This is a genomic window from Streptococcus sp. 68 (assembly GCF_013277415.1).
Lineage (GTDB): Bacteria > Bacillota > Bacilli > Lactobacillales > Streptococcaceae > Streptococcus.
In genome coordinates this window covers 215,965-271,287 of record NZ_VMMX01000010.1, presented here as the reverse complement: position 1 = coordinate 271,287, position 55,323 = coordinate 215,965, and the positions used below count along the sequence as shown (strand labels likewise).

67 protein-coding genes, 1 pseudogene and 1 riboswitch (1 of these 69 only partly in view) are annotated in these 55,323 nt (G+C 41.4%); of the genes and pseudogenes, 8 read left to right on the top strand and 60 right to left on the bottom strand.

The genetic code is table 11. The features are described 5' to 3' along the window. From rpsK to uvrA, 44 genes are all read right to left on the bottom strand, one after another. On the bottom strand, window positions 1-61 hold the beginning of the coding sequence (rpsK, locus tag HT720_RS06125) for a 30S ribosomal protein S11 (RefSeq protein ID WP_001118385.1). Its footprint begins 323 nt before the window's first position; 61 of the gene's 384 nt are visible here — the first part of the coding sequence; it begins with the start codon at window positions 59-61; its stop codon lies beyond the left edge, outside the window. A 17-nt stretch (window positions 62-78) separates the two neighbouring features. Further along, on the bottom strand, window positions 79-444 hold the full coding sequence (gene rpsM / locus HT720_RS06120) for a 30S ribosomal protein S13 (protein WP_000090781.1): 366 nt from the start codon (window positions 442-444) through the stop codon (window positions 79-81). Window positions 445-461: 17 nt separating this feature from the next. Next, complete coding sequence (gene rpmJ / locus HT720_RS06115) at window positions 462-578, bottom strand: 50S ribosomal protein L36 (RefSeq protein ID WP_001808836.1); 117 nt, start codon at window positions 576-578, stop codon at window positions 462-464. A gap of 24 nt (window positions 579-602) precedes the next feature. Then, the gene (infA, locus tag HT720_RS06110) at window positions 603-821 is read right to left on the bottom strand and encodes a translation initiation factor IF-1 (RefSeq protein ID WP_001029883.1); all 219 of its coding nucleotides are present in this window, start codon (window positions 819-821) and stop codon (window positions 603-605) included. A gap of 116 nt (window positions 822-937) precedes the next feature. Beyond that, window positions 938-1,576, bottom strand: a complete 639-nt coding sequence (locus HT720_RS06105) for an adenylate kinase (RefSeq protein WP_173274970.1) — start codon at window positions 1,574-1,576, stop codon at window positions 938-940. 264 nt (window positions 1,577-1,840) lie between these two features. Then, on the bottom strand, window positions 1,841-3,151 hold the full coding sequence (secY, locus tag HT720_RS06100; protein ID WP_049524604.1) for a preprotein translocase subunit SecY: 1,311 nt from the start codon (window positions 3,149-3,151) through the stop codon (window positions 1,841-1,843). Window positions 3,152-3,163: 12 nt separating this feature from the next. Beyond that, complete coding sequence (rplO, locus tag HT720_RS06095) at window positions 3,164-3,604, bottom strand: 50S ribosomal protein L15 (protein ID WP_000766087.1); 441 nt, start codon at window positions 3,602-3,604, stop codon at window positions 3,164-3,166. A 144-nt stretch (window positions 3,605-3,748) separates the two neighbouring features. After that, the gene (gene rpmD / locus HT720_RS06090; RefSeq protein WP_000057241.1) at window positions 3,749-3,931 is read right to left on the bottom strand and encodes a 50S ribosomal protein L30; all 183 of its coding nucleotides are present in this window, start codon (window positions 3,929-3,931) and stop codon (window positions 3,749-3,751) included. 13 nt (window positions 3,932-3,944) lie between these two features. Continuing rightward, the gene (rpsE, locus tag HT720_RS06085) at window positions 3,945-4,439 is read right to left on the bottom strand and encodes a 30S ribosomal protein S5 (RefSeq protein WP_000874202.1); all 495 of its coding nucleotides are present in this window, start codon (window positions 4,437-4,439) and stop codon (window positions 3,945-3,947) included. 17 nt (window positions 4,440-4,456) lie between these two features. Then, on the bottom strand, window positions 4,457-4,813 hold the full coding sequence (gene rplR, locus HT720_RS06080; protein ID WP_000624044.1) for a 50S ribosomal protein L18: 357 nt from the start codon (window positions 4,811-4,813) through the stop codon (window positions 4,457-4,459). An 83-nt stretch (window positions 4,814-4,896) separates the two neighbouring features. After that, window positions 4,897-5,433, bottom strand: a complete 537-nt coding sequence (gene rplF, locus HT720_RS06075) for a 50S ribosomal protein L6 (protein ID WP_004269753.1) — start codon at window positions 5,431-5,433, stop codon at window positions 4,897-4,899. 225 nt (window positions 5,434-5,658) lie between these two features. Continuing rightward, a complete protein-coding gene (rpsH, locus tag HT720_RS06070; protein ID WP_000245504.1) occupies window positions 5,659-6,057 on the bottom strand; it encodes a 30S ribosomal protein S8 in 399 nt (132 codons plus the stop codon). Between the two features lie 284 nt (window positions 6,058-6,341). Beyond that, on the bottom strand, window positions 6,342-6,527 hold the full coding sequence (locus HT720_RS06065; protein ID WP_001085697.1) for a type Z 30S ribosomal protein S14: 186 nt from the start codon (window positions 6,525-6,527) through the stop codon (window positions 6,342-6,344). Between the two features lie 17 nt (window positions 6,528-6,544). Next, the gene (gene rplE / locus HT720_RS06060) at window positions 6,545-7,087 is read right to left on the bottom strand and encodes a 50S ribosomal protein L5 (protein ID WP_000013542.1); all 543 of its coding nucleotides are present in this window, start codon (window positions 7,085-7,087) and stop codon (window positions 6,545-6,547) included. A 23-nt stretch (window positions 7,088-7,110) separates the two neighbouring features. After that, a complete protein-coding gene (gene rplX / locus HT720_RS06055; RefSeq protein WP_000497691.1) occupies window positions 7,111-7,416 on the bottom strand; it encodes a 50S ribosomal protein L24 in 306 nt (101 codons plus the stop codon). 78 nt (window positions 7,417-7,494) lie between these two features. Continuing rightward, complete coding sequence (gene rplN / locus HT720_RS06050; RefSeq protein ID WP_000616545.1) at window positions 7,495-7,863, bottom strand: 50S ribosomal protein L14; 369 nt, start codon at window positions 7,861-7,863, stop codon at window positions 7,495-7,497. A 25-nt stretch (window positions 7,864-7,888) separates the two neighbouring features. Next, window positions 7,889-8,149: a 30S ribosomal protein S17 gene (gene rpsQ / locus HT720_RS06045; RefSeq protein ID WP_000440801.1), complete on the bottom strand. Its 261-nt coding sequence runs from the start codon at window positions 8,147-8,149 to the stop codon at window positions 7,889-7,891. Window positions 8,150-8,173: 24 nt separating this feature from the next. Further along, entirely contained in the window at window positions 8,174-8,380 is a 207-nt protein-coding gene (gene rpmC / locus HT720_RS06040) for a 50S ribosomal protein L29 (RefSeq protein ID WP_000772918.1), read from the bottom strand. 9 nt (window positions 8,381-8,389) lie between these two features. Beyond that, window positions 8,390-8,803: a 50S ribosomal protein L16 gene (gene rplP, locus HT720_RS06035; protein WP_000960946.1), complete on the bottom strand. Its 414-nt coding sequence runs from the start codon at window positions 8,801-8,803 to the stop codon at window positions 8,390-8,392. 3 nt (window positions 8,804-8,806) lie between these two features. After that, window positions 8,807-9,460, bottom strand: a complete 654-nt coding sequence (gene rpsC / locus HT720_RS06030) for a 30S ribosomal protein S3 (RefSeq protein ID WP_000529936.1) — start codon at window positions 9,458-9,460, stop codon at window positions 8,807-8,809. A 12-nt stretch (window positions 9,461-9,472) separates the two neighbouring features. Further along, window positions 9,473-9,817 (bottom strand): 50S ribosomal protein L22, encoded by a 345-nt coding sequence (rplV, locus tag HT720_RS06025; protein ID WP_000818137.1) that lies wholly within the window; start codon window positions 9,815-9,817, stop codon window positions 9,473-9,475. An 11-nt stretch (window positions 9,818-9,828) separates the two neighbouring features. After that, window positions 9,829-10,110: a 30S ribosomal protein S19 gene (gene rpsS, locus HT720_RS06020; protein WP_000533766.1), complete on the bottom strand. Its 282-nt coding sequence runs from the start codon at window positions 10,108-10,110 to the stop codon at window positions 9,829-9,831. 103 nt (window positions 10,111-10,213) lie between these two features. Continuing rightward, window positions 10,214-11,047: a 50S ribosomal protein L2 gene (gene rplB, locus HT720_RS06015; protein ID WP_173274969.1), complete on the bottom strand. Its 834-nt coding sequence runs from the start codon at window positions 11,045-11,047 to the stop codon at window positions 10,214-10,216. Window positions 11,048-11,064: 17 nt separating this feature from the next. Beyond that, window positions 11,065-11,361, bottom strand: a complete 297-nt coding sequence (locus HT720_RS06010; RefSeq protein WP_001055347.1) for a 50S ribosomal protein L23 — start codon at window positions 11,359-11,361, stop codon at window positions 11,065-11,067. Continuing rightward, window positions 11,361-11,984, bottom strand: a complete 624-nt coding sequence (gene rplD, locus HT720_RS06005) for a 50S ribosomal protein L4 (protein ID WP_000024549.1) — start codon at window positions 11,982-11,984, stop codon at window positions 11,361-11,363. Before rplD ends, HT720_RS06010 begins: the two co-directional genes overlap by 1 nt. Window positions 11,985-12,008: 24 nt before the next feature. After that, on the bottom strand, window positions 12,009-12,635 hold the full coding sequence (gene rplC, locus HT720_RS06000; protein WP_000160197.1) for a 50S ribosomal protein L3: 627 nt from the start codon (window positions 12,633-12,635) through the stop codon (window positions 12,009-12,011). 216 nt (window positions 12,636-12,851) lie between these two features. Further along, window positions 12,852-13,160, bottom strand: coding sequence for a 30S ribosomal protein S10 (gene rpsJ / locus HT720_RS05995; protein ID WP_001284513.1), 309 nt, complete (start codon window positions 13,158-13,160; stop codon window positions 12,852-12,854). A gap of 244 nt (window positions 13,161-13,404) precedes the next feature. Continuing rightward, window positions 13,405-14,031 carry a phosphoribulokinase gene (locus HT720_RS05990; protein ID WP_173274968.1) on the bottom strand — a complete coding sequence of 209 codons (627 nt, stop codon included), beginning with the start codon at window positions 14,029-14,031 and terminating at the stop codon, window positions 13,405-13,407. Next, window positions 14,028-14,618 carry an anaerobic ribonucleoside-triphosphate reductase activating protein gene (gene nrdG, locus HT720_RS05985; protein WP_001064217.1) on the bottom strand — a complete coding sequence of 197 codons (591 nt, stop codon included), beginning with the start codon at window positions 14,616-14,618 and terminating at the stop codon, window positions 14,028-14,030. Before nrdG ends, HT720_RS05990 begins: the two co-directional genes overlap by 4 nt. Beyond that, complete coding sequence (locus tag HT720_RS05980) at window positions 14,611-15,117, bottom strand: GNAT family N-acetyltransferase (RefSeq protein WP_173274967.1); 507 nt, start codon at window positions 15,115-15,117, stop codon at window positions 14,611-14,613. The genes nrdG and HT720_RS05980 overlap by 8 nt, the downstream gene beginning before the upstream one ends. Before the next feature lie 43 nt (window positions 15,118-15,160). Continuing rightward, complete coding sequence (locus HT720_RS05975; RefSeq protein ID WP_000521618.1) at window positions 15,161-15,301, bottom strand: hypothetical protein; 141 nt, start codon at window positions 15,299-15,301, stop codon at window positions 15,161-15,163. Between the two features lie 11 nt (window positions 15,302-15,312). Continuing rightward, entirely contained in the window at window positions 15,313-17,520 is a 2,208-nt protein-coding gene (gene nrdD / locus HT720_RS05970; RefSeq protein WP_173274966.1) for an anaerobic ribonucleoside-triphosphate reductase, read from the bottom strand. A 119-nt stretch (window positions 17,521-17,639) separates the two neighbouring features. After that, window positions 17,640-19,178, bottom strand: a complete 1,539-nt coding sequence (locus HT720_RS05965; RefSeq protein WP_173274965.1) for a damage-inducible protein CinA — start codon at window positions 19,176-19,178, stop codon at window positions 17,640-17,642. A gap of 254 nt (window positions 19,179-19,432) precedes the next feature. After that, the gene (gene cls, locus HT720_RS05960; RefSeq protein WP_173274964.1) at window positions 19,433-20,965 is read right to left on the bottom strand and encodes a cardiolipin synthase; all 1,533 of its coding nucleotides are present in this window, start codon (window positions 20,963-20,965) and stop codon (window positions 19,433-19,435) included. 145 nt (window positions 20,966-21,110) lie between these two features. After that, window positions 21,111-21,581, bottom strand: a complete 471-nt coding sequence (locus HT720_RS05955) for an SP_0198 family lipoprotein (RefSeq protein WP_240156324.1) — start codon at window positions 21,579-21,581, stop codon at window positions 21,111-21,113. Between the two features lie 87 nt (window positions 21,582-21,668). Beyond that, on the bottom strand, window positions 21,669-22,919 hold the full coding sequence (locus HT720_RS05950) for a folylpolyglutamate synthase/dihydrofolate synthase family protein (RefSeq protein WP_173274962.1): 1,251 nt from the start codon (window positions 22,917-22,919) through the stop codon (window positions 21,669-21,671). 305 nt (window positions 22,920-23,224) lie between these two features. Next, window positions 23,225-23,530, bottom strand: a complete 306-nt coding sequence (locus HT720_RS05945) for a DUF1292 domain-containing protein (protein WP_000017620.1) — start codon at window positions 23,528-23,530, stop codon at window positions 23,225-23,227. Between the two features lie 15 nt (window positions 23,531-23,545). Next, window positions 23,546-23,965, bottom strand: coding sequence for a Holliday junction resolvase RuvX (gene ruvX, locus HT720_RS05940; RefSeq protein WP_004239076.1), 420 nt, complete (start codon window positions 23,963-23,965; stop codon window positions 23,546-23,548). Window positions 23,966-23,968: 3 nt separating this feature from the next. Continuing rightward, window positions 23,969-24,235 (bottom strand): IreB family regulatory phosphoprotein, encoded by a 267-nt coding sequence (locus HT720_RS05935; RefSeq protein WP_000507059.1) that lies wholly within the window; start codon window positions 24,233-24,235, stop codon window positions 23,969-23,971. Between the two features lie 86 nt (window positions 24,236-24,321). Continuing rightward, on the bottom strand, window positions 24,322-24,891 hold the full coding sequence (locus HT720_RS05930; protein WP_004269739.1) for an SP0191 family lipoprotein: 570 nt from the start codon (window positions 24,889-24,891) through the stop codon (window positions 24,322-24,324). A 65-nt stretch (window positions 24,892-24,956) separates the two neighbouring features. Further along, window positions 24,957-25,355 carry a transcriptional regulator Spx gene (spx, locus tag HT720_RS05925; RefSeq protein WP_000591165.1) on the bottom strand — a complete coding sequence of 133 codons (399 nt, stop codon included), beginning with the start codon at window positions 25,353-25,355 and terminating at the stop codon, window positions 24,957-24,959. Between the two features lie 135 nt (window positions 25,356-25,490). Further along, complete coding sequence (gene mgtA / locus HT720_RS05920) at window positions 25,491-28,151, bottom strand: magnesium-translocating P-type ATPase (protein WP_173274961.1); 2,661 nt, start codon at window positions 28,149-28,151, stop codon at window positions 25,491-25,493. Between the two features lie 194 nt (window positions 28,152-28,345). Continuing rightward, window positions 28,346-28,497: riboswitch (M-box (ykoK) riboswitch) on the bottom strand. A 57-nt stretch (window positions 28,498-28,554) separates the two neighbouring features. Next, entirely contained in the window at window positions 28,555-29,616 is a 1,062-nt protein-coding gene (locus HT720_RS05915) for a Xaa-Pro peptidase family protein (protein WP_061758925.1), read from the bottom strand. Then, window positions 29,609-32,440, bottom strand: coding sequence for an excinuclease ABC subunit UvrA (uvrA, locus tag HT720_RS05910; protein ID WP_173274960.1), 2,832 nt, complete (start codon window positions 32,438-32,440; stop codon window positions 29,609-29,611). The genes HT720_RS05915 and uvrA overlap by 8 nt, the downstream gene beginning before the upstream one ends. A gap of 131 nt (window positions 32,441-32,571) precedes the next feature. Here uvrA and HT720_RS05905 point away from each other — a divergent pair, with 131 nt between their 5' ends. The 4 genes from HT720_RS05905 (at window position 32,572) to HT720_RS05890 (ending at window position 35,750) form a co-directional block, all read left to right on the top strand. Continuing rightward, entirely contained in the window at window positions 32,572-33,516 is a 945-nt protein-coding gene (locus HT720_RS05905; RefSeq protein ID WP_000815623.1) for a magnesium transporter CorA family protein, read from the top strand. Window positions 33,517-33,527: 11 nt separating this feature from the next. Further along, window positions 33,528-34,205, top strand: coding sequence for a DUF1129 domain-containing protein (locus HT720_RS05900; protein ID WP_173274959.1), 678 nt, complete (start codon window positions 33,528-33,530; stop codon window positions 34,203-34,205). Window positions 34,206-34,346: 141 nt separating this feature from the next. After that, the gene (locus HT720_RS05895) at window positions 34,347-35,381 is read left to right on the top strand and encodes a S66 peptidase family protein (RefSeq protein WP_173274958.1); all 1,035 of its coding nucleotides are present in this window, start codon (window positions 34,347-34,349) and stop codon (window positions 35,379-35,381) included. Window positions 35,382-35,486: 105 nt separating this feature from the next. Continuing rightward, the gene (locus HT720_RS05890) at window positions 35,487-35,750 is read left to right on the top strand and encodes a SemiSWEET family transporter (protein WP_000166114.1); all 264 of its coding nucleotides are present in this window, start codon (window positions 35,487-35,489) and stop codon (window positions 35,748-35,750) included. Window positions 35,751-35,839: 89 nt separating this feature from the next. On the opposite strand, the gene HT720_RS05885 is transcribed toward HT720_RS05890, so the two are convergent. Genes HT720_RS05885 through mutL form a run of 3 tightly spaced genes read right to left on the bottom strand, consistent with a single transcriptional unit; the run spans window position 35,840 to window position 38,971 of the window. Then, window positions 35,840-36,403, bottom strand: a complete 564-nt coding sequence (locus tag HT720_RS05885) for a DNA-3-methyladenine glycosylase I (protein WP_000166599.1) — start codon at window positions 36,401-36,403, stop codon at window positions 35,840-35,842. Window positions 36,404-36,412: 9 nt separating this feature from the next. Next, window positions 36,413-37,006: a Holliday junction branch migration protein RuvA gene (gene ruvA, locus HT720_RS05880; RefSeq protein ID WP_173274957.1), complete on the bottom strand. Its 594-nt coding sequence runs from the start codon at window positions 37,004-37,006 to the stop codon at window positions 36,413-36,415. Between the two features lie 15 nt (window positions 37,007-37,021). Continuing rightward, window positions 37,022-38,971, bottom strand: a complete 1,950-nt coding sequence (gene mutL / locus HT720_RS05875; protein ID WP_173274956.1) for a DNA mismatch repair endonuclease MutL — start codon at window positions 38,969-38,971, stop codon at window positions 37,022-37,024. A 205-nt stretch (window positions 38,972-39,176) separates the two neighbouring features. Here mutL and HT720_RS05870 point away from each other — a divergent pair, with 205 nt between their 5' ends. From HT720_RS05870 to HT720_RS05860, 3 genes are all read left to right on the top strand, one after another. Beyond that, window positions 39,177-39,617, top strand: coding sequence for a LytTR family DNA-binding domain-containing protein (locus HT720_RS05870; RefSeq protein WP_173274955.1), 441 nt, complete (start codon window positions 39,177-39,179; stop codon window positions 39,615-39,617). Further along, a complete protein-coding gene (locus HT720_RS05865; protein ID WP_173274954.1) occupies window positions 39,614-40,072 on the top strand; it encodes a DUF3021 domain-containing protein in 459 nt (152 codons plus the stop codon). Before HT720_RS05870 ends, HT720_RS05865 begins: the two co-directional genes overlap by 4 nt. Before the next feature lie 215 nt (window positions 40,073-40,287). Further along, window positions 40,288-41,550 (top strand): NRAMP family divalent metal transporter, encoded by a 1,263-nt coding sequence (locus HT720_RS05860; protein WP_173274953.1) that lies wholly within the window; start codon window positions 40,288-40,290, stop codon window positions 41,548-41,550. Between the two features lie 286 nt (window positions 41,551-41,836). On the opposite strand, the gene nrdI is transcribed toward HT720_RS05860, so the two are convergent. The 5 genes from nrdI to HT720_RS05835 form a co-directional block, all read right to left on the bottom strand. Next, window positions 41,837-42,307 carry a class Ib ribonucleoside-diphosphate reductase assembly flavoprotein NrdI gene (gene nrdI, locus HT720_RS05855; protein ID WP_049539619.1) on the bottom strand — a complete coding sequence of 157 codons (471 nt, stop codon included), beginning with the start codon at window positions 42,305-42,307 and terminating at the stop codon, window positions 41,837-41,839. Window positions 42,308-42,384: 77 nt separating this feature from the next. After that, window positions 42,385-42,918, bottom strand: coding sequence for a hypothetical protein (locus HT720_RS05850; protein WP_000729015.1), 534 nt, complete (start codon window positions 42,916-42,918; stop codon window positions 42,385-42,387). A gap of 60 nt (window positions 42,919-42,978) precedes the next feature. Further along, window positions 42,979-44,265 carry a response regulator transcription factor gene (locus tag HT720_RS05845; RefSeq protein ID WP_173274952.1) on the bottom strand — a complete coding sequence of 429 codons (1,287 nt, stop codon included), beginning with the start codon at window positions 44,263-44,265 and terminating at the stop codon, window positions 42,979-42,981. Window positions 44,266-44,276: 11 nt separating this feature from the next. Then, complete coding sequence (locus tag HT720_RS05840; protein WP_345890277.1) at window positions 44,277-45,947, bottom strand: sensor histidine kinase; 1,671 nt, start codon at window positions 45,945-45,947, stop codon at window positions 44,277-44,279. Beyond that, window positions 45,925-46,539, bottom strand: a complete 615-nt coding sequence (locus HT720_RS05835) for a YesL family protein (RefSeq protein ID WP_173274951.1) — start codon at window positions 46,537-46,539, stop codon at window positions 45,925-45,927. The genes HT720_RS05840 and HT720_RS05835 overlap by 23 nt, the downstream gene beginning before the upstream one ends. A gap of 134 nt (window positions 46,540-46,673) precedes the next feature. Between HT720_RS05835 and HT720_RS05830 the strand changes: the two genes are divergently transcribed. Further along, on the top strand, window positions 46,674-47,243 hold the full coding sequence (locus HT720_RS05830) for an MptD family putative ECF transporter S component (protein ID WP_173274950.1): 570 nt from the start codon (window positions 46,674-46,676) through the stop codon (window positions 47,241-47,243). Between the two features lie 195 nt (window positions 47,244-47,438). Here HT720_RS05830 and HT720_RS05825 read toward each other — a convergent pair. The 8 genes and pseudogenes from HT720_RS05825 to HT720_RS05790 all read right to left on the bottom strand — a co-directional run. Continuing rightward, window positions 47,439-47,651, bottom strand: a pseudogene (locus HT720_RS05825) (hypothetical protein); the annotation flags it as partial. 28 nt (window positions 47,652-47,679) lie between these two features. After that, window positions 47,680-48,924, bottom strand: coding sequence for a transporter (locus HT720_RS05820; protein WP_173274949.1), 1,245 nt, complete (start codon window positions 48,922-48,924; stop codon window positions 47,680-47,682). 184 nt (window positions 48,925-49,108) lie between these two features. Then, on the bottom strand, window positions 49,109-49,888 hold the full coding sequence (locus HT720_RS05815) for an Rgg/GadR/MutR family transcriptional regulator (RefSeq protein WP_240156323.1): 780 nt from the start codon (window positions 49,886-49,888) through the stop codon (window positions 49,109-49,111). A 219-nt stretch (window positions 49,889-50,107) separates the two neighbouring features. Beyond that, entirely contained in the window at window positions 50,108-50,800 is a 693-nt protein-coding gene (locus HT720_RS05810; RefSeq protein ID WP_000444647.1) for a methionine ABC transporter permease, read from the bottom strand. 1 nt (window position 50,801) lies between these two features. Beyond that, on the bottom strand, window positions 50,802-51,863 hold the full coding sequence (locus HT720_RS05805; protein ID WP_000085667.1) for a methionine ABC transporter ATP-binding protein: 1,062 nt from the start codon (window positions 51,861-51,863) through the stop codon (window positions 50,802-50,804). Next, entirely contained in the window at window positions 51,856-53,229 is a 1,374-nt protein-coding gene (locus HT720_RS05800) for a M20/M25/M40 family metallo-hydrolase (RefSeq protein WP_173274947.1), read from the bottom strand. Before HT720_RS05800 ends, HT720_RS05805 begins: the two co-directional genes overlap by 8 nt. Window positions 53,230-53,325: 96 nt before the next feature. Beyond that, window positions 53,326-54,180: a MetQ/NlpA family ABC transporter substrate-binding protein gene (locus HT720_RS05795; protein WP_050207619.1), complete on the bottom strand. Its 855-nt coding sequence runs from the start codon at window positions 54,178-54,180 to the stop codon at window positions 53,326-53,328. Window positions 54,181-54,333: 153 nt separating this feature from the next. Continuing rightward, window positions 54,334-55,164 (bottom strand): amino acid ABC transporter substrate-binding protein, encoded by an 831-nt coding sequence (locus tag HT720_RS05790; protein ID WP_173274946.1) that lies wholly within the window; start codon window positions 55,162-55,164, stop codon window positions 54,334-54,336. Window positions 55,165-55,323: the final 159 nt, after the last annotated feature.

The window sequence follows — 55,323 nt, the reverse complement described above, 5'->3', positions numbered from 1 at the left end:
TATGAGCAATACCAGATTCGATATTCTTTTTCACACGACGTTTACGTGTTGGTTTAGCCAAGACTTTTACCTCCTATATTATTTTTTCTTACCAGCAATCGCAACGGCTTTACCTTTACGAGTGCGAGCGTTGTTTTTAGTGTTTTGTCCACGGACAGGAAGTCCACGACGGTGACGGATACCACGGTATGAACCGATTTCCATCAAACGTTTGATGTTCAAGTTTACTTCACGACGAAGGTCACCTTCAACTTTGATTGCATCCACTTCACGACGGATAGCATCTTCTTGATCTGATGTAAGATCACGTACACGAACATCTTCTGAGATTCCAGCAGCAGCCAAAATTTTCTTAGATGTTGCAAGTCCGATACCATAAACATAAGTCAATGAGATTACTACGCGTTTGTCATTTGGAATGTCAACTCCAGCAATACGAGCCATGTTTTCTCCTTTCTATCTTATCCTTGACGTTGTTTGTGTTTTGGATTTGCTGGGCAAATTACCATAACACGACCATTACGACGAATAACTTTACAGTATTCGCAAATTGGTTTGACCGATGGTCTTACTTTCATTTCTTATCCCTCCAAGTTTTTCGATTATTTAAAGCGGTAAGTGATACGTCCACGTGTCAAGTCATATGGACTCATTTCGACAGTAACACGATCTCCCGCTAAAATACGAATATAGTTTTTACGAATTTTACCAGAAACTGTTGCTAAAATCTGATGTCCATTTTCAAGTTCAACCGTAAACATTGCATTCGGCATTGTATCAACTACTTTGCCTTCAACTTCAATCACATCGTCTTTTGCCACGCAAAAGCACCTCCATAAATTTCGATTCGATGCCTCTAGACACAGAGACAACAATTATAAGTCAGACTATCTCAGTATAACATTTGTAGCGGATTTTTGCAAGTGTGAAAAACGCTTTATTTCAAATTTGTCAATACTTTTTCGATATCTGAGAAGACATCATTGATATCTTGATTACCTTCGATGTCATGAACCAAACCTTTGGCACGGTAGTGAGCAATGATTGGTTCCCCTTGAGCAATATTCACATCCAAACGACGTTTTACTGTCTCAGGTTTATCATCTTCACGTTGGTAATAATCTTCTTCTTTATAGTCAACTGGTGGGTTAAAGACCTTGTGGAAAGTTTCTCCAGTTACGCGGTGGATGATACGGCCACTCAAACGTTCCAAGAGGCTGTCTGGATTCACTTCGATGTTGATAACACCTTCTAGTTCGATGCCAAGTTCAGCCAATGTTTTGTCCAAGACATGAGCTTGTTCGATCGTACGTGGGTAACCATCCAACAAGAATCCTGTTTCTTTAATATCATCTTGTGAAAGACGTTCTTTTACGATCCCATTTGTAACTTCGTCAGGAACCAATTCACCCTTGTCAATGTATGACTTAGCAAGAACACCCATTTCAGTTTGATTTGCCATAGCAGCACGGAACATATCACCTGTTGAGATATGTGCAACATGGAATTGTTCTACGATTTTTGCTGCTTGAGTTCCCTTACCTGCACCAGGTAAGCCCATAATCAAAAGATTCATGATCTGATCTCCTTATTTTATTTTTAAATAGAAGCAAAAAGTCTTTTCACCCCTATTTAAAAACAAAATAGAAGAGGGGAGACCAAACTCTCACTAATGTTAGAGTTAAACCTCCACTCCCTCAGCATTTACTGATTCATACTCAATGAAAATCAAAGAGCAAACTAGGAAGCTAGCCGCAGGTTGCTCAAAGCACTGCTTTGAGGTTGCAGATAAAGCTGACGTGGTTTGAATTTGATTTTCGAAGAGTATCAGTAAATACTTTTATTCTGTTCTATCCATGAAACCAACATACTTACGCTTCAATAGGTAACCTTCCAATTGTTTGATTCCTTCAATACCTGTAGAGATAATGATCAAAAGACTAGTTCCTCCAAAAGCAACTGCTTCTGAAAGTCCGAAAACATCTTTTGCTACGATCGGTAAAATAGAAATCACACCAAGGAAGAGGGAACCAACAGTTGCAAGACGACGAAGAAGTTTAGACATATATTCTTCTGTACCTTTACCAGGACGAACACCGTGGATATAGGCACCGCTCTTTTGTAGGTTCTCTGCCGCTTTTTCAGGATTAATCTGTACAAACGTATAGAAGAATGTAAAGAGAATAATCAATAAAGCATACATGGCAATACCAGTTGGTGAAGTTGTTGCCAGCATTTCTTGTGCTGTTCTTACCCAAGCCCAATCATGACCTGTAGCGCTCAAAAACTGAAGAATAGCCGCAGGCGCTGCAGTAATCGAACTTGCAAAGATAACAGGGATAACTCCAGCAGGGTTTACCTTCAAAGGAAGGTAAGAGCTAGATGGAGCACCTTGTGCAACCTTAGTATATTGGATTGGAATTTTGTATTCTGCTTGTTGAACATAGGTTGTAAAGTAAATGATCAACAGTACAGTAATAATCAAAATGATTACGAAAATGATAGATGAAGTGATACGGCTACTTGGCACGTTCACAAAGTAGTCCACATAGATGCCCTGAATCATCTCTGGAATTGAGGCAACAATCCCGGCAAAGATAATCATGGAAACACCGTTTCCGTATCCCTTATCTGTAATTTGCTCACCCAACCAAGTGACAATCATACTACCAGCTGTTAAGATGATACCAATCGTCAGAAAAACTTGTGGAGTTAAAGCAGTTTTAATCAATTGAGCTCCAGCCAGGGTATTAAAACCAGCTGTAATCCCGATAGATTGCACAAAAGCGAGAACTAGAGCAATATAACGAGTAGCTTGATTCAATTTTCTTCGGCCTACTTCCCCTTGTTTTCCCCACTCTACAAACTTGGGTAAAATATCCATTTGCAAGAGTTGGACAACGATAGAAGCAGTGATATAGGGACTCACTCCTAGGGCAAAAATCGAAAAGTTTTTTAGGGCATTCCCCGACACCAAGCTCAACATGTTTAAGAAGGATAATCCACTTAAAGCATTCAAGCTATTGGCATTCACACCAGGAACTGTAATGCTAGTCCCGATACGAAAGACCAAAACGATAAAAATTGTAAATAAAATTTTTGATCGAACTTGCTTGACTTTAAGAGCTTCTCTTAATAATTTAAAAAACATAGGTCACCTCTCTTAGATGACTTCTACTGAACCACCTTTAGCAGTGATAGCTTCTTCAGCTGATTTAGAGAATTTAGCTGCTTTCACAGTCAATTTCTTAGTCAACTCACCGTTACCAAGAATTTTAATACCTGATTTTTCAGCTTTAACAATTCCTGCTTCGATAAGAACAACTGGAGTAACTTCAGCACCATCTTCAAAGACGTTCAATTGGTCAAGGTTCACAATTGCGTATTCTTTAGCGTTGATGTTAGTGAATCCACGTTTTGGAAGACGACGGAACAATGGAGTTTGTCCACCTTCAAAACCAAGGCGAACTCCGCCACCGCTACGAGCTTTTTGACCTTTTTGACCACGACCAGATGTTTTACCGTTACCTGATGAAGTACCACGACCAACGCGGTTACGTACTTTACGAGAACCTTCTGCAGGTTTCAATTCATGAAGTTTCATTTTTATTTTCTCCTCTTTTGTAAAATGCTAGCGCCGATAAGGGAGAAAAGGTTGTCTCCCCCATCAACTCGCCTATACGACGTCATCATAGATGACTATATCTAGTTTTAGGGGATGGTATAGTGCACATCCCCTAAAAATTCATTAGTTTACTTCTTCAACTGTTACCAAGTGAGATACTGCTGTGATCATACCACGGATAGCAGCGTTATCTTCTTTAATAACAGAGCTGTTCAATTTGCCAAGTCCAAGTGCTACAACAGTTTTACGTTGTGATGGAATGCGTCCGATTGGAGACTTAGTCAAAGTAATTTTAATTTGAGCCATTTTATCCCCTTTCTTATGCCAAATCAGAAACTGAAATACCACGAAGGGCAGCAACTTCTTCAGCGCGTTTCAATTGTTTCAAACCTTCAACAGTTGCACGAACAATGTTGATTGGAGTGTTAGAACCAAGTGATTTAGATGTAATATCTGCCACACCTGCCAATTCCACAACGGCACGAACTGCACCACCAGCGGCAACTCCAGAACCTTCTACAGCAGGTTTCAACAATACTTTAGCTCCACCGAATTCTGAAAGAACTTCGTGTGGGATTGTTGTTCCAACCATAGGAACTTCGATCAAGTTTTTCTTAGCATCATCTACTGCTTTACGGATTGCTTCTGGAACTTCTTGAGCTTTACCAGTACCAAATCCTACGCGACCGTTGTGGTCACCAACAACAACAAGAGCTGCGAAACGAAGACGACGTCCACCTTTAACAACTTTTGTAACACGGTTGACAGCAACTACGCGTTCTTCTAATTCAACTGCATTGTCTTTAAATGCCATTTTCTAGTGTCCTCCTATTAGAATTTCAATCCGTTTTCACGAGCTGCATCAGCCAAAGCTTTCACACGTCCGTGATATAGATATCCACCGCGGTCGAACACCACTTCTGAAATACCTTTAGCGTTTGCACGTTCTGCAACGAGTTTACCGACAGCAACGGCTTGTTCAGTTTTAGTTCCTTTTGAAACTTCTTTGTCAAGAGTTGAAGCACTTGCGAGCGTTACACCCGCTACGTCATCAATCACTTGAGCGTAGATGCCTGTATTAGAACGGAATACGTTCAAACGTGGGCGATCAGCAGTTCCAGAGAGTTTTCCGCGAACGCGACGATGGCGTTTTTGGCGGAGTTTGTTTTTATCTGGTTTTGAAATCACAGTTTTCACCTCTTTAGTTTTAAATCGTGTGCTATGCACAAAGTTGGAAAATAGGTTGGTGGTTGAGAATCAACCACTCAACATTATTTACCTGTTTTACCTTCTTTACGGCGAACGAATTCACCAACGTAACGGATACCTTTACCTTTATATGGTTCTGGTGAACGAAGGCTACGTACGTAAGCAGCTGTTTGACCAACTACTTCTTTTGAAATTCCGCTAACAACGATTGTTGTTGGGTTTGGAAGTTCAAAAGTAATTCCTTCTGGAGCTTCAACTTCGTCTGGATGAGATTTACCAACAGCCAAAACAAGTTTAGATCCTTGAAGTTGTGCACGGTAACCAACCCCGCGCATTTCAAGTTCTTTCTTGAATCCTTCTGATACACCAATAACCATGTTGTTCAAAAGGGCACGAGTAGTTCCGTGGATAGTTTTCATTTCTTTTGAATCGTTTGGACGGTGAAGAGTTACTTCAGTACCTTCCACACGGATTTCAATATCTTTTGAGAACTCACGAGTAAGTTCTCCTTTAGGTCCTTTTACAGTTACAACGTTGTCATTGTTAGTGAGTTCAACACCAGCAGGCAACACGATAACTTTATTACCAATACGTGACATGTTTATTTTCTCCTGTTAAATTGTCAGGCCAGAAAGGCCAGTTTTCACGGGGTTCAGATACTTATTTAGTTCAAGAGCTGAACTGAACACGCTCTAACGAGCTTTGTATCTTGATTTGAGTTCGAGCTAAGAATTTGGTGAAAAAGATAAGTTTGTCTTGGAGCATCGCTCCTGCTACAAACTTCCTATTTTCACTGCATTCTTTTAACGCTCTCACATCATCAATTACCAAACGTAAGCGATAACTTCTCCACCAACATTCTTTTGGCGTGCTTCTTTATCAGTAAGCAAACCTTCAGAAGTTGAAAGGATAGCAATTCCAAGTCCGTTAAGAACTTTTGGAAGGTCTTCACGTTTTTTGTAGACACGAAGTCCTGGTTTAGAAACACGTTTCAAGTTAGTGATAACTTTTTCACCGTTTGGTCCGTATTTAAGGAATACACGGATGATGCCTTGTTTGTCATCTTCGATGATTTCAACGTTTTTTACAAAACCTTCGCGTTTAAGGATTTCAGCAATCCCTTTTTTGATGTTTGATGCAGGTACTTCAAGTACTTCGTGTTTCGCTTGGTTAGCGTTACGAATACGAGTTAGGAAGTCTGCGATTGGGTCAGTCATAACCATTTTGTTTTTCTCCTCTTACTAGTAGTTTGCAAGTTGCACTTGCTAGTTAATACATGATACAAAGAGCGTAACAGCAAGAGCAAAAATAGGCAATTTGATGCAGGAGCGATGCTCCAAAGAAAATTGGTCTTTTTTGCCAAAGCTGTAGCTCGTGTTCAAATTGGCAAGCCCAACTGAACCCGGGCTAAACTCTGTGTGAAAAAGATAAACTTTCCTAGAAACTTCAGTTTCTTCGTCAAGTTTCCTATTTTCACTTAGAGTTTTGACGCCCTTGATATCTTAAATTACCAAGATGCTTTTGTTACACCAGGAATTTGTCCTTTGTAAGCTAATTCACGGAAGCAAACACGGCAAAGTTTAAATTTGCGGTAAACTGAATGTGGACGACCACATTTTTCACAACGAGTATAAGCTTGAGTAGAGAACTTCGCTGGACGTTTGTTCTTAGCAATCATTGATTTTTTAGCCATTAGATTTACCTCCTATATTATTTTGCAAAAGGCATTCCAAGGCCTGTAAGCAATGCACGTGACTCTTCGTCAGTGTTAGCAGTTGTTACGATAACGATGTCAAGACCACGAGTTTTGTCAACGTCATCGAAGTTGATTTCTGGGAAGATCAATTGTTCTTTCACACCAAGTGTGTAGTTTCCGCGTCCATCAAATGATTTTGTTGGAACACCGTGGAAGTCACGTACACGTGGAAGTGAAACTGAAACCAATTTATCCAAGAATTCGTACATACGTTCACCACGAAGGGTAACTTTTGCACCGATCGCAACACCTTCACGAAGACGGAAGCCGGCGATTGATTTTTTAGCTTTAGTGATAAGTGGTTTTTGACCTGAGATAAGTGCCAATTCTTCAGCAGCTTTTTCAAGGCTTTTAGCGTTTGATACAGCTTCACCAACACCCATGTTCAAAACGATCTTATCTACTTTAGGCACAGCCATCACTGATGAGTAGTTGAATTGTTCTGTCAAAGCAGGAACTACTTCATTAAGATATTTTTCTTTTAAACGATTTGCCATTATACTTCTCCTTTCCTTCGTGATTAATCAAGCACTTCGCCTGATTTTTTGTTGTAGCGAACTTTTTTACCGTCTACAAATTTGTAACCAACACGACCAGCTACACCATTTTTGTCCAATACTTGAACATTTGATACGTGGATAGCTGCTTCTTTCTCGATGATACCACCTTGAGGAAGTTCGTTAGTTGGACGTTGGTGTTTCTTAACGATGTTAACACCTTCAACGATAACTTTGTTTACTTTTGGAAGGGCAGTAAGGACAACAGCTTCTGTTCCCTTATCTTTACCAGCGATTACGCGAACTTTGTCGCCTTTTTTTACAAACATTAGGTTTCTCCTTGACTTTTCTTACGCCCATAAGGGCACCCTGGAGGTAAATCCAGGGGACTAGTTTGTTTCTAAAAATTAAAGTACTTCTGGAGCAAGTGACACGATCTTCATGAAGCCACCTTCACGCAATTCACGTGCAACTGGACCAAAGATACGTGTTCCGCGAGGAGTTTTGTCTTCACGGATGATAACTGCTGCATTTTCGTCAAATTTGATGTATGAACCATCAGCACGACGAGCACCTGATTTAGTACGAACGATAACTGCTTTAACAACGTCACCTTTTTTAACCGCACCACCAGGAGTAGCTTGTTTTACAGATGCCACGATAACATCACCGATGTTTGCAAATTTACGTCCTGAACCACCAAGAACTTTGATAGTCAAGATTTCGCGAGCACCGCTGTTGTCTGCGACTTTCAAACGAGTTTCTGTTTGAATCATTTCAGTTTTCTCCTTTCAGGTTTGATTAGATGATGACCGCTTCTTCAACAACTTCTACAAGACGGAAACGTTTTGTAGCTGAAAGCGGGCGAGTTTCCATGATACGTACGATATCGCCTTCTTTGGCAACATTGTTTTCATCATGAGCTTTGTATTTTTTAGAGTAGTTAATACGTTTACCATAGACTGGGTGGTTACGTTTTGTTTCAACTACAACTGTGATTGTCTTGTCCATTTTGTCAGATACAACACGTCCAACAAGAACTTTACGATTATTGCGTTCCATTGAAATTTCTCCTTCCCTAGTCTATTATTTCGCTTCAGATTGAACTGTTTTGATACGAGCGATTTGTTTTTTAACTTCTTTCAAGCGAGCTGTTTGTTCCAATTGACCAGTAGCAGCTTGGAAACGAAGTTCAAACAATTCTTTTTTCAATTCGTTTTCGCGCTTCGCGAGTTCTTCTTGAGAAAGACCACGAAGTTCTTTAACAAATTCTTTTACTTCATTAAGTTTCATGCCTTCTCCTTATTCTGCTTCACGTTTTACGAATTTACATTTAACTGGCAATTTGTGGCTAGCAAGACGAAGCGCTTCGCGTGCAATCTCTTCAGATACACCAGCGATTTCGAACATCACTTTACCACGTTTAACTGGTGCTACCCAACCTTCAGGTGCCCCTTTACCAGATCCCATACGTACACCGATAGCTTTAGCAGTGTATGATTTGTGTGGGAAGATTTTAATCCAAACTTTACCACCACGTTTCATGTAACGAGTCATGGCGATACGAGCAGCTTCGATTTGGCGGTTAGTGATCCAGTGGCTAGTTGTAGCTTGAAGACCGTATTCACCAAATGCTACTTCTTTTCCACCTTTTGCTTCACCGCGCATTTTTCCACGGAATTCACGACGGTGTTTAACACGTTTAGGTACTAACATTGGTTATTTACCTCCTTTAGTGTTTTTGCGAGCTGGAAGAACTTCACCACGGTAGATCCATACTTTAACACCAAGTTTACCGTATGTAGTATCTGCTTCTTCCCAAGCGTAATCGATATCTGCACGAAGTGTGTGAAGTGGAACAGTTCCTTCAGAGTATCCTTCAGCACGGGCGATATCTGCACCGTTCAAACGACCTGATACTTGAGTTTTGATTCCTTTAGCTCCAGCACGCATTGCACGTTGGATTGCTTGTTTTTGTGCACGACGGAAAGCAACACGTTGCTCCAATTGACGAGCAATTCCTTCACCTACAAGGTGAGCATCCAAATCAGGTTGTTTGATTTCGATGATGTTGATGTGTACTTGTTTTCCAGTCAATTTGTTAAGTTTTGCACGGAGTGCATCAACGTTTGCACCACCTTTACCGATAACCATACCTGGTTTAGCAGTGTGAAGTGAAACGTTAACTTTGTTTACTGCGCGTTCGATTTCGATAGTTGAAACTGCTGCGTCAGCAAGTTCTTTTTGAACGAATTTACGGATTGCAAGATCTTCATGAAGGTAATCCGCGTATTCTTTTTCAGCATACCATTTGGCATCCCAATCACGGATGATGCCGACACGCATACCAATTGGATGTACTTTTTGACCCACGATTTTACCTCCTTATTTTTCTGCAACAGCTACAGTGATATGAGCTGTACGTTTGTTGATTGGTGAAGCTGAACCTTTCGCACGTGGACGGAAACGTTTCATAGTTGGTCCTTCGTTTGCGAATGCTTCAGATACTACCAAGTTAGCTTTATCCAAACCAAAGTTGTTTTCAGCGTTAGCTACAGCTGAGTTCAAAACTTTCAAGATGATTTCAGCAGCTTTGTTTGGAGTGAATGTCAAGATTGCGATTGCATCGGCTACGCTTTTACCACGGATGTTATCAAGAACAAGACGTGATTTACGAGGTGAAACACGTACTGTACGAGCCATTGCTTTAGCTGAAGTAATTTCTGCCATTTATGTTCTCCTTATTTTCTACGTGTTTTCTTGTCGTCTGCAGCGTGACCTTTGTAAGTACGAGTTGGTGCAAATTCACCAAGTTTGTGACCTACCATGTCTTCTTGAATGTAAACAGGTACGTGTTTACGTCCGTCATAAACTGCAATAGTGTAACCAATGAAACTTGGGAAGATCGTTGAACGACGTGACCAAGTTTTAATAACTTTTTTCTTTTCGTCGTTAGCTTGAGCTTCAACTTTTTTCATCAAATGCTCATCGACGAAAGGTCCTTTTTTAAGACTGCGTCCCATTTTTATATTTTCTCCTTTAAATGTTGTACCACAGCGGCTTGCGCTCACATGGAGCGCTACCGAGCTGGCGGATTTACTAGTTACTTAAGCGACTAGTTTAATATTATTTCTCGTTGCGACGACGAACGATAAGTTTGTCAGATTTCGCTTTCTTGTTACGAGTTTTAAGACCAAGAGCAGGTTTGCCCCATGGAGTAGATGGTGCTTTACGACCAACTGGTGCTTTACCTTCACCACCACCGTGTGGGTGATCGTTAGGGTTCATTACAGAACCACGAACTGTTGGGCGGATACCTTTCCAACGGCTACGTCCTGCTTTACCAAGGTTTACAAGTCCATGTTGTTCGTTTCCGACAACACCAACTGTAGCACGGCAAGTTCCAATAATCATACGAACTTCACCTGATTGAAGACGAACAAGAACGTATTTACCTTCTTGACCCAATACTTGAGCAGATGCACCAGCAGCACGTACCAATTCACCACCACGACCTGGTTTCAACTCGATGTTGTGGATCAAAGTACCAACCGGGATGTTAGCAAGTGGAAGAGCGTTTCCGACTTTGATATCTGCTTCTGGACCTGAAACGATACGTTGACCAACTTCAAGACCTTTTGGAGCGATGATGTATGCTTTCACACCGTCAGTGTAGTGTACAAGAGCGATGTTTGCAGAACGGTTTGGATCGTACTCGATTGTTTTAACAACTGCTTCAACGTTGTCTTTGTTCCGTTTGAAGTCAACCAAACGGTAGAAACGTTTGTGTCCACCACCTTGGTGACGAACTGTGATACGACCGTTGTTGTTACGACCAGCCTTGCTCTTCAATGCAACAAGCAATGATTTTTCAGGAGTGCTTGTTGTGATTTCAGCGAAATCCAAAGAAGTCATATTACGGCGACCGTTTGTTGTTGGTTTATAAACACGAATTCCCACGATATTTCCTCCTTAGATTATTCAGCTTCAGCAGCAAACAACTCGATTGCTTTAGAATCAGCTGTAAGTGTGATGATAGCTTTTTTAGTTTTGTTAGTAAAACCAGTGTAACGTCCAACACGTTTAGCTTTTGGTTTTACGTTGATTGTGTTAACATTAGCAACTTTAACACCTTCGAAAGCAGCTTCAACAGCTTGCTTGATCAAAAGTTTGTGTGCACGAGTGTCAACTTCAAATACATATTTTCCTGCTTCAAGTTGAGCCATTGAGCTTTCAGTGATGACAGGTTTTTTGATAACATCATACAAATTCATTATGCAAGAACCTCCTCGATTTTAGAGATAGCTGCTTGAGTAACAAGAAGTTTGTCACTATTTGCGATGTCAAGAACACTTGCAGTTGTAGCAGTCGCAACTTTCACGTTTGGAAGGTTACGAGCTGAAAGAGCTGCGAATTCGTTTCCTTCTTCAAGAATAACAAGGACTTTAGAATCGATGCTCAAAGCTGCAAGAACTTTTGCAAATTCAGCAGTTTTTGGAGCTGTAAATTCAAGAGAATCAACGGCTACAAATTTATTTTCAGCAACTTTTTCTGAGTAAACAGATTTAAGCGCAAGGCGACGAACTTTTTGAGGAAGTTTGTACGCATAGCTACGTGGAGTTGGTCCGAAGACGATTCCACCACCACGCCATTGTGGAGAGCGGATAGAACCTTGACGAGCACGTCCAGTTCCTTTTTGACGCCATGGTTTGCGTCCGCCACCTGAAACAGCTGAGCGGTTTTTAACTGCGTGAGTTCCTTGACGAAGGCTAGCACGTTGGCTGATGATCACATCAAACACAACAGATTGGTTTGGTTCGATACCAAAGATTGCATCGTTAAGAACAACTTCGCCCGCTTGTTTACCAGTTTGGTCGAATAATGTTACATTTGCCATTTTGACTGTATTCCCCTTTCCTTATTATTTACCAGCTTTAACTGCTGATTTGATAGTGATAAGAGATTTCTTAGCACCTGGTACGTTACCTTTGATAAGGATAACGTTCTTTTCTGGAACAACTTGTACAACTTCAAGGTTTTGAATTGTTACGCGGTCACCACCCATACGTCCTGCAAGGTTTTTACCTTTGAATACGCGGTTAGGTGCAACAGGTCCCATAGAACCTGGACGACGGTGGTAACGAGAACCGTGAGCCATTGGTCCACGTGATTGTCCGTGGCGTTTGATAACACCTTGGAAACCTTTACCTTTAGAAGTACCAGTTACGTCAACAACGTCTCCGGCTGCGAATGTTTCAACTGTGATTTCAGCACCAACTTCCAAGCCTTCAACGTTTTTGAATTCACGAATGAAGCGCTTAGGAGCCGTGTTAGCTTTCGCTACATGTCCTTTAGCAGGTTTGTTGCTCAATACTTCGCGTTTGTCATCGAAACCAACTTGGATAGCGTTGTATCCGTCTGTTTCAACAGTTTTAACTTGAAGAACAACGTTTGGAGTTGCTTCAATAACTGTTACAGGGATCAATTCGCCAGCTTCAGTGAAGATTTGAGTCATTCCCACTTTTTTCCCTAAGATTCCTTTTGTCATGAGAAAATAGTTCCTTTTCTATATTTTTTATTCAAAAAGTTTTTAACGAGCGTTTTTTATGCTCAAGTCTAAGATACAAAGGGCGTCAAACTCAAAGTGAAAATAGAAAACTGACGCAGTGTCTAGCAGACACTAGGAAGTTTGTCTTTTTCACACCGAGTTTAGCTCGTGTTCAATTAAATTGAAACACCAGCCTCTGCTCTTTTATATTTTAGATTAAAGTTTGATTTCTACGTTTACACCACTTGGAAGATCCAATTTCATCAAAGCATCAACTGTTTTTTGAGTTGGGTTAACGATATCGATCAAACGTTTGTGTGTACGCATTTCAAATTGTTCGCGAGAGTCTTTGTATTTGTGAGTCGCACGAATGATTGTGTAGAGGCTACGTTCAGTTGGAAGTGGGATTGGACCCGCAACTTGTGCACCTGTACGAGTAGCTGATTCTACGATTTTTGCAGCCGCTGTGTCAAGCGTACGGTGTTCGTAAGCTTTCAAACGGATACGGATTTTTTTGTTTGCCATCTTTTTCTCCTTTTCGTCTATTTAAGATAATAGGCTAGCTCCACAAGAAAACCGACGCGGTGTTGCGTGGCAATGCAACCGAGCGTGTCGCAACCTCTTGCATCAAAGCTAAGGCTGTAATTTACAGCACCATAATAGAATAACACAAAGCCCCTGCGATTGCAAGGGATTTGTTGCTGTTTTTTCGTTTTTTTACGATGAAACTGTTTTCCTATTTTTTCTTTTTAAAATTAGGGATTTTCTTCTATATAAACCGACTCCTCTTGACCTCAAATTTATCTTCTGATTGTTTCACTAGAATGTCCGCCTCTGACTCGGTTTCTTTATAGTAGTGTAGATATTGCTCCCGTCTCATCTGATGGCTAACCAATATAAAGGATGCATCGCGATTTCTCACTGTCGTATCTCGATCTAGACGCCTTTTTAATTCGGTCTCCTCATCCGTGTAGAAACAGATGGTTTTGTCAAAGAGTTCCTTTGGCAGAAAGCCAACAGACATCCCTTCGACAATCAGAATTGGCTTTGCTCCAGACAAGACCTCACTAGCCTTCCAAGGTTCTTCAATTGTTAAGACATCCATACCCGCCTGCAATGCGTGAATATCTCTCCGCAAACTCGCCAGTTCATGCGCCACTGGCAGACAGGCTGTCACCTTTTGATTTGGCGCGTCCTTTGGTACAACCAGATGGCGTCCTGAGGTTATATAAGGATCTGTTTCTAGCAAATTTACTGTAGTAGAATCTAAAGCTTGGTACAATTCCTGTGCAAAGGTTGATTTACCTGAAGCTCCATGACCATATATACCCAGTGTCCTGACTTTTCCCGTTTCGATCTCTGAGACTAGTTGGTCTACTAAGTCTTTTCTCTTCATTCTCTCTTCACCTGTTCATAGCTTTCTTTTCCGTCATTAAGTTTGTCCCAAATCACTACTTGCCCACTTTTGAGGGATTTTTGCACATCGATAATTCTTTGGTTTGAAGATCCGCGGAACTGAAGCATAAGATTTCTCTTAGTTCGATCGTATCGTCCATCTACAAGGATGTCAATTAGCGATAAGAGTTCCAGTTTGTCTGGAGTCTCCAGCATCATTTCTTCCCAAGTGTAGCCCGTCCAGGACCAGATGTCCTTGTCTGGCAATTCCTTCCGAATGCGCTTAACGAGTGGCAAGAGAATCCCAGTATTGAGAAAGGGCTCCCCTCCCAGCAAGGTCAATCCTTGAACATAGGGCTGGGCAAGATCTGCCATGATTTGCTCTTCTAATTCTGCTGTGTAGGGAATTCCTGCATTGAAAGACCAAGTCGCAACATTATAACATCCCTCGCAGTGAAACATGCAGCCTGATACATAGAGGGAGTTCCGCACACCTTCTCCATCTACAAAGTTAAAGGCCTTGTAGTCAATGATACGCCCTTGACTGAGTTCCTCGCTTTTCCATTCTTGTGGTTTTGGATTATTCATTCGCTACCTCTATCCAATAACGCTCGACTCCATTACGAACATCCTCAATGAGACCTCCATTTGCTAGAATGACTGCTCTACTAGCAGGATTATTCACGCTACAGGTCACCAGAGTTCTCTTGATGTTCTTTTCCTTAGCAACTTGCAAGCCCTGACGGAGAGTTTCCTTAGCATAACCCTTGCCTCTTTCTGATGGACGAATGGAGTAGCCGATGTGGCCAGCATAATTCAGTAAACCCTCATTCAGTCTCAATCGCAGATTCAAAAATCCTAGAGCATGACCTGCATCATCAAATGATACAAATTGAATAAAAGGAACACGATTTTCAGGCAAGTTTATTCCCATTTCTTTTTGCATATTTGTTTCCAACCACTCTTCATACACAAAGTTCTCTGTATCCCAAAATCCGCCATCATGGGCTGATTGGCTCTTTTCAAACTCTGCCATCATCTCTAAAACTGTTTCTTTATCTGCTAATCTTGGTCTGCGTAATTCCATCCTTACCTCCCACTATGAGAAAAGCGAGAGCTGACTCTCACTTTTATTTCTTCTTATTCTTATTTAAAAATTGTTCTCTGAGGTTGAGCAAGCGTTCTTTCTTACCAGCTCCACCTTTAGAGTGTTTCTCGTGATAACGGGTCACTTGTGCACGCCCCTTATCGTCTAATTGATATTTTCCCATTTCATTTCTTTCTAATTGGTTACTTGGTGGCCAGCTATTTTAATCGTTGAGCCATTCATATGTTTGACACGCGCAGCGATTTCCTTGTGACGCCCATTGACCATCGGTCTCGCTTGAGGATTGCCTAGATAGCCACAAGTCCGTTTAACAACGTCTACTGTTTTTGGGTCGCTATTGCCACAGTTTGGACAAGCAAAGCCCCTCTCAGTTGGTTCAAAATCCCCTTCAAAGTCACACTTATAGCAACGGTCAATTGGTGTATTGGTCCCTAGATAGCCGACACGGTCATAGGCATAGTCCCAGACAGCTTCCAAGGCTTTAGGATTTTGCTGAAGGACTGGATACTCACAATAATGGATGAAACCACCTGACGCACCTGCTTCTGGATAGACTTTCTCAAAGTCTAATTTTTCAAACGGTGTTGGATTTTTACGAACATCATAGTGGAAAGAATTGGTGTAGTATTCCTTGTCTGTAATATCAGGAATAGAGCCAAACTTGTCTGTATCTAGTCGACAGAAACGGTCTGTCAAGCTTTCGGACGGTGTTGAGTAGATAGAGAAATGGTAGCCATATTGGTCAGACCACTCTTCTACACGGCGTTTCATATCACGAATGATATCCAGCGTGAATTCCTTGGCTTCTGGATTGTGTTCCCAGCTGTTACCAAAGAAAACTGTCGCTACTTCGTACAAACCGATATAGCCTAGTGAAACTGTCGCACGACGATTCTTAAAGAGCTGGTCAACATTTTCTTCTTTACCTAGACGATGGCTAAAAGCACCGTACTGATAAAGGATAGGAGCATTGGCTGGCGTCGCCTCTTTAGTGCGTTCGACACGGTAAACCAGAGCATCTTCCGCAATGTTCATACGCTCGTTGAAGATTTCCCAGAACTTATTCATATCGCCCTCAGACTCGAGGGCAATACGAGGAAGGTTGACCGTCACAACACCTAGATTCATCCGACCCGAATTAACTTCTACACCATTCTCGTCTTTCCATCCTTGGAGGAACGAACGGCAACCCATAGGCACCTTAAAAGAACCTGTCAAGTCGACAATCTTATCGTAAGACAAGACGTCTGGGTACATCCGCTTGGTTGCACACTCAAGAGCCAACTGCTTAATGTCGTAGTTGGGAGTTCCTTCTTCCAAGTTAAGACCTCTTTTAAGCGTAAAGATGAGCTTAGGAAAGATGGCTGTACGGTGTTCTGAACCAAGACCCTTGATACGAATGTTTAAAATAGCTTTTTGAATTTCACGCTCAAAACGGCTAGTTCCTAGACCAAAACCTAGCGAGGTAAAAGGTGTTTGTCCATTTGAAGTGAAGAGGGTGTTGATTTCATACTCAAGGGATTGCATAGCATCGTAGATGTCTTTTTGAGTTTTCTTCCAAGCGTAATCTTCCCGTTTTTCAGGCAAGACCCATTCTTCTGCATCTTTGAGGTGTTTTTGGTAGTTCTTCTCTGCATAAGGCGCCAAGACTTCATCGATACGGTCAGCTGAACAACCACCGTACTGGCTAGAAGCCACGTTGGCGATGATTTGGGAAATCTGAGCTGTTGCAGTCTGGATAGACTTGGGACTTTCTACCTCTGCATTTCCAATCTTAAAACCATTTTCCAACATCCCCTTGAAATCAATCAAACAGCAGTTGGTCATCGGTGTATAGGGACTGTAGTCCAAATCGTGATAGTGGATATCCCCCTTTTGGTGAGCATTGGCTACGTGCTTAGGAAGCATTTGGAGTCCAATTGACTTTCCAACAATCCCTGCTGTCAAATCACGTTGGGTGTTGAAGACATCGCTGTCTTTATTGGCATTTTCGTTAACAACCGCCTGGTCTTTGTTGAGAAGTTTATGGATACTAAAGTTGATATCTGTCGCTTTCGAGCGTTCAAAATCCCTCTGTGTCCGATAAGTAATATACTCCTCAGCAAGCGCATATTCTTTGGCTTCAAGCAATTCATGTTCTACGATATTTTGAATTTCGTAAATCTTAACCCCCTGTGGAAAGCGACTATGAATTTCTGTGACAATTCGCTCAGTCAGAGCATTGAGGCGTTTTTCAACCAAGGGTGTCACATCCATAACCTTGTCTGCCGCCTTGTGGAGAGCTTTGTCAATCTTATCCACATCAAATACAACACGTCTCCCATCTCGTTTCTCGACGAAGAGAGTTGGCAAAATTGTAATTTTTTCTTCTAGTGCAATCATATGCATGCTCTTTTCTAAAATATTCTTTCTAAAAAGTATTATACCACTCTAAAAAGAAAAATCAATATCTTGTGTTAAAAATCCTAAAATTTTTAAAAATACACAAGATATTGATTTTGTTATTTGATTTTATAGACTTTAAACTCTGAGTAATCAGTCTTTACTTGTTGGTAATTTTCTTTTAAGAGTGTTTCCACTTCAGACCACACTGGCACCTTATCATTCACCACAATCACCTTAGGTTGTTTTTCTTTCAAGTCATTAAGTAACTTATTCCGATTTTCCTCAGTTGCTGTATAGTGCATCGGAGACAAAATCGCCGATGGCGACAAGCGCTCACTCTTACGATAAAGAGTCGCAGTATCATCCCATGCATAGATAGCATCTTCCGTACTTATCTCCTCTTTCACCAAATCAGCAAGATGATTACGTTCTTGATAAGGTACCGGATAAAGGACAAACTTCATCAAAAAAGGAACAGACAAAAGATAGACAAGCCCTAAAACTGGCAGATATAGATTTCCTTTGAAGAAACGACTCCATAGGCTAACTGGCGTTTCTCTTCGTCTTCTTCTAACACTACGCCCCCTCTGTTGACTCTTAATATTGGTTACCAATAAAAGTAGGAAAACAGGAAAGACGACCATCAAATAGGAAGCGTGCAGAGGCGCTTGTGAAAAGAAAAGCAAAATCAAACCTAAAATTGTCACAAGACTTGCAGGAACCGAAATGACGTATAGTTTAGAGAGTTTAGATTGAAAGAGACCTAAAAAGATACAAACCACAAATCCCAAACCAAGGGACAACAAGCCATAAAAAGCCATATTCTCTAAAATTTTAGAAGTGAAATCAAAGCGAATACTGTCAATAGGATAACGAATACCACTAATGGCATCCCCAAAACTTCCTGTTGCAACACTATAGTAGGCAGTTGGATAAAAGACCAGTGAAAAACCTAAAGCCACTGCAAGAAACTGATAAAGCCCATGTGCAAAGCGTCTATGCCCAAGGTTAAAGACCAACAAGCCTAAACTCACTACAGCAATAAACAGAAGCGATGCCAAGGGAGCAAAGAAAAATCCACCCGCCAAAGCCAGCCCAATCCGTACAAATCCCTTATCATGGCTTGGATTGCTTAGATAAGCCGCAACTAAACTAAAGGCCGCGAATAAGAAAGGAAGCGCTAAAAGAGTCGCATAACCTCCACCAAAAGCAAGACCTGTAACTAGCATGTAAAAAATAGTCACCACTTGTCCAGCTTGGTCTCCTTGCTCTGTCAAGGTGTCCGCTGATCTAAAAAGGAAAAATCCTCCTGCTACCAAGGCTAACCACTCAAAAATGGCAAAGAAAAATCCGCCCTGAGTCACGTAAGTCAGCAAATAATAAAGCAAACCTTGACTTCCATAATAGTCGCTGTAAATCTTCCCTGTCTGATGAAGGGCCCAACCTGCATAAAAATCCTGCACTTCCTGTGCACTCATTAAATCGAGTAATAGCGGTACTCCTAGAGTTATCCCCGTTACAAGCGTACTCCATAGTAAAATTTTTACCAAAGGAAGACGACTTGATTCACGATGATGCGATTCTTGTTCGATTTGGTATTCTAGAGGTTCACGATTCTCCTGATGAACTTCTTCTACTCTACCATACACACTCATATCGTTTCTCCTATTCAATTTATCTGTCTTAGTATATCAAAAAGTCCTAGGATTGTCAGCTTGCGATGGCTGTTTGAGCGATTTTTTGCATAGTTTCACAAAGGTTTCAATTTCTCGAAAGCGGTGTAAATGTGTCTGTTTAAATGACATGATATAATCCAATTCTTTCTGAGTCAGCATCGTCCCTCCTACATCTTCTTATTCGTAAAAGGCAAGAAAAATAGGACTGGTTTGTGTCCTCAGTCCTAGATTTCTTATAAGATTGGAGCGAATAACTGGGCGATTTCTTTTACAAGTTTTTGATACCAGCTCGTTTTGATAGAATGAGGATAGACTTCCTGAGAATCTGCAAATATATTTTGAAAATCTCGGGCGATTTCCATTATAGAAGGAGTTTTATAGAGTAAGACTGCATTTTCATAATGGTGTACCAAGCTTCGGTAGTCGAGATTGATTGTCCCCACCACCGCAAAATCTTCGTCTACCAACATCTGCTTACTATGAATAAAACCTGGACTATACTCATAAATTCGAACACCAGCAGAAAGAAGGTCTGGATAAGCGCCTCTTGTGACTAACTGAATGAACTTCTTATCTGGTATGTAAGGGGTGATAATTCGAACATCGACCCCTCTCATAGCAGCATTTTTGATTGTCTCCGTTAAATCATAGTCTATGATCAAATAAGGTGTCGTAATATAGACCGATTCCGTTGCTTGATTGATTAAACTCTGATAAACCTTTTTCCCTACCTGCGTTCGAAAAATTGGCTTGGGTCCACTTCCGTATGGAATGGTTAAACCGTCACTTGGGATAGAATGATTTTCTAAATGATATTGATCAAAATCACTAATCTCTCCTCGATTGATGTACCAAGTGGTTAAAAACAAGCGTGTCAGGGCTTTTACTGCTAGTCCGTCCAAGCGAATTCCACTATCCTTCCAATAACCAAATCTCTCGACGTGGTTAATGTACTCATCGGCTAAGTTAATGCCTCCTGTATAAGCTATCTGACCATCAATAATCAATATTTTTCTATGATCTCTGTTATTATAGGCCACTGTCAAACGAGGAATAACTTTATTGAATTTATGGGCCTCGATGCCCAGCTGACGAAGTCGATGTGCATAATCTCCTGTTAAAGTAGCCATACAGCCAATATCATCATAGAGCAGTTTAACTTCAATGCCTTGAGCGACCTTTTGCTCCAAGATTTCTAGAATACGATTCCACATCAAACCTTCTTCTATAATGTAATATTCCAAGAAGATAAATTTCTCAGCCTTTTTGAGATCTTCTACCATCTTTTTCCACATAGCTTCTCCGTTAGGAAAAAATGTAGAGACAGTTTGATCATAGACATCGGCATTGGTATCCATACTCAACAAGGACTTGATGACGCCATAAGCTGCCTTGTCACTTTCTTTTAATTCCTCTTTTAGTAGCTGGCTATTTGCTTCTTGGAAATGCATGGAGCCTAGCTTCTTCAGTTGTTTGATTTCTTTTTTGGACAATCGCCTCTCACCAAACATCAGATAGAGCAAGGGGCCAAATACTGGCACAAAGGCTACTAATAACCAGGTTACCTTATTCTCAGGAGTCGTATTACGGTTGACTATCGAAATGATTGTGATGATACTCAGTAGAATGAGGACAGTAATCCATAAAATGGGGGCCATGCGCCCTAAATAAAGAAAGAGACCAAAAACCAGACAAAGTTCAAGTAGCATAATCGAAAGACTAAAGCCATACTTGGACATCAATAATTGAAATTTTCTATATTTCATATCCCCTCCTTGATATTTTGAATGCTAAAAACAAGTAATTGATACTAGTATAACTCAGGTATTCGATAGAAGGCAAGTATTTATGATTATTTTCTAGGTAAAAGTAAAAAGACTGGAAAATCCAGCCCTTCTTACTTGCATAGTCTTATTTAGTTAAAACGATTTGATCCGATGGGTCTCTATCCATATCGTCTACGACGATTTGGTTACCGTTTACAGTGTAAATTTTGACATCATCGCCAATAATCATGCGTTGATTTGCTGCATCAAATGTGACCTGTTTGACTTTCTGATCCCCGTCAGATTCGAGCTCAGTCCATGTACCAGTCGTTCCAGTGACCACTAAAGTGATACGGTCTCCGTCATCTTGGCCTGTATAAGTCCCATCAATATCAGTCGGTTGAGCAACAGGTTGGTTCTGTACTGGAGCCGCTTGATTTTGATTACTTCCCGCATTTGCAGTATTGGTATTCTGTTGAGCAGGTTGTTGAGCAGGTTGTTGGACCTGCTGCTTAGCCACAGGCTGTTGAACTGGTTGTGTTCTTTGGGAACAAGCAACTAGCAAAGATACACTCGCTAAAGAAACAATAGAAAGTGCTGCTGTTTTGAATGTCATAATAAATGTCCTTTCTCTTGCCATGCTAGAAAAATAGATTTTCCTTAGCCAGCAATTCATCTAGTATAACAAGTTCAAAAAAGGAGTTCAATTCATCTGCTCATGCCCCAGTAGGTAGCCCCGTACTTCTGAGATAAAATAGAGAGACCCTGTAATGAATAACAAGTCCTGCGTATCTGCTCTTTCTTCAAAACTGCTGATAAATTCTCGGTAAGAAGAAACTATATCGTAACCTGTCACATCCCTTTCGTCCAAAGCTCCCTGATAGTCAAAACCAGTCACCTTGAGTTCCACCTGAGGCAAATTCTCAGTCAGATAAGCCAACATCCCTTGATAATCCTTACGTTTCAAGGCTCCAAATAGGATTTGAGGACGATAGCCTTCCTGCTCTTTTTCTTTGATAAACTCCACCAGGCGAGTCAAGGCAGGAAGGTTATGAGCACCGTCCAAGTAAATCTGAGGACAAATACGCTCCAAACGGCCAGCCCAATGGGTCTTCTCCAAAGCCTTTCTTACAACCTGCTCATCAACAGATTCCTTTCTTTCTCCCATAAAAAGAAGAAAAGTTTGCAACGCCAAGGCTGCATTTTCCTGCTGATAAGCTCCTTCTAAGCCTATTTTCAACTGCGAAATATTTAGTAAAGAACTTGAAAAATCCCCATTCAGCATTGAAAAATCCTGACCTGCCTGATAAAGGTCAACAGCTAAAGATTCGGCTTTTTTCTGACAGACAAGCCTAGCTTCTGGAGGCAATTTCGCAATCACTGCCTTTTTACCAGCCTTAAAAATACCTGCTTTCTGCTCTGCAATTGCTGCTACACTGTCACCCAGAGTCTCCTGATGGTCAAGTCCAATGGAAGTAATGACAGCAAGCTCTCCAGTTACCACATTAGTCGTGTCTAGTAAACCACCAATTCCCACTTCTAGTAAAACCAAATCCACCGCTTGCTCCCTAAAGTAGAGAAAAGCAATCAAGGTCAGCAATTCAAAAAAGGACAACTGATCATGGGTTTGCAGAAGCGTTTTTTCCATCTCCTTGACCTGCTCAGCTAAACGGATAAAGTCTGCGTCTGCTATAGGTTGTCCATTAATGCAGATTCGATCATTAATAGAGACGATATGAGGGGAGGTAAAGGTCGCAACTTTTTTGCCATGCCCCATAAATAACTCCCTCATAAAAGCAATGGTAGAACCTTTCCCATTAGTCCCAGTGACGTGGATAATAGGATAAGACTTCTCGGGATTCCCCAACAAATCCACCGCTTGTTGCATTCGGCCCAAACCTGATCGAAAATTCAAACCAATCCGACTATGGAGCCATTCTTCTACTTCAAACATATACATCTCCTTGACAAAAGTCTAATCAATTATCTAGCAAAATTCCGTAGATAACAAAAAATGAGGTCAGGATTTTCGTCCCGACCTCTTACCTGGTTAGCTAATCACTAGCAACTATGGATATTAACGTGGGCTAAAAACGCCACCCAGATTCACCAGCTCTCTTATTTCAAGGAGCTAGGCTGATACAGTCTCCCAGACTTACTTACGGTCTTTATTTTTAGCGTCAGGCTAAAAACGTCCCCCGGACTTACCAGTTCTCTCTTATTTAAAGGAACTGGGGTAAAAATGTTCACTGAACATTTTTACTCCTCCATAAAGCTGTTGAAGACTTCTTCAATCATGTTCCATTCGTCTTCTGAGTCTTCGGGGATTGGTTGCAATTCGCCTTCTGTTCCATCTTCGTTTTCGATGAATGAGTAAGCTTGGATTTCAACTTGTCCGTCTTCGTCTTCTTCTGCGTTAACTGGTACTAGAAGAACATAGTTTTTACCAAATTCTTCTTTTCCGTCAATGGTCAAAAGGATTTCAAACAAGGTTTCATTTCCTTGCTCATCTACTAGTGTGATTAGTTCACGTTCTTCGTGGTCGTGGTTATGATCGTGTGACATAGCCTCTCCTTTATATTAAAATTTTCTATCTAAATAATTTTGTAAAATCAGCTGAGCTGCTAACTTATCAATGACTTTCTTGCGTTTATTGCGACTGATATCTGCTTGTTCAATCAACATGCGTTCCGCAGCAACTGTTGTCAAGCGTTCATCTTGATAGTCTACTGGTAAACCAAAAAGCTCTTCTAGCTTTGCTCCGTATGCTTGACTAGCTTCCACGCGCGGTCCGCTTGTATTGTTCATGTTTTTAGGCAAGCCCACTACAAATCGTTCCACCTTGTAAGTATCAACCAACTCCTTAACGCGGTCAAAACCAAATTGACCTTGTTCCTCATTGATTTGGATGATTTCAAGTCCTTGAGCTGTAAAACCAAGCGGGTCGCTAATGGCCACCCCTACCGTTTTTGAACCGACGTCCAATCCCATAATTCTCATAGGTTACAGATCGACTCCTTGTCCTTTAAGGTAGTAGCGGACCAATTCCTCAACGATCTCATCACGCTCATACTTACGGATTTGATTTCGTGCATTATTATAACGAGGAACGTAGGCAGGGTCTCCACTCAATACGTAGCCTACGATTTGGTTAATTGGGTTGTAGCCCTTATCGTTCAACGAAGCATAGACATCAGTCAAAGTTTCGCTAATTTCTTTTTTATTGGAATCGTCCAATTTAAAACGTACTGTTTCTTCAGTAAATCCCATTCTAACACCCTCTTTCCTTAGAATAGTACTATTATAGCATAATTCCTTACCTTCTACAATTCAGGCAGTCTATTTATTTGGATTTTCTATTGTTCTGTCGCACCATTTGCCAATCGGTCTGAAATATATTTGCTTGGTTCATTCTTCAAAAGATTTTCTAAACCAATGTTCTTCAAATATTCCAACTGGGAAGCCTTTTTGACGTCCAAAACTTGAAAATCAAAACTAGTCGTTGTTTGAAGTTCCGTTGCACTCAATAGTTTTGTTTCAAGCTTAAAGCCTGCCAATTTACGAGCTTCTATGATGGACTCATCCTTCTCCTCCGCCTCAAGGAGAGCTTTTTGAGTTTCTTCCACACCATGTTGGTCAATATAGGTCTTCAACTCATCTGAGACTGGACGCTTTTGTTGAATGGTTAGGCTCAAAAAAGTCTTGTCTTTATAAGTAATGGTTTGGGTTTGCTGGCTGCCATCATCTGACTTGGGCAAGACCAAAGTCTTTGTTACAACTGTGTTCTTCTCAGCATTTTCAATAACTGGCAATGCCGACTGAAGCGTATCCTTTTCTGTTTTTGTAGCTGGTCCAGTTTCTTTTTTCTGTCCGCAACCAACCAGGACAAAAAGGAAAGCTAGACTAACAAGAACAATTTTTTTCATTTCTTTCTTCTTTCTTTTTGAGATTAAAATAGAATAAGACTGGGAATTGCTCCCAGCCTTGATGTTTATAGAGCTGCACGCAAACGTGCTTCTGCATTTTCTACATTACGGACAGAGCGTGGTAGGAAGGCACGAATATCGTCTTCCTTGTAGCCAACTTGCAGACGTTTTTCATCCACAAGGATTGGGCTCTTTAAAATTCTCGGTGTTTCCATAATCAGATTGAGGACTTCATTGACACTCAAATCTTCAATATCCACTCCAAGGGCTTTGGCATAGCGATTTTTAGACGAAACGATGCTGGCTATTCCGTTATCTGTTTTTGTCAGAATATCCAGTAATTCTTCTCGCGTAATTCCTTCTTTACCAAGATTTTGTTCTTTATAACTTAACTGGTGGGCATTGAGCCAGGTTTTTGCTTTTTTACAGCTAGTACAACTTGAGACTGTATAAATTTTAATCATGTACCTACCCCTTTCGCTACATGTTACTATCAGTTTAGTCTATTATACCATAAAAAACATCCGACTTGCGACCTATTTTTAAATTTTTTTAACTTTTTTCGTCATTTTCGTACTTTTTTCTTGACAAAATGAAATTTACAGCCATTCGTTATATTTCTTGATATAGATTTTTTTCACAATTGTCACACTAATCATATACAAGATAATGATGAAAAGCAAAAAGATGAAATAAATCGGTTTTAAAGGAGTTAGATGAAGTAGGATTGCGAGTGGACTGTAGGGAAGGAAGGTCACAAAGGCTGCAGCCAATAAGGTTGTCACAAGGACTAGCCAAGCTGGACGACTTTGTAAAAAGGGAATTTTGGCTGAACGCAGCATATGGATAACCATGGTCTGTGACCACATGGACTCGATAAACCAACCTGTCTGAAACAAGACAATAAATCCTACGGCAGACTCCGCTCCATGAACATAAACTTGACCTGTTGTCATGGGTACAATGATAAAATAAAGCAAAATAAAGGTCAAAATATCAAAGGCAGAAGAGATAGGTCCCATCCAAATCATGAAACGTGTGATGGACTTGGCTTCCCAGGTATGCGGATTTCTCAAAAAATCTTTATCCACCTTGTCAAAAGGCAAGGCAATACAAGACAAATCATAGACTAGATTTAGGATAATCAAATGAACTGGTGCCATTGGTAAAAATGGCAAAAAGATTCCAGAGACCAATAGGGATAAGATATTTCCAAAATTAGAACTCACTGTCATTTTGATATATTTAGTCATATTGGCATAGACCTTACGCCCTTCAACCAGTCCTTTTTCAAGCACCATGAGATCCTTATCAAGTAGGATAACATCAGCCGTTTCTTTGGCAATATCTACTGCTGTATCAACAGAAATCCCCACATCTGCAACTTTCATAGAAGGAGCATCATTGATCCCATCTCCCATATAGCCTACAGCATGACCATTAGCCTTAAATTGCAAAATAATCCTCGCTTTTTGGTCAGGTGAAAGTTTGGCAAAGACGGTTACCTCCTCCACGGCTTGGGCCAATTCTTGATCACTCATCTGATCAATTTCAGATCCCAACAGCATCTGATTGATATCCAAACCAACCTTTTCACAGACTGCTTGGGTAACTTTTTCGTTGTCTCCCGTCAAAATCTTTGTTTGAACTCCATGTTCTAACAGAGCCTTAATTGCTGGTGCTGCAGATGGTTTAGGAGGGTCTAGGAATGCTAAATAACCAGTTAGAATCATATCCCCTTCGTCATCAACTGTATAGGCATGACCTTCCCTCAAACCTGACTTATAGGCCACTCCCAAGACACGCAAACCTTGTTGATTTAGTTGTCTGACTTCTGCTAAAATTTCTTCTCTAATAACATCTGTCAAAGGAGTAATCACTCCTTGGTATTCCGCATAACTGGAAATCGTCAACATTTCCTCTAGAGCACCCTTGGTTACCAAACTAACAACTTTGTGTTCATCCTTAACGATAACACTCATCCGTCTACGTTCAAAATCAAAGGGAAGCTCATCTATTTTTTGAAAAGTTTGAGCCAGATTTTGCAAGAGGGTGTGTTCTTTGGCTTCCTTTTCAGTCCGTTTGATGATGGCTCTGTCCATCAAATTTTTCAAGCCCGTTTGAAAATAAGAATTGAGATAAGCTCGTCTCAAGACGGTCAAATCCAAGCGTCCGTGGATGTCCAAGGGATATTCAAGGACAATTTCGTCTTGGGTTAGAGTTCCTGTCTTATCTGTACACAAAATATCAATCGCCCCTAAGTCCTGTATGGCATTGAGTTTCTTGATAACCACTTTTTCCTTGGCCATAATGATGGAGCCTTTTGCTAGACTGGCTGTGATAATCATAGGAAGCATCTCAGGTGTCAATCCAACACCAACACTCAAAGCAAATACGCCAGCTTCCAGCCAGTCACCATCTGTTAAACCATTGGACAAGAAAACGATGGGCACCATGACCAACATCAAACGAATCAAGAGCCACGAAATACTATTCATCTCCCGCTCAAACGAAGTAGGCTCGTCATAGGTGTTCAGAGTCTGCTCAATGGCTCCCATCATGGTATCATCACCAACTGCTAAAACCACGGCCTTGGCACTACCAGACAAGACATTGGTTCCCATAAAGGCGAGCGCTTCTGCTTCTAGCAGACTATCAGATTGTTGAACTGTTGCCTTGGTCAAGGCCAATTTTTCAACCGATTCACTTTCACCTGTCAAGCCCGACTGTTGTACAAAGAAATCGCGCGACTCAAATAAAAGAAGATCCGCTGGAATCATGTCTCCAGCACTTAATTTAACCACGTCACCCACTACCAAATCATCGATAGGTACTTCTTGGATTTCTCCTTGACGAATGACAGTCGCTGTGTTGACAATCATTTTTGATAGATTGGTCGCAGCCTTATCACTACGGAGTTCTTGGACAAAGCGTATGCCACCAGAAATGAGGACTAGGACAACGATGATAATGGAAGTTGTCGGATCTTCTTGACCTGGTTTTGCCAACCAGACATTGGTCACCAAGGAAATCACGGCGATGACCAGCAAGATAATTGTAAAAGGATTGATAATGGATTCGTAAATCTTTTTGAGGATACTGTCTTCTTGACCCTTTGTGATGGTATTTTCGCCATAGAGGTTACGATTTTGTTCGACCTGTTCCTCTGTCAAACCGTTTAAACTGGTATGATAAAAAGTTAGACTCTCGTCTAAAGGGACTTGAATAGCTGTTGCTAATCTTTCTTTTGTTGTTTTCATTGGTTTCTCCTATCTGTATGAATGATGTGTTTCATACACAGAGACCAATCACTTTATAAGGGCAGAACGACACAAATCAGCGATTGGCTGTGTATGTGCGGTTCCGGATGGTCGTCAATTTGCATCGTCTATCTCCTTTCTTTGATTTAAACAGTAGAAAATCCCACCATAAAATGGCAGGATTAAAAAACTAGTTATCTGTTTTTTCGTTCAAGCTTTAACTCCATAGGGCAATGTAATGAGCTTAGTCTTGGCCTTCGCGACCAGGACTGTTGACCAACGAGTAGTGTCTCCACTGCTTTGCGGTAGTCATCCGTATCCCTATGGTAGCCTCACCTACCGTTTTCGTTTTTCAGTATAAACCTTTAAAATTTAAAAGTCAATCATTTGAGTCGTTTAACTCTTAAATAACTATCAACTCTTTTGGAGCTAGGGTCAACAATTCACAACCTGTCTCTGTAATCAGAATATCATCCTCGATACGAACGCCATATTTGCCTTCAATATAAATACCCGGCTCGTCTGTCAAAGCCATACCTGCTTTAATAGTTTCTGTAGAAGTCTGGCTAAAGTATGGTTCCTCATGGATATCCAGTCCAATACCGTGTCCGATACCGTGGGTAAAGTAGTCGCCATAGCCTGCCTCGATGATAATATCACGAGGAATTTTGTCAAAGTCACGGAAACCTAAGCCAGCCTTAGCTTGGTCAATCAGAGCTTGGTTGGCTTTCAAAACCGTATTGTAAATCTCTGCCTGCTCGTCGCTAACATGTCCCAGATAGATAGTCCGGGTCATATCGCTGACATAGTGATCATAAAGGCAACCGAAGTCCATGGTAATGGCTTCTCCTAGCTCCACTGGTTTGTGCATAGGATGGGCATGGGGTTTGGAAGAGTTGATACCGCTAGCTAGAATTGTGTCAAAAGACAAGCCAGATGCTCCCAACTCACGCATGCGGAAGTCAAGGAAGTTGGCAATCTCAATTTCAGTCTTTCCTGGCTTAATAAAGTCAAGCGCATCGCGGAAAGCTTGATCTGAGATAGAACAAGCCTTACGAATAGCTGCAATCTCCGCTTCATCCTTAATCATACGAAGACCTTCAACAAACTGAGTTTGTGGAAGCAAGTCAATTCCTTCAAAGGCTGCCTGCATACGGTGGTAATAAGATACTGAAATCTCATCTTCAAAACCAATTCGAGACAAGCCCATGTCCTTAACAATTCCTGCAATGACAGCCAATTCATCACGGTCTGCCACAATCTCAAAGCCACTGGTTTCTTGCTTAGCTGCAATAATATAGCGAGAGTCTGTCACCAAGACCTGACGATCACGGCTGATAAAGACTGTTCCGTTTGAACCCCAAAAACCAGTCAAATAATAGACGTTTTTAAGGTTATTGATGATGATGCCATCTAGTTCTTTTTCTTGCATTTTAGCTAAAAATGCTTGTACACGTTTATTCATGATGTAACTTTCCTTTCAAATAGTGTCCTGTGTAGCTGGCTTCATTGGCCGCTACTTCTTCTGGAGTTCCTGTTGCGATGATGGTTCCACCGCCAACACCGCCCTCAGGACCCAAGTCGATGATATGGTCTGCTGTCTTAATGACATCCAGATTGTGCTCAATGACAAGAACTGTATTTCCATCGTCTACAAAGCGAGCCAAGACTTTAAGCAAGCGAGCGATATCCTCTGTATGGAGTCCTGTCGTCGGCTCATCCAGAATGTAGAAAGATTTTCCTGTCGAGCGTTTGTGGAGTTCGCTAGCCAACTTCATACGCTGAGCTTCTCCTCCAGAAAGGGTCGTAGCGGGTTGCCCTAGCGTTACATAGCCCAGCCCCACATCCTTGATGGTCTGAAGTTTGCGTTGAATCTTGGGAATGTGTTGGAAGAATTCCACCGCATCGTTGACGGTCATATCCAAGACCTGCGAGATATTCTTTTCCTTGTAGTGAACTTCTAGGGTTTCACTGTTGTAACGAGTCCCGTGGCAAACTTCACAGGCAACATAAACATCTGGCAAGAAGTGCATCTCAATCTTGATAATCCCGTCACCTGAGCAAGCTTCACAACGCCCACCCTTGACGTTGAAACTGAAACGCCCCTTCTTGTAGCCTCGAATCTTGGCTTCATTTGTTTGAGCAAAAAGGTCACGTATATCGTCAAAAACTCCTGTATAAGTAGCTGGGTTAGACCTTGGCGTTCGTCCGATTGGACTCTGGTCAATGTCAATCAAGCGGTCGACATGCTCAATCCCTGTAATCGTTTTAAACTTACCAGGTTTGTCTGAATTGCGGTTAAGCTTCTGGGCAATAGCTTTTTTGAGAATGCTATTGATTAGGGTTGATTTCCCTGAGCCTGATACCCCTGTAACGGCGATAAATTTTCCTAGTGGGAAGCGAGCTGTGACATTTTGCAAGTTATTCTCACGCGCACCTGTCACTTCGATAAAACGACCATTTCCCACACGGCGCTCTTCTGGTACTGGAATGGCACGTTTACCTGACAAGTACTGGCCTGTGATAGACTTGCTATTGCGAGCAACCTGCTTGGGCGTACCCGCAGCGACAATCTCTCCACCAAAAACACCGGCACCGGGACCAACGTCAATCAGATAATCAGCCTCACGCATGGTATCTTCGTCGTGTTCCACCACTATGAGGGTATTACCTAAATCACGCATTTTTTTCAGACTGGCAATCAGGCGGTCATTATCCCTCTGATGAAGACCGATTGACGGCTCGTCTAGGATATAGAGGACGCCTGATAGGTTGGAACCAATCTGAGTTGCCAAACGAATACGCTGACTTTCCCCACCTGAAAGGGTTCCTGCCGAACGTGACAGAGTCAGATAATTAAGACCCACGTTATTAAGGAAGGTCAAACGATCCTTGATTTCCTTGAGAATGGGACGAGCAATGATGGCTTCATTTTCAGACAAGGTTAGCTGGCTCACCAAGTCCAAGTGGTCTGCGATAGACAGGTCTGAAATTTCTCCGATATGTGGTCCTTGCTCACCACCTACACGGACAGACAAGGCCTGATCATTGAGACGATAGCCGTGACAAGTTCCGCAGGTCAGCTCATTCATGTAGAGACGCATCTGGGTGCGAGTGTAATCGCTGTTTGTCTCGTGATAACGACGCTTGATATTATTAACAACTCCCTCAAAAGGAATGTCAATATCGCGCACGCCACCAAATTCATTCTCATAGTGGAAATGGAATTCCTTACCATCAGATCCATAGAGAATCAAGTTCTTATCCTCTTCTGACAAGTCCTCAAAAGGCTTATCCATATCCACTCCAAAGGCTGTCATAGCCTGCTCTAGCATGTTTGGATAGTAGTTGGATGAGATAGGATTCCAAGGAGCTAAGGCTCCCTCACGTAAGGTTTTGCTGGCATCTGGTACCACCAAATCAGTATCCACCTCCAGCTTGATACCCAAACCATCACACTCACTACAAGAACCAAAAGGAGCATTGAATGAGAAGAGACGTGGCTCTAACTCTGGAACAGTAAAGCCACAAACTGGACAGGCATAATGCTCAGAGAACAACAACTCAGAGTCGTCCATAGTGTCGATAATGACATAACCTTCTGCAATACGAAGGGCAGCCTCAATGGAATCAAAGAGACGACTACGAATACCCTCCTTGATGACAATACGGTCAACCACGACATCAATATTGTGTTGCCTGCTCTTAGACAACTCTGGCACTTCGGTCACATCATAGACTTCACCATCCGCACGGACACGAACATAACCATCTTTCTGAACCTTCTCGATAACACTCTTATGTCGACCTTTTTTCTTGCGGATGACAGGGGCCAAAATCTGCAAGCGCTGGCGTTCTGGCAACCCCAAAACCTTATCAACGATTTGCTCCACAGAAGAAGCCTTGATAGCTCCATGCCCGTTGATACAGTAAGGCATCCCCACACGCGCGTAGAGGAGACGCAGATAGTCATTGATTTCAGTCGTTGTTCCCACCGTCGAGCGCGGATTTTTACTAGTCGTTTTCTGGTCGATGGAAATAGCTGGGCTGAGACCATCAATAGCATCCACATCAGGCTTCTCCATATTTCCCAAAAACTGACGAGCGTAGGCTGACAAACTCTCCACATAGCGACGTTGTCCCTCCGCATAGAGGGTATCAAAGGCCAGACTGGATTTCCCTGAACCTGACAAGCCTGTCACGACAACCAGCTTGTCTCGCGGAATCTCCACATCAATATTTTTTAAATTATGGGCACGCGCCCCATGAATGACAATTTTATCTTGCATCTTTGTTCTTTCTAGTCCATTATTGCTTACCATTATACCAAAAAAAGTGAGATTCTATTACCCAAAAAGCCGATTTTGTAGTATAATAGTACGGTGTGAAAAAATCTGAAAAATGAGAAAGGATAAGGGATATGAAACAAGTTTTTCTCTCTACAACAACTGAATTTAAAGAGATCGATACGCTTGAACCGGGTACTTGGATCAATCTCGTCAATCCGACTCAAAATGAATCACTCGAAATCGCTAACGCCTTCGATATCGATATTGCCGACCTTCGAGCACCGCTCGATGCGGAAGAAATGTCTCGTATTACGATTGAAGACGAGTATACCCTGATTATCGTTGACGTGCCGGTCACAGAAGAAAGAAATAACCGCACCTACTACGTCACCATCCCGCTTGGTATTATCATCACTGAGGAAACCATTATCACTACGTGTTTGGAACCTCTACCAGTCCTCGATGTCTTTATCAACCGTCGATTGCGTAATTTCTACACCTTCATGCGTTCGCGTTTTATCTTCCAGATTCTTTATCGCAATGCAGAGCTTTACCTAACAGCCCTTCGTTCAATTGACCGTAAGAGTGAACAAATCGAAAGTCAACTGCATCAATCAACTCGTAATGAAGAATTGATTGAGCTCATGGAATTGGAAAAAACCATCGTCTATTTCAAGGCCTCCCTCAAAACAAATGAGCGCGTGATTAAGAAATTGACCAGCTCAACCAGCAATATCAAGAAATACCTTGAGGACGAAGACCTGCTTGAAGATACCCTGATTGAAACCCAACAGGCCATCGAGATGGCAGACATTTATGGAAACGTCTTGCATTCTATGACAGAGACCTTTGCCTCTATCATTTCCAACAACCAGAACAACATCATGAAAACCTTGGCCCTTGTGACCATCGTTATGTCCATCCCAACCATGGTCTTCTCTGCCTACGGGATGAACTTTAAGGATAATGAAATCCCCCTAAACGGAGAGCCAAATGCCTTCTGGTTAATCGTCTTTATCGCCTTTGCTATGAGTGTCTCGCTCACTCTCTATCTCATCCATAAAAAATGGTTCTAAGAGGAGTTCCTATGTCTCAGATTGATCTACAAAAATTAACAAAGAAAAACCAAGAGTTTGTCCACATCGCTACCCAACAATTCATCAAAGATGGGAAAACAGACGCTGAAATCAAAACTATTTTTGAGGAAGTTATTCCCCAAATCCTTGAGGAGCAAGCCAAAGGTACGACTGCTCGCTCCCTCTATGGCGCACCAACTCACTGGGCTCATAGCTTCACTGTCAAAGAGCAGTACGAAAAAGAGCATCCAAAAGAAAATGATGATCCAAAACTCATGATTATGGATTCAGCCCTTTTCATCACTAGCCTCTTCGCCCTCGTCAGCGCCCTCACAACCTTCTTCTCAGCAGATCAGGCTATCGGTTACGGTTTGATTACCCTCCTGCTAGTTGGACTGGTTGGTGGATTTGCCTTCTACTTGATGTACTACTTCGTTTACCAATACTACGGGCCTGATATGGACCGCAGTCAACGTCCACCTTTCTGGAAATCTGTACTAGTTATCCTAGCTTCTATGTTCCTTTGGTTGCTTGTCTTCTTTGCAACAAGCTTCCTACCAGCTAGCCTTAACCCAGTACTTGCTCCATTGCCGCTGGCTATTATCGGAGCATCCCTCCTAGCCCTTCGCTTCTATCTAAAGAAACGCTTGAACATCCGCAGCGCAAGTGCAGGACCAACACGTTATTAAGAAGAATGATAAAAGCAACTGCAGGTGCGGTTGCTTTTTCACTTACTTTTTTGATTTTAAAGTATTCTTCTGACATCCCACATAGCTCTATCTAATCTTTTGTGATAAAATAGGCTCAATCTATTTCTAGGAGGATAAAATATGATTTCTACTATTGGTATTGTTAGTTTATCTAGTGGCATTATCGGAGAGGACTTTGTCAAACACGAAGTGGACCTAGGTGTCCAACGTCTCAAGGACCTGGGACTCAATCCTATCTTTTTGCCCCATTCGCTAAATGGATTAGACTTTATCAAGAACCATCCTGAAGCTCGTGCAGAGGATTTGATTCATGCCTTTTCTGATGATAGCATCGATATGATCCTATGTGCCATCGGTGGAGACGATACCTATCGCTTACTACCTTATCTTTTTGAAAATGACCAACTCCAAAAGGTTATCAAACAAAAAATTTTTCTTGGCTTCTCGGATACAACCATGAACCATCTCATGTTGCATAAACTAGGAATCAAGACTTTTTATGGTCAATCCTTCTTAGCAGACATTTGTGAATTAGACAAAGAAATGCTGACCTATAGCTTTCACTACTTTAAAGAATTGATTGAGACTGGAAGAATTTCAGAAATCCGCCCTAGCAATGTTTGGTATGAGGAACGAACGGATTTTAGTCCCAAGGCTCTGGGGACACATCGTATCAGTCATGCAAATACTGGTTTTGAATTATTGCAAGGAAATGCCCGGTTCGAGGGAAAAATCCTCGGTGGTTGCCTCGAATCCCTCTACGATATCTTTGACAACTCTCGATACGCAGATAGCACGGAGCTCTGCCAAAAATACAAACTTTTCCCTGACTTGTCAGACTGGGAAGGAAAGATCCTCTTGCTAGAGACAAGCGAAGAAAAGCCTGAGCCGGAAGACTTCAAAAAGATGTTGCGGACTTTAAAGGACACTGGCATATTCGCGGTCATCAGTGGACTCCTGGTCGGAAAACCTATGGATGAAACTTTCTATGGCGACTATAAAGAGGCACTATTGGATATTATTGACAGCAATATCCCGATTCTCTATAATCTAAATGTTGGCCACGCAACTCCAAGAGCAATTATCCCCTTTGGCGTCCATGCCCATGTAGATGCACAGGAGCAAGTCATTCGCTTTGACTATAACAAAAAATAAATAGTTTCTCTATTTTTGTGCTTTTGTATTCGTTTTCGTTACAATTTGTATCTGAATTTATTGCATTTCGCTAATTTCTATGTTATCCTTTTGAAGGAGGTGTATATGACAAAACAAAAAATTAATCGAATCGTAGGTTCTATTGGTGCCTTTATTGGAATTATAGTATTTATTGCCTACATACCTCAAATTATCGCTAATTTACAGGGAAATAAAGCTCAACCATTTCAACCTTTATCAGCTGCTATATCTTGCTTAATCTGGGTTATTTATGGATGGACAAAGGAACCTAAGAAGGATTGGATACTAATCATTCCAAATTCAGCTGGTGTTATTTTAGGTGGAATCACTTTTTTGACTTCACTCTAACAAATCTAATAGTATATATAAAAAGCTGGGAAAAGTTTCTCAGCTTTTTTCTATATTCTATTCTCAGATATGCGAGTTACCTGTACACACTAATGACCGCTTTTCCACTCACAATCGTTCTCATGGTCATCAACCAGGCCTGCAGCCTGTAGAAAAGACAAGACGGCGACTGGGCCTGTGAACTTGAAGCCTCGTTTTTTGAGATCTTTGGCTAATTTCTCAGATAAGGGGGTTTTAGCTGGGGCTTGGCGGTAATCGGGAACATCGTTAACGATCGTTTTCCCCTCAACAAAGGACCAAAGATAGGCATCAAAAGAGCCATAGTCTTCCTGTAGTCGTAAAAAGGCTTGGGCGTTAGTGCGTGTAGCAAAAATCTTGGCTCTATTTCGAATGATGGATGGATTATCCAGCAAGGCTTCCAATTCAGTGTCGGTCATCTCTGCGACCGCTTGAATTTGATAGCTATGAAAGGCTTCTCGGAAAGCTTGGCGTTTGTTGAGTACCGTTTCCCAAGACAGGCCTGCCTGATAGGTTTCCATACACAACAACTCAAACAATGCTTGGTCATCATGGAGGGGCTGGCCCCACTCCTCATCATGATAGGCAATGTAGAGCGGATTGGTCATCTTGACCCACGAACAACGTTTTGTCATGCTCTGCTCCTATTTGACCAACATTTTAAGGGCCGACTTGATATAGTTCTCAGCTGTATCTGTCGTTCCTTCAAAGAATTTTTTGATTTTCTTGAGTTCGGTCGCCTTGTAGCCCAGTGCCAACATAGCTTCCATAGCTTCTTCCAATTCTTGGTTTTCAGCGCTGGTTTGCACTGCCACCTTGGCAGGCAGGTCATCTCCTGCAACTACTACCTTGCCTTCCAAGTCCAACACCATCTGTTGGGCTGTTTTCTTGCCAATTTTAGGGAACTTGGTCAAGTAGTTGATGTTCTTGGTTTCAATTGCTTGAACCAAGCCAGCATTGTCATCGGCAGCGATAATAGCAAGAGCTGATACAGGACCAATCCCAGAGACCGAAATCAGACTAAGAAAGAGCTTTTTCTCGTCTTCTGAGCGAAATCCATAAAGCAGATGAGCGTCCTCACGCACAACCTGATGCGCATAAATTTGAGCCTCTTGATTGACCTGACCTGAATAAGCATAGGGATTGGCCACATGCAAAATATAACCGATACCATTGGTTTCAAGAACAATGTATTTAGCAGTGATTTTGGTAATGATTCCTTTTAAATATTCGTACATAGTTTTCCTTTTAGTTTAATATTTCCCCAACTCACGGAGACTGGTGTGATTTTCCTGAATGCGTCGGAACATCTTTTCCATATCCGACTTAGTAAAATGCACCAAAACAGGACGTCCGTGAGGACAGTTGTAGGGATTGTCACATTGAGAAAGTTGATAGAGGAGTTGCCTAGCTGAGTGGTCATCGATACGGTGATTGGCCTTAATAGACCGTTTGCAGGACATCATGATAGCCAGCTCTGCTCGGTATTTCTTGATAGAAACTTCCTTGGTCAAAAGGAGCATGTCACACATTTCATAGATTCCTGACTCAATCTCCTCCTCTGCCATCCAAATAGGATGTTCACGTAGGATAAATTGATTCTCCCCGTACTCTGCTAGAAAGACGCCCACTTCCTCTAAAAGCGCCATTCTTTCCTTGAGCCGAAGGGCATCATCCGCTGGAAATTCAAAGATATAGGGCACTAGGAGTTGCTGCTGGCTCTGGTCAACATTGCCAATGCTTTCACGGTACTCCTCGTACTTAACCCGTTCCTGAGCCGCATGTTGGTCTATGATGTAGAGCCCATCTCGCCCTTGGGCAAAGAGATAGGTTCCATGCATCTGTCCGAAAAATTCCAACTCTGGGAAGCTGGATGATTCTTCTCGCTCCAGCTTGTCATAGGCCTTATCAAGACTCGCAAGGTCTAACTCTGGGTGATCTAGCTGGTCGTAGTTAGCAGGCTTTCTCTCTGCAAAATGCAGTTTAGCTGGCTTGGTCAATTGATCTAAGGTTTCCTTGGCAAACAAAGTCAAGTCTTGCCCTTCCTCAGTCAATTCCACCTGATAATCAGCCACCTCAGCTTGACTAGGTCTTGTAGGCTCAGTTTTCTCATAGTAGAGCGTATTTTCTTTGAGTGGGAGAATAGTTTGCTCCACCTTCTCACGATTGCGCACGGTCGATTTGGCAAGATTTTCCAAGGCATCAGGTATCAAGGTTTGTTCCTTGAGACTATTAGAAATAGCTTCTGAGACCAGCGTCATCAGTTCTTTTTTCTTGGAAATCCGCACCTCTTGCTTGGTTGGATGCACATTGACATCCGCTAGATAGGGGTCGATATGAATGTGAATGACAGCTAGTGGAAAACGGCCTACCATGAGCTTACTTCCGTAACCATCTAAAATAGCACGATTGAGTAAAAAGTTCTTGATATAACGGCCATTGATGAAGAGACTGATATAGTTGCGGTTGGCTCTAGTTAACTCAGGCAAGGACACAAAGCCAGAAATTTCGAAATCAAGGTCAGAATTCTCAATTTCAATCATCTTCTTGGCGCTAGCTAAACCATAAATCCCTGCGATTGCTTGTCGCAGTTGACCAGTCCCTGCTGTTCGCGTCATTTCCTTGCCATCACTGATCAAACTAAAAGAAATCTCAGGATGGGCTAAACCCAGACGATTAACAATATCAATGATATGAGACAACTCTGCTTGCTGGCTCTTCATATACTTGAGGCGGGCAGGTGTGTTGAAAAAGAGGTCCTCCACACAAACCTTGGTTCCCACAGGACTAGTCGCTGGAATGATTTCTTCTACTTCTCCTCCACGAGCGACTAACTTGGTTCCATGACTAGCACTATCCACCGCCGTCAACAAAGTCAAGACACTAACAGACGCAATAGAAGGCAAGGCTTCACCACGAAAACCAAGCGTCCGAATCCGAAAGAGATCTGCTTGATTTTTTATCTTACTGGTCGCATGACGACGCAAGGCCAATTCCACCTCATCGTGAGCAATTCCATGACCATTATCTGTGATTTGAATCTTCTTGAGACCAGCTTCCTCAATCTCAACGATAATCTGACTAGAGCCCGCGTCAATGGCGTTTTCTACCAGCTCCTTAACAACACTAGCTGGACGCTCGATAACCTCTCCAGCTGCAATCTGGTTTGCCAGCACCTCTGGCAATTCAATAATATGAGACATCTTTCAGCCCCTTTCTGTATCTATTTTCCTAGAAATTGATTAGTGCTATTATACCATATTTCAGATAGGACAGAAAAGCTCCACCACATAGGAGCCAAATCCCTCCACATAGACAAAGTACCTTGCCAGGTCTCCTAAAATAGTGTTTAATAAAGATATACAGGAAGTGATCACAACCTTGTATAACTGAAAAGGAGAGAAATTTATGAAAGTAGAACTACAGATTAGTGAAACTTACGAAGAGGAAAAGCTGATTGTTCAAGCACCTCAGCCGACAGATAAAGTCCAGAAAGTCATCGATTTCGCAGAAAATCTTGACCGAAAAGAAACAATCAAAGGAAAAATCGATGATCAGGTCTATCTCGTTGAGATTGGTAAGATACAACGCTTCTATATCGAGAATCGAAAGGTTCTAGCAGAAACCGCGAGTCAGACCTACAACATTGATTTACGGCTCTATCAGGTCCTTGAACTTTTGCCAAGCAATTTTATCCAAATTTCCCAATCAGAAATCATCAATATCAACTCCATCTCTCATCTCAAGCTCACGCCCAACGGTCTAGTAGAAATCTTTCTAAAAAACGAAAGTTTCACCTACTCTTCACGTCGTTACCTAAAAACCATCAAGGAGAAATTAGAACTATGAAAAAACAAGTATTTCACGATGCAGCTGCCGGTGTCCTCATCGGCCTCATCCTCTCTATCATCTTTTCATTCATCTACGCCCCAAACACCTACGCCCCACTAAGTCCCGAGTCTCTGATCGGACAAGTGATGGTGCAACATCAGGTTCACGGTGCCTTGGTCTTGCTCTACTGCACACTTATTTGGGCAGCTATCGGTATTCTCTTCAACTTTGGAAAGCGATTATTCAGCCGTGATTGGAGCTTGCTCCGTGCAACTCTGACTCATTTTTTCCTCATGCTAGTAGGCTTTATCCCACTAGCAACTCTGGCTGGTTGGTTCCCCTTCCACTGGTTCTTCTATCTCCAGCTCATCCTTGAGTTTGCGATTGTCTACCTTATCATTTGGACTATTTCCTATAAAAGAGCATCAAAAAAAGTAGACCATATCAATCAACTCTTGAAGCATAAAAAGTAAGAACCTCATAATAAGCAAATCCGAGAAAGAGACTTCTCGGTTTTTCTTTATCCTGCTGTACCTTACTATCATAGCAGTTATTTTCAGATCTTCTTTGTAAATTTTCTGTAATTTTCTATCTTTTTTCAAAATATTCTTGCATTTTCCCAAAGTTTTTTGTAGAATATAGATTACATATCCAGATTATTCTGAAAATTCAAAAAGGAGTATTTATCATGTCGCAAGCTATTTCCTTAAATCAATCAACCTGGACAAGTAAACTAAAAGCAATGGGGCCTGGAATCCTAATGGCTTCTGCCGCTGTTGGCGGTTCCCACATTGTATCCTCAACTCAAGCTGGCGGTTCTTACGGTTGGTCTCTACTTCTCTTGGTTATCTTAGCCAATGTCTTTAAATATCCATTTTTCCGTTTTGGTGCTGAATACACCGCTGATACTGGAAAGACTTTGGTTGAAGGTTATGCCGAAAAAGGAAAACTCTATCTCTGGATTTTCTTTATCCTAAATGTCTTTTCGGCTATGGTCAACACAGCTGGTGTCGCCATTCTGTGCTCAGCTATCATCGCCAGTGCCTTCCCAATGATTGGACTTAGCATCACTCAGTGGTCCCTCATTCTCGTTGCCATCATTTGGGCTATGCTACTCTTTGGAGGCTACAAACTTTTAGACGGCATGGTCAAATGGATTATGTCTGCTTTGACCATTGCAACTGTTCTTGCAGTTATCATCGCAGCGGTCAAGCATCCAGAATACAGTTCTGATTTTGTCGAGAAGACACCTTGGCAAATGGCAGCTCTGCCCTTCATCGTCTCCCTCCTAGGATGGATGCCAGCTCCTATTGAAATTTCAGCTATCAATTCACTTTGGTCTGCTGAAAAGAAAAAGACCGTCAACTTTAACACAGAGGACGCTCTGTTTGACTTTAACACTGGTTATATTGGAACAGCTATTCTAGCCGTCTTCTTTGTGGCACTGGGAGCACTTATTCAGTATCCTACAGGGCAGGCGGTTGAAGCTGCTTCAGCCAAATACATCTCTCAATTCGTGGGCATGTATGCCTCTGTTCTTGGCGAATGGTCCCGTTACTTGATTACCTTTATTGCTTTCCTCTGTATCTTTGGAACAGTTATCACTGTTATCGATGGCTATTCTCGCGTCAATCAGGAATCTCTCCGACTGCTAATCAGTCAAAAAGAAGACAATCGTAAATCTTTGAACATCTGGATGACCATCACTGCTATCATCGGTATCGTCATTATCAAGTTCTTCGCCGGTCAGGTTTCGACCATGCTCCGCTTTGCCATGATTGGTTCTTTCCTGACAACACCATTCTTCGCTCTTTTGAATTACGCCTTGGTAACGCATGAAAACAAAAATCTTCCTTCTTGGCTCAAACACCTTGCCATTGCAGGATTGATTTTCCTCTTTGGCTTCGCCATCTTCTTTATCTACGCACTCGCAATCGGAAAAGCAGGTTAACTGACAAGCGCGAGATGAAGATAATACTCTTCGCAAATCAAATTCAAACCACGTCAACGTCGCCTTGCCGTACTCAAGTACAGCCTGCGGCTAGTTTCCTAGTTTGCTCTTTGATTTTCATTGAGTATAAGGTTTCATTTCAAGAGAAAATTCAGCAAATATTTCTATGATAAAAAGCATAAGAACAAGGTTTTGAATACCTGAACTTATGCTTTTTTATGTTCTTAAAAACTATTTATACTCAAAAAAAACAGTTGAAAAATCCCAAACGCCTCTTATATTGATTTTAATTCTCCTTTTCCAACTCATACAAATCTGCGATAATAGCTGCGACACGTTTGATGTCTTCCAGCATGCCTCGCATTTCAAAGTCAGCCAATACAGGGAAGCCAAAACGTTGACTGTATTGCTTGGCTGTCAGGCAGTATTGGTTATTAAAGTTACGATTCCCTGAACCAACCACACCAAAACACTTACTAGCATTGTCACCATAGGCGATAAAATCCCCAACGGGTGTCGTCAAAATCTCGACATCTCCATTATCCACGCCATTCCCACCTTCGAGATAGGTCGGCAAAAAAGCGACGTAAGGGTGGTCCATTTCATAGAAATCATGACCTTCCTTGACCAAATCCTTGATATGAATCTTTTGGACTTCAATCCCCTCGTACTGGGACAAGAGATAATCTTTCAAGCGCGTCACAAAACTTTCAGTGTTGCCACTCAAACTAATATAAACTAAAGAAATTGTCTTCATATGTACCTCCATGATTTTATTTTTAATCGAAAAAGAACTACCAAGATTGTATCTTGATAGTTCTTTTTTGTCAATACTTAGGCAAGATTTTCTGCTTCCTCTTCTTCTGCCAAGGCTTTCTGCTGACGCCACATCTTATAGAAGACAAGAGCTAGGAAGAGAACATTGATGACGATATAGAAAATGCTGACAGCTTTTGAACCAATACTCATTGTCAAACGCATGCTCTCATCTTGAACCAACTGCACAGCGTCCTGTAAACCAACATAGCCATAAATCGAACCGATAATAGCTAACAAAACATAGCCAACGTAAGTATAGTTTGCATATTGCAAATTCTTACGAATAAGGAAGACAATCGCTACGACCACTAAAATAGCAGATAGCACAATCAAGGCCATATTAAAAATAGAATGATACGCTTCTGCTACTCCATAGTTGTAATTAAGCTGGTCTTCTAATTGCTGAGCACTGACCCCTGCAACTTGTTTCTGAGCGGCACGAAGAGCTTCTTTGCTAGGTAAGGGACTCAACATTCCAAACAGAGACATTGCTGAAATAAGAGCAGACAAGATTAGCAAGACCCATAGATAAATCGGTTTCTTTTTCATGATAGAACCTCCTAATAATATTATTCATATTATAGCACATTTTGTAAAGGAATACAAATCTTACAGTATCGTTTCTACCTGTTTTCGGTAGGCTTTTGGCGATTTTCCGCACAATTTTCGGAACACTTTATAGAAATATCCAAGGTTACTGTAACCAACAGCATAACAAATATCTTCGATACTGTCACTGGTTGAAAGCAAGAGCTGCTGGGCAGCCTTAATACGTTGTTTGTTTAGTAATTCTGCAAAGGTCGAATCGGTTTCTCGCTTAATCAACTGCCCCAGATAGACAGGATTGATAAAAAGATCCTTACTAATATCCTTGAGAGAAAGTTCTTTCTGATAATCACGCCCAATGACTTCCAGCACACTGACCACATTTTCATTCATACGGTATTGACCGAAAAAGCTGATCAGAGTTTCCTTGATATAAGAAATCAATTCATCGAAGGATTGAATAGCATGAATGGTTTTGACGATATTCGTCATATCATCAGCTTTGAGATGTTCAAACAAGTGGAAAACATCCATGACAAACTGGATAAAAAGCTGTTTGGTAATGGGAACACGCGGTGTATTTTCAAGAACCACCTTCTCCAAGAGGTTTAACTCTTCCACGATTTGATTGAGATTCCCCTGAATGATAACCCTATAAATCGGTTCGTAATAGGCAAAGAGACTCTGAGACTGTTGTAGATTTACAGAACCGTAAAAGAGGGCTTTCTCAGCATTCAGCTTCCAGCGTTCAAATTGTTCTTGATAGGGAGCTTCAAAGGGAGTAACGACTAAACCATCTAGGGCTTGGTCAGAAATGAAAATCTGCCAGTCTTGGCCTAAGACATAGTAGGGAATGGTGAAGGAGCCTTGTTTTTCCTTGGATAGACCTATCCACCAATTCTCCTTACCTCCTAGATAACTAACAAATCCAGCCTCGTCTAAATCTTGACTGAGGGTCTGACTTTTCTTTACTCTCTCACCGAGCTGACCTGCAATCTTTTCCAACAGATTTCCCAATTCTACCTTATCTACTGGCTTAACTAGATAGTCCACAACACTAAGGTTCATGGCCTTTTTGACATAATCAAACTCCTGATAACCTGAAAGCAGGATATAAGCAGCATCTGGTAAAATCTCTTTCATTTCCCGAATCATATCGAGCCCTGTTTTGTCTGGCATATTGACATCTGAAATGATAACATCGACGGGATTTTCCTGCACATATTCTAGGGCTTCATCGGCATGACTGGCTGTTGCGACGACCTCCATATCCCACTTATCAAAGGGGATCAAACGCTTCAGACCTTCTGTCACCATGTACTCATCATCTACTAATAATACTTTATACATCTTCTCCCTTTCTACTCATCTTGAATTGTAATACGATACTGAACACCTGCTTGCTCTGCAGAATCTATAGTAATAGCATATCGATCCCCAAAATAGAGCACAAAACGCTCATGGACATTGACAATCCCGATAGACTGCCTTTGATCACTGTAGCTGGCTTGGTGTTCAAAATGTCTCTGACTTAATTTTTCTCGAATACTTGCCAGTTTTTCAGCCGACATTCCACGGCCATTATCTACCACTAAAATTTCCACAAAACCGTCCTGTTTAAGCGCCTTGATGCTAATCACATTATCTGTCCGTCTGTGGTCAACACCATGCGCGAAATAATTTTCTACCAGAGGTTGTAAGGTAAACTTGGGAATCTTCATATTCTCTAACTCTGGATCTATCTTGAAACCATAGGCAATGGACTTGGGATAGCGAACCATGCAGAGATAGCTGTATTTACGGCAAAATTCTAATTCCTGTTTGAGGAGGGTCTCTCTTTCATCGGAAATATTGTTACGCAAGAGACTACTGAACTCATAAATGATATCTGCCAACTCGTCCTGACTCTGCATAACTGCATACATGCGCAAGAACTCCAGCGTATTATACATAAAATGAGGATTGATTTGCGCCTGCAGTGCTCGCATATTGGCATCTTTTTGACTCAGCTCTAACTGGTAAATATCATGGATATTCTTTTCCAATCGATCCAACATATCATTAGTAGTCTCTGCGATTAGGAGCAATTCCTGATTTTTCTCGGAAATGTCAATCCGACGACCCTCTTCGCCTTGAGCAATGACTTGAATGGAATCCACCAAATCCACTACCTGCTTTTGGTAATTAGCAAAGGTCTGCCTCAAAGTCAGATAAAGAATGACAATAAAGAGAAGGCTCAAGCCCACAATCAAAGCAGAGCTGGTCACCGTTCCTTGTAAAACAAAGTTTTTGGGAACTGCCACCTGAACCTGATAACCATGAGAAGTTAAGCCAACTAGCCAATTTTCACTCTCCTTATCAACTGTCTCACCAATATGAAAAATCTCCGTATCAAAAGGTGAGGTCACTGTTACTGCCATCGGAGTATGACCTCTAGTATTATCAATGGCATGGTATAAAACAGCAGGGTCCAAGGAGATGTAAATCACTCCTAAATCTTGATCTGACACTGGATCTGACACCGGAATGGCAAAACTATTTCCTGCTGGTTTAAAATCCTCAGCCCTGATTTTTTCTCCACTACGTTTGTCTTTAGTAGAAACATATACTTCCTTGTAATCTTGAAAAGCAATGGCCACTCCAGTTACAAAATCATTTCGAACATAGAGGTCATCAACATTTTCATGCAGAGAGACTGATACATAAGGCGAAGCTTTCCGCTCTAATTGCCAGTAAAAATAGTCTGGCATGCTAAGACTAAAGTATTTATAGATTCCCTCAATACGAGCTTGATTTTCAACTAAAGCCTGAGCTATCTGGGTTGACTCTCTATGGTAATATTCAATTTCACTCACTGTTCTAGCAGTTACACGCTGGGCCACTCTCTGAGCTTCCTTTTCCCGTGAATCCCAGTCAGCGTAAGAGAGTAAGATTGCAAAACTCGCAATAATAATCATCATAACTGAACTGTAGGTTCTTAGAAGCGTATGTAGCCAAAACTGCTTCATCCTACTTTGTCGCCAATTTTTCATGGATACTTTCATAGACCGGTTCCAATATATCACTGATAAAGAAATGCCACATCCCAATTCCTACAAAGAAAAGAAGAGCAGGCATATAGTAACCAATTGCCACAAGTAACACTGTCCCAAGGAGAACCTTGGCCACAGCCGCTAAGCTCATAAAGATGCCAATCAAGGATAGTTTGAGACTATTTCGATAAGACAAGTCAAAATAAACTTGTAATTTCAAAGATACTGTATAAGCCAAAAACAGCAGGGCAACTACTAGAACATTCAAAAAGGTCGCAATCAAATGAATAATAGTCTGATGAGGCAATTGCACCAAGAGATACAAGCCATAGACCAAAACTAGATCCACCCCTAAAAAGCTATAGAAAATCAGGTTGCTTGAGACAAAATTTTGCTTATAAAGAGACCACGCCTCCTTCAAACTGTATTCCCGAAAGCTATAACCATGTTCTGCATACAAGCTCATCAAGGTGGCACTAGCCGGCGCTAGACCAAGGATAATCCCTCCTGCTAAAGTTAATAGCCAAAAGAAGGCTGTCGCAATCATCCCTAAAAAGAAACGATTAAAGACAAAGTCTAAAAATCTCCCCATGATATCCTCCTAAAAATAACTATGAAACTATTATATCATATTTCAAGCGTTTTCAAAAACTTCTAGTATCCATTTACAATCCCACCAAACCATGGTAAAATGAGAATTGTGAAAAAATTATCAGGAGATGATTCATGAAAAAATCTATCTTAACTACACTGCTTTTTGCAGTTCTTTACTTCCTCTGCATGGGGATTGGTGTCCTTTTGGGCAATCTCTTTGACCAAACTGGAAACATGTTTTATGCGCCTGCCTTTACTGCCCTTGTCGGCGGTAGCGTCTATATGATCCTAGTCGCAAAAGTTCCGCGCTTTGGAGCCATTACCACTATCGGTCTTGTTATCGCCCTCTTTTTCTTGGGAACTAAACACGGTGCCGGTGCCTTCCTTCCTGGAATTATCTGTGGCCTGCTAGCAGATGGAGTAGCTAGCCTCGGAAAATACAAGGACCAAACAAAGAACTTCCTTTCTTTCATTCTCTTTGCCTTTAGCTCAACTGGTCCAATTCTACTTATGTGGATTGCCCCCAAAGCCTATATGGCAACCCTTCTAGCAAGAGGAAAATCGCAAGAATATATCGACCGTATCATGGTCACGCCAAATCCTGGAACCATCCTTCTATTTATCGCAAGTGTTGTCATCGGAGCCCTAATGGGTGCCTTGATTGGACAAGTCTTGAGTAAAAAATTGGCACAGAAAATCTGATTACTAAAAAAGAGCCACACGGCTCTTTTTTATTTATGGCTCAAGACTTGGTCAAGAAGTCTCCCAAGAATTGATACTCTTCGAAAATCTCTTCAAACCACGTCAACGTCGCCTTGCCGTAGGTATATGTAACTGACTTCGTCAGTCTTATCTCCAACCTCAAAACAGTGTTTTGAGCAACCTGCGGCTAGTTTCCTACTTTGCTCTTTGATTTTCATTGAGTATGAATTTAAAGATAATCAAAATGATAATGATGGTTGCCAAGATAGTTTTATCGTGATTGTAACGGTTAAATCCATAAGCGATGGCCACGTTACCGATACCACCAGCTCCAACCGCACCGGCCATAGCTGTTTCACCAACAAGGGAAATCAAGGTCACAGTCGTCACACGAATCAAATCTGGAAGATCTTCTAGTAAGCCTTAGCTTTCTAGGCTAAAATTTTTTACCCGAAAAACTTCTTTTTTCTAGTGATAAAATCAACCCTATCACACTCACTACCAAAAACACCCACCAACAAAGTCTGATATCTTGTAAAGCTAAGAAGGAAAATACAGACATCCCCAAGGGTAATGTTAGGGAAAAAATCATACTCAAGAGATTATTACTTCTAGCTAATACATCCGCACTCAAATTAGACAATAACAGAGTATCTAATTTAGGCATTGATTTCGACATCAAATACATGACAAAAGCTAAGCAAGCAACACCTACTAGAGGAGAAAAATCTAAAATATTAGCAGTAGCAAGTAATACAAACAAAATTGCATTGAGCGATAGCAAACTTGAAAACGACCATTTCCCAAAATAATCATGGGGAGTTAGGCTACCAAGAATAGCTCCTCCCAAGCTAACACATTCAATTAAAAATAAGGCTTGAGCATAGCTGAAATGATAGATAGTATGGTCTAATAAGTAAAAGTGATAAATACCTCCAACAGCTCCTCCCAAAGTATTCATTACCAAAATGACAAGAATCATTTTAAACAATGATTTATTTTCTCTCTGTCTAAATATATTATCCATGTCCGCATAGATTGCCTTAACTTGTTGAAGCAAACTAATCGACTCATTCTCTACCGTTACAGACAAATGCGTCAATTCTCTTCTATTTTTGAACAAAATGAGAGAAGATAGTAAAAAGAAACCAGCATTCACAATCGCAACAAAAGAAAAATTTTGATTGCTGGTTGTGAGTAGCCACACTCCTAAGGCTTGACCTCCTAGATTTGATAAATAGGAAACAAACTGAGTAAATGAATAAGCTTCATAGAGCTTATCTTCCGAAATATTATGCTGGATAATCGGCATACGAAGGCCTGCTGTATAATCTGATAAAATATCCGAACAGATATTAACCATACAGATAAAAGCAAACGTTACGAAGTTCTGATCATGAATCACACTAGCAATCAAAAGAAATAGTAGACTTTGCACACAACCAACCCAGATAATTGTCCCTGCTTTATTCCGAGTATGATCAGCCTTAATCCCAACATAAAAAGTAAATAGGAAAGGTAAAATCGTAATCATATTCGCCATAAATACAGCTATATTTTTAAAGGGTAGACTCGCAGCATAAACGATAAATACCAGATTATAAATATAAGCTCCACTTGAGCTTAAAAACCTCGATAAGGTCAGTATTCTAAATAAATGATGTTTTAAAAATAGTTTCATAATAGGCCTTTCTCACATTTCAAAGAGTATTCTATTGAATCCAGTATAACAAAAAAAGCGGGACTCCCCACTTTTTTGTAATATATTTTTTCTGAAAATAGGAACTCTAGCTCCTAGATACTGCTATTTATCACTCCATCTACAAATCCATTTATTTTTCATCAGTCGATGTAATGAGAATATATTACAAATCTTCATTTGAGAGCTGATTTGCAAAATAGTTTTCATAGTATCTTGCACCACCTACATACTCTAAATCTTGTAAGATTGTAATGCCCCTCTGGATTTTTTCAAGCCCCTTATTTTCTACTTTAAAACTAGTATCATAATACCCTTTAGCAATCATATAAATGATTTTAAGATAAGCTTGAGATTCTGGTAAATCTCGTTTTTCAATCTGAAAGATAAAATAATCTGCTTTTAATTTATCCTTTTCCTCTATCGCTTTAAAGAGTCCATTAATCAAAATAGTGTCAATACCAACTTTGTTACTAGGTAAAGAGCCTAATAAATCCGTCTTTTGCAACATCTCCCTAGAATATTTAAAATAGAGGGGCAGAGGAAACAAAGTAGAAATCGTTGAAAATAGTTCCAATTCATAATTTCCCCAGATGTCAATAGTAAAAAAATAGTCATAGAGAAAAGTCAGTTCTTCATCCGTTGCTCTTATTTCTGAATCAAAAAATACAAGAAGGCTTTTGATACGAATCATTTGTAAGAGATAGCTTTTTTCACCACTTGATCTATACTTTTGAGTCGTCTCTTCATACAAGGAATGGAGAGAATCAATCCCTTCTCTGTCATATAAATCCCAAAGATTTTCTTGAAAAGCCAAAACCTTTTTCTGAGAAAAGCCACGTACCAAGTACATAAATTCATTCAAATCAGAATGGATGTTATCTAAGGCAGTAATCAATTTTATAGATGACAAGTCTGCTTCTCCACGCTCAAATTTGCTCAGCATGGAATAAGTAAACTCTCCTCCCGTCGCCTCCTGTAGAGATATATTCCGACTCTTTCTCAATTCTTTAAAAACTTCTCCCAGATTTTGCATATTGACTCCCCACAATGCTTAACTCTCTTACTCATAAAAGTAACGGTTGATAGCAACCAGTACAGAGAATTTTAAGTCTTGACTATAACGACAACTCCTATGAATGATGTATAGATTGCCTTGCACTTTTTATTTATGGCTCAATTTCTTGGTCAAGAAATCTCCCAAGAATTGGATTGCAAAGATAATCAAAATGATAATGATGGTTGCCAAGATGGTCACATCGTGATTGTAGCGGTTAAATCCATAAGCGATGGCCACGTTACCGATACCACCAGCTCCAACTGCTCCCGCCATGGCTGTTTCCCCAACAAGGGAAATCAAGGTCACAGTCGTCACGCGGATCAAATCTGGAAGACCTTCTGATAGGTAAACACCTACGATATCCCAAAATGTCGCTCCGCTCGCTTGAGCCGCCTCAATGACACCGCCATCCAGTTCAGCCAAGACAACCTGCACTTGACGGGCAAAGAAGGCAAAGACTGCAAAAGATAGCGGTACGATAGCCGCATTTGGCCCGATACTTGTCCCTACGATTAGGTGTGAGAAGGGTGACAAGACTGCCAAGAGAATGATAAATGGCACCGCACGGAAAATAGAGGTAATTTTGTCTAAAATCCAGAATACGACTTTGTTCTCCAAGACACCACCTGGCGCTGTCAAGACAAGGAAGAGACCTGCTACCAGTCCTAAGAAACCTCCGATGATAAAGGACAGAACTGTCATATAAAGAGTTAGGTAGATGGCTGTTCCCCAGCCTGCTTGACCAGCCCAGCCCATTTTATAGACATTTGGTAAATAGGTTTGAATCAATGATTCCATCTTACTGTCCTCCCTTCAATACTTTTAGTTGTACGCCTGCTTGACGAATGGCTTCTTGGGCACCTGCTAGCGCTGCTTTTTCACCTGACAAGACAACCACAAGCTCACCAACAGGAGTACCATCGAGAATTTCGATATTCCCATAAAGGATATTAGCCGTCACTTGGTAACGCTTGTACAATTCATTCAAAAGTGGCTCGTCTGTTGAAGCCCCTGCATACTTGAGTTGCACCAAGAGACTGTTTTCAGACAAGTGTTCCACGATTTCTTGTTTCTCAATCTTGACCATGGCTTCGTCAATACCTGTAGCTGTTGAGATAAAGTCTTGGGTCAAGGGTTGTTTAGGGTCTGAGAAGATTTCAAGGACACTACCCTCTTCAATCAAATGTCCGTCCTGCATAACTGCTACACGGTTGGCAATGTCTTTGACAATCTGCATTTCATGCGTAATCAAGACAACAGTCAAGCCTAATTTTTGGTTCAAATCTTGCAACAAAGCCAAAATCTGCTTGGTTGTCTTCGGATCAAGGGCAGAAGTTGACTCGTCTGAAATCAAGATTTTTGGATCATTGGCCAAGGCACGCGCAATGGCCACACGCTGTTTTTGCCCTCCAGATAGTTGTGAAGGGTAGTTTTCAGCACGGTCTGCCAAGCCAACCAAGTCCAACAACTTGGCTACTTTAGCCTTCTTTTCTTCCTTGCTGAGTCCAGAGTGTTTGAGGGCAAAGGCTACATTCTCCTCTGCCGTCTTTTGGCTCATCAGGTTAAAATGCTGGAAAATCATCCCAATATCTTGACGTTTACGACGTAACTGCTCTGCCGTCAAGGTCACCTTGCCATCAAAAATCACATCGTCGTCAATGGTAATTTTCCCTGCAGATGGTTTTTGCAAGAGGTTAATCACCCGAACAAGGGTTGATTTCCCTGCTCCAGAATATCCAACGATTCCGTAGATATCCCCTTCTTGGATATGAATGGTCACATCCTTGACCGCTGTGATGGTTCTCTTCTTCTGATGAAAAGTCACATCGATCTGATCTAACTTGATAATATCTCTACTCATAGCTTCTAATCAGCTCCTCTACTAATTCAATATGGGTGTAATAATCGGCGATTCGCACATTTTCATCTCCACCGTGGTCTCGGCTATTGGCATTTCCTAGACCGAAGGCCACCATTGGCACCTCTAGGGCATCAAAGACCGTATGCATAGGCCCTGTCCCAGCTGTAGTCGGCAAGACTGAAACGCCCTGTGGATAGAATTTCTTAGCCAACTCGATCACATTGAGAATGGCTGGCGCGCTCATATCGCTTCGATAGCTCATCTCTCCCAAGGTATAGTATAATTCTACCCTATCAAAGCCATTTTTGTCTAGCTGTTTCCGAATTTTTTCCAGAACATCATGCGGTTCTAAGCCAGGAACCAGACGAACCTCTAGCTTGGCACTGGCTTCTGCTGGCAAAATCGTTTTAACTCCTTGTCCTTGATAACCTGACTGAATCCCTTCGATATTAAGCGCTGGCTCGAAAAAGAAACGTTTTAGAAAGGCCATCCGCTCTTCCTGTAAGAGAGGCAACTCCAATCCATAAATCCGACTAACTTCCTCTGGGTTTCGTTGACCATAAGTTTCTAGCAAGGCCATTTCTCGTTCATTTGGCTCTTGTACTTCTTCGTACAAACCTTCAACCAAGATACGGCCATCTGCGGCACGAAGAGACTGTAGGGCTTGAAGGAGGTACCAGGGAGCTGATTCCACAACCCCACCATAACTAGAATGGATATCCACATCAGCACTTTTAACCTTGGCATCAAAGGTCACAATCCCCTTATTTCCACCAGAAATTTCCAGCTGTTCCAAGGCATTTTTGGTTCCTTGTTCCCAGACCAATAAATCCGCACCACGGAGTTTATTCGCATGTTTTCCCAGATACTTATCTAGGTCTGTCGAGGCCGATTCCTCCGCACCCTCCATGATAAAACTGATGTTGACAGGCAGGTCATCGTGGTACTGCATGTATTTTCTCAAAGCACTCAAACGAGCTGTGATATGCCCCTTATCATCGTCAACCCCACGCCCATACATGAAGCCATTACGGACCGAAAGCGTAAAGGGATCCTCTGTCCAGACCTGATCCCCGTCCGCTGGCACAGTGTCATAGTGGTTATAGAAAATCAAGGTCTTAGCATCTGGGCGCGAACTCTTGAAATGCGCCATGACAAAGGGAGCCGTATAAGTCTCATCAATCTCCACTTCAGCTCCAACACGCTTGAAAATCTCACCCAGATAGTTTGCGACTTCCTTGAGTCCAACCTGCTGGGCAAAGACCGACTTCTTAGAAATCAAGGTACGCAAAACCTCAAAATAATGCTGGGCTACATGATCCTTTTCAAATTTTTCGATCTGTTCTTGTTCGCTAGGAAAAACCATATTCTCTCTACCTTTCTATGAACTACTCTTCCTGACAATCCATGCTCTATACAAAATCAAGAGGTGGAATTTTCTCTCCCACCTCCCTGTTTCTTATTACCAAACTGGTTGATCCAAACCGTCTGATGTTTCTTCGATAACTTTTTTCACGTCATCTGTGTGGTAAGCTGCGATCACTTTCTTGATAGCATCAGCCTTAGGTGATGTTTCCCAATCTTTTTTCGCAACGATGATGTTGTACCATTGTTTTGAGTTTTCATCAGCTTGTTCTTTGAAAAGTGCTTTCTTGTAGTCCAATTTTGCTTCTGTAACGAAGGTATTGTTTACAACGGCAGCGTCAACTGATGACAATGAACGAGCTGTTTGGCTAGCGTCCAATTCAGTGATTTTCAAGTTCTTTGGATTTTCTTTGATGTTAGCAACTGTTGCAAGAGCAGTTCCAGAAACATCCAATTTAATCAAGCCAGCTGATTGGAGCAAGTAAAGCGCACGGCTTTCGTTTGTAGCATCGTTTGGTACAGCGATTTCTCCGTTTGCTGGGATGTCTTCTACTTTAGTGTACTTGTTGTCACTTCCATTCAAACCTGAGTAAAGGCGGATTGGAGAGATGTAAGTATCAGCAATCGCTACAAGATCTTTTCCGTTTTCTTTGTTCCAGTTGTTCAAGAAGTTGTAGTGTTGGAAAGCGTTCAAGTCTACTTCGCCATCAGCAGTTGCCTTGTTTGGTTGTGAGTAGTCTGTGAACTCTGTAAATTCCAAAGTGATTCCGTCTTTTTTAACCAATTCTTGAACTTTATCCCAACGAGCTTCTTCAGAACCGCTACGGTTGACAGTTGCAATTTTGATAGTTGTTGCATTGTCTGCTTTCTTTTCTGAGTTTCCGCAAGCTGCAAGAGCCAAACCTGCGACTGTAGCAAGGGCTGCTAGGCCAAGCCATTTTTTGATTTTCATGATTCTTTCTCCTTAAAAATAATACCGTACTAGTATCTCATACTTTCTTCAATTGCACAAATTGTTATTAGATAATCAGATATATAGTTTAAAACTATATCCCTAAAAACTGAGAAATCACCCATCTTACTCAGAATGGATGACTTCAAGAAATTATTTAATATCAGCTTCTGCCGGTAGGTAAGTGTCTCCGAAGAATTGTTTAGACAATTTTTCAAGCGTGCCATCTTTGTAGAGTTCTTTAATGCGTTTGTCTACAAATGATTTCAACTCATCTTGACCTTGAGCAAGAAGTGGGTAAACGTAAGGTTGTTGGTCGCTTGGAAGTTCGATAACTTTCAAGTTGTCCAAACCTTGGTTCTTGATAACTGTTTCAACACCAATTTTATCAAAAATCTTATAGTCAAATTGTCCATCGCTCAAACGTACCATGATTTGTTGGAAGTCTGCCTTAGTATAGTTAAGGATAGTTGGGTTGTCCGGGTGTTCAGCGTTGTATGCTTCTAACTGCTTAGCTGATGTAGTGGCTTGAACGACTTCCGTCGATTTTCCACCGATATCAGCGAGAGACTTGATGCTAGAGTCGTCTTTCTTCACTACAAGGACATTAGGGTTTTGGGCAATTGGTGCGGCATAAAGGTATTTCTCCGCACGTTCTTTAGTGTAGCTAAGATTGTTGACAGCCATATTGTAACGGTCAGCGTCAAGACCAGCAAAGACACCTGACCATTCTGTCTTTTCAAACTTGACATCATATTTGTCAGAATCTTTAAAGATAGCGCGAACGACTTCAATCTCGTAACCAGTCAATTCGCCATTTTCTTCATAGATAAATGGTTTTGGCGAGCCATTGGTTGCAACGATGATTTCTTTCTTGCTAGCTGCTTCTCCTTCTTTCTTAGCACCACCTGAGCAAGCTGCTAACACACCTGCAGCAACAAAAGCAAGGGCCGCAAGAGATGAGTATTTAACGATTTTTTTCATGTCATTTCCTCCAAAATAGAATACCTTATAATCTTAACAGAAAAAGACTATTTACGCCATTATATGATATCTATCTCTGTGATAAGTTTTCTTTATGGCTGATTTATACTCAATGAAAATCAAAGAGCAAACTAGGAAGCTAGCCGTAGGTTGCTCAAA

What these genes read in the sequence shown, in the direction of transcription:
- rpsM (WP_000090781.1), bottom strand. Translation starts at nt 444, where the DNA reads ATGGCTCGTATTGCTGGAGTTGACATTCCAAATGACAAACGCGTAGTA.
- rpmJ (WP_001808836.1), bottom strand. Translation starts at nt 578, where the DNA reads ATGAAAGTAAGACCATCGGTCAAACCAATTTGCGAATACTGTAAAGTT.
- HT720_RS06105 (WP_173274970.1), bottom strand. Translation starts at nt 1,576, where the DNA reads ATGAATCTTTTGATTATGGGCTTACCTGGTGCAGGTAAGGGAACTCAA.
- secY (WP_049524604.1), bottom strand. Translation starts at nt 3,151, where the DNA reads ATGTTTTTTAAATTATTAAGAGAAGCTCTTAAAGTCAAGCAAGTTCGA.
- rplO (WP_000766087.1), bottom strand. Translation starts at nt 3,604, where the DNA reads ATGAAACTTCATGAATTGAAACCTGCAGAAGGTTCTCGTAAAGTACGT.
- rpmD (WP_000057241.1), bottom strand. Translation starts at nt 3,931, where the DNA reads ATGGCTCAAATTAAAATTACTTTGACTAAGTCTCCAATCGGACGCATT.
- rpsE (WP_000874202.1), bottom strand. Translation starts at nt 4,439, where the DNA reads ATGGCATTTAAAGACAATGCAGTTGAATTAGAAGAACGCGTAGTTGCT.
- rplF (WP_004269753.1), bottom strand. Translation starts at nt 5,433, where the DNA reads ATGTCACGTATTGGTAATAAAGTTATCGTGTTGCCTGCTGGTGTTGAA.
- rpsH (WP_000245504.1), bottom strand. Translation starts at nt 6,057, where the DNA reads ATGGTTATGACTGACCCAATCGCAGACTTCCTAACTCGTATTCGTAAC.
- HT720_RS06065 (WP_001085697.1), bottom strand. Translation starts at nt 6,527, where the DNA reads ATGGCTAAAAAATCAATGATTGCTAAGAACAAACGTCCAGCGAAGTTC.
- rplE (WP_000013542.1), bottom strand. Translation starts at nt 7,087, where the DNA reads ATGGCAAATCGTTTAAAAGAAAAATATCTTAATGAAGTAGTTCCTGCT.
- rplX (WP_000497691.1), bottom strand. Translation starts at nt 7,416, where the DNA reads ATGTTTGTAAAAAAAGGCGACAAAGTTCGCGTAATCGCTGGTAAAGAT.
- rplN (WP_000616545.1), bottom strand. Translation starts at nt 7,863, where the DNA reads ATGATTCAAACAGAAACTCGTTTGAAAGTCGCAGACAACAGCGGTGCT.
- rpsQ (WP_000440801.1), bottom strand. Translation starts at nt 8,149, where the DNA reads ATGGAACGCAATAATCGTAAAGTTCTTGTTGGACGTGTTGTATCTGAC.
- rpmC (WP_000772918.1), bottom strand. Translation starts at nt 8,380, where the DNA reads ATGAAACTTAATGAAGTAAAAGAATTTGTTAAAGAACTTCGTGGTCTT.
- rplP (WP_000960946.1), bottom strand. Translation starts at nt 8,803, where the DNA reads ATGTTAGTACCTAAACGTGTTAAACACCGTCGTGAATTCCGTGGAAAA.
- rplV (WP_000818137.1), bottom strand. Translation starts at nt 9,817, where the DNA reads ATGGCAGAAATTACTTCAGCTAAAGCAATGGCTCGTACAGTACGTGTT.
- rpsS (WP_000533766.1), bottom strand. Translation starts at nt 10,110, where the DNA reads ATGGGACGCAGTCTTAAAAAAGGACCTTTCGTCGATGAGCATTTGATG.
- HT720_RS06010 (WP_001055347.1), bottom strand. Translation starts at nt 11,361, where the DNA reads ATGAATTTGTATGATGTTATCAAAAAACCTGTCATCACTGAAAGCTCA.
- rplD (WP_000024549.1), bottom strand. Translation starts at nt 11,984, where the DNA reads ATGGCAAATGTAACATTATTCGACCAAACTGGTAAACAAGCGGGCGAA.
- rplC (WP_000160197.1), bottom strand. Translation starts at nt 12,635, where the DNA reads ATGACAAAAGGAATCTTAGGGAAAAAAGTGGGAATGACTCAAATCTTC.
- rpsJ (WP_001284513.1), bottom strand. Translation starts at nt 13,160, where the DNA reads ATGGCAAACAAAAAAATCCGTATCCGTTTGAAAGCTTACGAACACCGT.
- HT720_RS05990 (WP_173274968.1), bottom strand. Translation starts at nt 14,031, where the DNA reads ATGAAGAGAAAAGACTTAGTAGACCAACTAGTCTCAGAGATCGAAACG.
- nrdG (WP_001064217.1), bottom strand. Translation starts at nt 14,618, where the DNA reads ATGAATAATCCAAAACCACAAGAATGGAAAAGCGAGGAACTCAGTCAA.
- HT720_RS05980 (WP_173274967.1), bottom strand. Translation starts at nt 15,117, where the DNA reads ATGGAATTACGCAGACCAAGATTAGCAGATAAAGAAACAGTTTTAGAG.
- HT720_RS05975 (WP_000521618.1), bottom strand. Translation starts at nt 15,301, where the DNA reads ATGGGAAAATATCAATTAGACGATAAGGGGCGTGCACAAGTGACCCGT.
- nrdD (WP_173274966.1), bottom strand. Translation starts at nt 17,520, where the DNA reads ATGATTGCACTAGAAGAAAAAATTACAATTTTGCCAACTCTCTTCGTC.
- HT720_RS05965 (WP_173274965.1), bottom strand. Translation starts at nt 19,178, where the DNA reads ATGAGTGTGTATGGTAGAGTAGAAGAAGTTCATCAGGAGAATCGTGAA.
- cls (WP_173274964.1), bottom strand. Translation starts at nt 20,965, where the DNA reads ATGAAATATAGAAAATTTCAATTATTGATGTCCAAGTATGGCTTTAGT.
- HT720_RS05955 (WP_240156324.1), bottom strand. Translation starts at nt 21,581, where the DNA reads ATGACATTCAAAACAGCAGCACTTTCTATTGTTTCTTTAGCGAGTGTA.
- HT720_RS05950 (WP_173274962.1), bottom strand. Translation starts at nt 22,919, where the DNA reads ATGTTTGAAGTAGAAGAATGGCTCCATAGTCGGATTGGTTTGAATTTT.
- HT720_RS05945 (WP_000017620.1), bottom strand. Translation starts at nt 23,530, where the DNA reads ATGTCACACGATCATAACCACGACCACGAAGAACGTGAACTAATCACA.
- ruvX (WP_004239076.1), bottom strand. Translation starts at nt 23,965, where the DNA reads ATGAGAATTATGGGATTGGACGTCGGTTCAAAAACGGTAGGGGTGGCC.
- HT720_RS05935 (WP_000507059.1), bottom strand. Translation starts at nt 24,235, where the DNA reads ATGGGATTTACTGAAGAAACAGTACGTTTTAAATTGGACGATTCCAAT.
- HT720_RS05930 (WP_004269739.1), bottom strand. Translation starts at nt 24,891, where the DNA reads ATGAAAAAAATTGTTCTTGTTAGTCTAGCTTTCCTTTTTGTCCTGGTT.
- spx (WP_000591165.1), bottom strand. Translation starts at nt 25,355, where the DNA reads ATGATTAAAATTTATACAGTCTCAAGTTGTACTAGCTGTAAAAAAGCA.
- mgtA (WP_173274961.1), bottom strand. Translation starts at nt 28,151, where the DNA reads ATGAAAACAACAAAAGAAAGATTAGCAACAGCTATTCAAGTCCCTTTA.
- HT720_RS05915 (WP_061758925.1), bottom strand. Translation starts at nt 29,616, where the DNA reads ATGAATAAACGTGTACAAGCATTTTTAGCTAAAATGCAAGAAAAAGAA.
- uvrA (WP_173274960.1), bottom strand. Translation starts at nt 32,440, where the DNA reads ATGCAAGATAAAATTGTCATTCATGGGGCGCGTGCCCATAATTTAAAA.
- HT720_RS05905 (WP_000815623.1), top strand. Translation starts at nt 32,572, where the DNA reads ATGAAACAAGTTTTTCTCTCTACAACAACTGAATTTAAAGAGATCGAT.
- HT720_RS05900 (WP_173274959.1), top strand. Translation starts at nt 33,528, where the DNA reads ATGTCTCAGATTGATCTACAAAAATTAACAAAGAAAAACCAAGAGTTT.
- HT720_RS05895 (WP_173274958.1), top strand. Translation starts at nt 34,347, where the DNA reads ATGATTTCTACTATTGGTATTGTTAGTTTATCTAGTGGCATTATCGGA.
- HT720_RS05890 (WP_000166114.1), top strand. Translation starts at nt 35,487, where the DNA reads ATGACAAAACAAAAAATTAATCGAATCGTAGGTTCTATTGGTGCCTTT.
- HT720_RS05885 (WP_000166599.1), bottom strand. Translation starts at nt 36,403, where the DNA reads ATGACAAAACGTTGTTCGTGGGTCAAGATGACCAATCCGCTCTACATT.
- ruvA (WP_173274957.1), bottom strand. Translation starts at nt 37,006, where the DNA reads ATGTACGAATATTTAAAAGGAATCATTACCAAAATCACTGCTAAATAC.
- mutL (WP_173274956.1), bottom strand. Translation starts at nt 38,971, where the DNA reads ATGTCTCATATTATTGAATTGCCAGAGGTGCTGGCAAACCAGATTGCA.
- HT720_RS05870 (WP_173274955.1), top strand. Translation starts at nt 39,177, where the DNA reads ATGAAAGTAGAACTACAGATTAGTGAAACTTACGAAGAGGAAAAGCTG.
- HT720_RS05865 (WP_173274954.1), top strand. Translation starts at nt 39,614, where the DNA reads ATGAAAAAACAAGTATTTCACGATGCAGCTGCCGGTGTCCTCATCGGC.
- HT720_RS05860 (WP_173274953.1), top strand. Translation starts at nt 40,288, where the DNA reads ATGTCGCAAGCTATTTCCTTAAATCAATCAACCTGGACAAGTAAACTA.
- nrdI (WP_049539619.1), bottom strand. Translation starts at nt 42,307, where the DNA reads ATGAAGACAATTTCTTTAGTTTATATTAGTTTGAGTGGCAACACTGAA.
- HT720_RS05850 (WP_000729015.1), bottom strand. Translation starts at nt 42,918, where the DNA reads ATGAAAAAGAAACCGATTTATCTATGGGTCTTGCTAATCTTGTCTGCT.
- HT720_RS05845 (WP_173274952.1), bottom strand. Translation starts at nt 44,265, where the DNA reads ATGTATAAAGTATTATTAGTAGATGATGAGTACATGGTGACAGAAGGT.
- HT720_RS05840 (WP_345890277.1), bottom strand. Translation starts at nt 45,947, where the DNA reads ATGAAAAATTGGCGACAAAGTAGGATGAAGCAGTTTTGGCTACATACG.
- HT720_RS05835 (WP_173274951.1), bottom strand. Translation starts at nt 46,539, where the DNA reads ATGGGGAGATTTTTAGACTTTGTCTTTAATCGTTTCTTTTTAGGGATG.
- HT720_RS05830 (WP_173274950.1), top strand. Translation starts at nt 46,674, where the DNA reads ATGAAAAAATCTATCTTAACTACACTGCTTTTTGCAGTTCTTTACTTC.
- HT720_RS05820 (WP_173274949.1), bottom strand. Translation starts at nt 48,924, where the DNA reads ATGAAACTATTTTTAAAACATCATTTATTTAGAATACTGACCTTATCG.
- HT720_RS05815 (WP_240156323.1), bottom strand. Translation starts at nt 49,888, where the DNA reads ATGCTGAGCAAATTTGAGCGTGGAGAAGCAGACTTGTCATCTATAAAA.
- HT720_RS05810 (WP_000444647.1), bottom strand. Translation starts at nt 50,800, where the DNA reads ATGGAATCATTGATTCAAACCTATTTACCAAATGTCTATAAAATGGGC.
- HT720_RS05805 (WP_000085667.1), bottom strand. Translation starts at nt 51,863, where the DNA reads ATGAGTAGAGATATTATCAAGTTAGATCAGATCGATGTGACTTTTCAT.
- HT720_RS05800 (WP_173274947.1), bottom strand. Translation starts at nt 53,229, where the DNA reads ATGGTTTTTCCTAGCGAACAAGAACAGATCGAAAAATTTGAAAAGGAT.
- HT720_RS05795 (WP_050207619.1), bottom strand. Translation starts at nt 54,180, where the DNA reads ATGAAAATCAAAAAATGGCTTGGCCTAGCAGCCCTTGCTACAGTCGCA.
- HT720_RS05790 (WP_173274946.1), bottom strand. Translation starts at nt 55,164, where the DNA reads ATGAAAAAAATCGTTAAATACTCATCTCTTGCGGCCCTTGCTTTTGTT.